Origin of the sequence: Streptomyces sp. Ncost-T10-10d (genome assembly GCF_900091955.1) — a bacterium.
Classification (GTDB): domain Bacteria; phylum Actinomycetota; class Actinomycetes; order Streptomycetales; family Streptomycetaceae; genus Streptomyces.
The window spans coordinates 1-57671 of the sequence record NZ_FMDF01000053.1; the positions used below are offsets into that span (position 1 = coordinate 1).

The window sequence follows — 57671 nt, forward strand, 5'->3', positions numbered from 1 at the left end:
ACCCTGAGCGCGCCGATGCCGGATCTCTCGGATCTCTTCGAGGTCGGCGACTCGGCGAAGTTCTCAGTCGGCCAGTGGTGGGCCGTGGAGATCAACGCCCTGTCGGGGAAGTACGAGAAGGAGATCCAGCGTCTCGTCCAGGTCACCGATGTCGTCGACCCGACGCACATCCGGGTCAATTACCAGATCGGCTGGGACCTGGCCGCCGGCCGCACCCTCACCTGGACCCGGATCGAGCCCGTCGACCGCGCCCACGTCCGCAACCTCGTCTTCGAGGGCTGGGGCGAGGACGAGATGACCGGCTCGCACCCGGTCGCGTACGAGTACGCGGTGCGCTGCGACGTCTCCGGAATCGAGGCCATCGGTACCTTCTGGCCGGTGGTGATGCGCCGCTGGTGCACGTACTACCGCACCGAGCAGTGCTCGCTGACCAACCCGAAGTCCGTCACGTACGGCGGTGCCGGATATCTCACCCAGCAGATCTACTGCCTGTACGGGCACGTCGAGGACTGCCACACCTCCAACGCCCGTCATCTCAACGACTTCACGGCCTCCGCCTACTGCTATGTCACCAACTGCCACGGCGACGGTGACGACGAGGGCCCGTTCGTGACGCACGGGCAGTTCGAGCACGACCTCGTCTACACCGGCAACTCCGGTCTGATGACTTTCGCCAACTCCGGTGCGGCGTGGGGCGGCAGGGCCAAGCGGATCACGGTACGCAGGCACGCCTGCTCCTGGTTCGTGGCCCGCGTCAAGATCACCGATCTGACACTGGAAGACGTACTGGTCATCGGCAAGAAGTCCCTGGCCGGCTCGGGAATGCTCTGGGTCAACGCCGACGGTGTGCAGATGCGCGGCTGTACGGCCTCCGGCCCGCTGATCGTCTCCCGGGCCTCGGACCTGTCCGCCCGCCCCAACGTGATCGCCGACTCCTCGTTCGCCTTCGCGGCGGGCGCGGAGATAACCCAGGCCAATGTCACCGTCCCGCTCACCCTTCAGCGCAACACGCTGAAGGGCGTCGACGGCGCGGTCTTCAACGGCACCGGGCCGCTCGTCCTGGACCAATGTGCCCTGACCGGCTCCAAGGACACCGCCCCGGTCTCGCTCGCACACACCGACATCACCGTCCTCGGCGGCGAACTCCGTGACACCGGACTCAAGTTGACCTCGGCGAAGAACCAGCGGCTGCGCATCGACGGAACGCGCCTGACCGGCACCAACAAGGACGGCGCCCTGCTGGCCCGTACCGGCTCCGGACGGACCGTCGACTGGCAGCTCACCGGCCTCGACTCGACCGCCCCCGAGGGCACCGCCCATGTGCTGGTCACCGAGGGCCCCAACCGCTACCGGGCGACCGGCTCCACCTTCACCGGTGGCCGGCTCGAACTGCGGCCTGCGGCGTTCAGCGGCAACTCCAGCCATCTGCTGCACACCGGCTGCGTCGAGGACGGCACCGAGCGCACCGCGCTGCCGGACGAGGGCGACCGCGTCGCCCACACCGCGGCCACGCTGCGCTTCTGACCACCCCCATCGAGCACCAGGGATTCCCGTGTCCACGCATACCCCGATCACCGGCCGGCCCGTACGGGTCGCGCTCGTCGGCGCCGGCAACCGCGGTCTGACGTACGCCGAGTGGATCAAGGCGCACCCCGAGCGCGCCGAACTCGTCGCCGTCGCCGATCCGCGCCCCGCGGCGCGGGCCGCCGCCGGTGCGCCCGTCGAGTTCGACGACTGGCGGCCGCTGGCCGAGAACCGCATCGCCGACGCCGTCATCGTCGCCACCCAGGACCGTTCCCATGTGGAGCCGGTGCTGGCCCTGGCCGAGGCCGGATACGCGATCCTCGCAGAGAAGCCCCTCGCCCCGACCGAGGACGAGACCCGGCGGATCGTCGAGGGTGTGGAGCGGGCCGGGGTCCTCTTCGCCGTGTGCCATGTCATGCGGTACACCCCGTACACCGATCTGGTGAAGGAGGTCGTGGACTCCGGCGTGCTCGGTCAGCTGGTCTCCCTCGACCATCTGGAGCCGGTCGGCTGGTGGCACTACGCCCACAGTTATGTGCGCGGGCCGTGGCGCAGCGAGAAGGACTCCTCCCCGATGCTGCTCGCCAAGTCCTGCCACGACCTGGACTGGATCACCTATGTCATGGGCGGCCGGATCGAACAGGTTTCGAGCTTCGGCGGGCTGAAGCACTTCCGGCCGGAGAATGCTCCGGCCGGATCCGCCGACCGCTGTCTCGACTGTGCGGTCGAGTCCGACTGCCCGTACAGCGCGCTGAAGCTGTACATGCCGACGCTGCGCGAGAAGGGCGCGGTCTGGCCGGTCACCCATGTCACCGAGGCCACCGACGAGGCCGGGCTCGTGCAGGCACTGCGCGAGGGGCCGTACGGCGTCTGCGCGTACCGCAGCGACAACGACGTGGTCGACCACCAGGTGCTGGCGATGCAGCTGACGGACGGGGTGACCGCGACCTTCCAGATGGTGGCGTTCACCGAGCAGACGCATCGGCAGACCCGGATCTTCGGCTCGCACGGCTGGCTGATCGGAGACGGTGAGCGGGTCACCGTGCAGGACTTCCGGACCGGCGAGAGCGCCGTCCATGAACTCGGCGCCTCCGGTTCGAACGCGGCCGACGGGCACGGCGGCGGGGACGCCGCACTCGTCGAGGCGTTCGTCACCGCTGTCGCCACCGGTGACGCCGGGGCCGTCCGCTCCGGTCCCGCCACCTCGCTCGGCAGTCATCTCGCGGCGTTCGCCGCCGAGCGCGCCCGGCACACCGGCACCGTCCAGACGGTGCCGGCCAAGTGACACCCCCGAAGGGCCCGTCGTTCGGATCAGGCCCTCTCCCCCGCCCCACCCTCACGTCCTCGGAGGACCACCTCATGTCCCGTCTCCTCACCCGCCGTTCCAGAGTGCGTGCCGTCACGGCCCCCGTCCTGGCCACCGCGCTCGCCGCCGGTGTGCTGGCCGGCTGTTCCGGCAGCGGCAGCGACGACAACACCGTCACCATGTGGACCTACCCGGTCATCTTCGACGAGGCCAAGAACAAGGCGTACTGGGACGGCCTGGTCAAGGCGTTCGAGAAGGAGCACTCGGATGTCAAGGTGAAGGTGGAGACCTTCCCATGGGCCAACCGCGACACCGCGCTGGCCACCGCGATCGCCTCCGGCAAGGGCCCGGACGCGGCCTACCTGATCCCGGACCAGCTGCCGAAGTACGCCAAGAGCATCGTCCCGGCCGACGACTACATGCCGTCCGACGCCAAGTCGGACTACACGGACTTCGCGCTGAAGTCCGTCACGGTCGACGGCAAGGCGCTCGCCACCCCGATCCTGACCAGTGCCAACCCGCTGATCTGCGACAAGCGGGTGTTCGCCGCGATCGGCGAGAAGAACTACCCGACGAGCTGGGCGGACCTGGAGGCGCTGGCCCCGAAGCTCAAGGAGAAGGGCTACTACGCCACCAGCTACAGCGGCGACACCCAGCAGACGCTGAACATGACCTTCTACCCGCTGCTGTGGCAGGCAGGCGGCGACGTCTTCTCCGAGGACGGCAAGAACGTCACCTTCAACGACGCAGCCGGCGTCAAGGCCCTGACGTATCTGAAGAAGCTCGTCGACGGCGGCTACACCGACAAGGACCTGGTCACGACCACGCCCAAGCTGGAGCAGACCCCGACCGCCAAGGGCAAGGTGGCCTGCACCTGGCAGAACACCCCGGCGGACGTGGAGCCGTTCTGGGGCAAGGAGAACATCGTCGTCCAGCCGCCGCTGAAGGACGCCGAATCGGTCGGTTACGGCACCGTCGGCGCACTGTCGATGCTGAAGGGCGCCGACAAGAAGAACACCGGCGACTGGCTGAACTTCGTCGCCGAATCGAAGAACGCGGCCGGTCTGCAGAAGGCCGCGGGCTACTTCCCGGCCCGTAAGTCCGGCAGCGACCTGTACCCGGACGACGCCCTGCAGACGGCGGTCGGCGCCACGCTGCCGAGCATGACCGTGGGCCCGCTCCAGGACAAGGCCCGTGAGGTCCAGGGCGTGCTCGCGCCGGAGATCCAGGCGGCGCTGCTGGGCAAGAAGAGCCCGCAGGAGGCGCTGGACGCCGCGCAGAAGGCCGCGCAGGCGATGCTCGGCCGCTGATCGTCCGCGGGACCGGGGTCCGGCCGCACCCGGACCCCGGCCCCGCACCCTCCCCCGCAATTCCCCCCGTACCGCAAGGAGATCCCCGTGGCAGTCGTCGCGGAACCCACCCGCCGGGGCCGTCGCAGCGGGCCGCAGGCGCGCCGCGAGGCCCGGATCGGCCTGCTCTTCGTCCTTCCGTGTTTCCTGCTCTTCCTCGCCTTCCGGTTCGGTCCGGGCGTCGCCGGTGTGCTGATGAGCTTCACCGACTACTCCCTGACCGGCGGCGGCAGCTTCATCGGGCTGGACAACTTCACCCGCCTGTGGGACGACCCGCTGTTCTGGCAGGCGCTGAAGGTCACGGTGCTCTACACCGTGCTCGCCGTGCCGGGCACGCTCATCGCGTCGGTGTCCCTCGCCCTGATCACCCGCCGCGCGTTCCGCGGCGCCAAGTTCTTCCGTTCGGTGTTCTTCCTGCCGGTCGTCACCTCACTGGTGCTGGCCGCCACCGTGTTCGTCTGGATCTTCTCGACCGGCGGCCCGTGGTCCACCCTGATGAGCTGGTTCGGGATGTCCGAGGGCTCCTGGCTCTCCGACGACGTGCTGGTGCTGCCCGCGCTCGCGATCGTCGGTGTCTGGTCCCGCTTCGGCTACGGGATGCTCATCCTGCTGGCCCGCATGCAGGACATTCCACGCGAGTTGGAGGAGGCCGCCCTCACTGATGGTGCGGGCCCCTGGCAGCGGTTCCGGTACATCGTGCTGCCGCAGCTCAAGCCCGCCCTGTTCTTCCTCGCCGTGATCGAGACGACCGCCTCGTTCCAGGTCTTCGACGCGGTCTACACGATGACCGGCGGCGGCCCCGCCAACGCCAGCTACACGCTCGTCTTCCAGCTCTACGACGCGGGCTTCAAGTACTTCGACCTGGGTTACGCCTCCGCCATCGGTGTCGCGCTCTTCGTGCTGACCGTGGTGGTCGCGGTGATCCAGAGGCTCGTGATCGGGAAGGACAAGTGACCATGACCGCAGCACCCGCCCAGACCGAGACCCCGCCCGCGGGCAAGGCTCCCACGGCCCCCGACCGGGCCGCGCGCCGCGCCGAACGCAAGCTGCGCAAGCTCTCGGAGCAGGACACCGTCCCGCACGGCATGCGGCCCACCGCGGCCGGCCGGATCGCACGCGCCGCGCTGCTGACGGTGGCCGCGATCGTGACGATCTTCCCGTTCTACGCGATGGTCGTGCTCTCCCTGAAGCCGTCCGCGGCAGTCGAGTTCCCCGGCAGCCTGCTGCCGTGGCCGCTGACCGGCGAGGCGTACGACACCGTCATGAACGCCCAGGACGTGCCGCGCTGGCTGCTCAACACCCTGATCTACTCGGTCGTCTCGGTCGTCGGCGTGCTGCTGCTCGCCTCGCTCGCGGGGTACGCCTTCGCCAAGAAGCGCTTCCCGGGCCGGGAGACGATGTTCTGGTCGTTCCTGTCGATGGTGATGGTCCCGTACCACGTCACGATGATCCCGACGTTCGCGATGATCGCGAAGCTGGGCGGCGTGGACACGTACTGGGGTCTGATCGTGCCGACCCTGGCCAACGCCCAGGCGGTGTTCCTGATGCGCCAGTTCATCCAGGGGCTGCCGGACGAACTCTTCGAGGCGGCCCGGCTCGACGGCTGCAACGAGTGGCAGATCTTCTACCGGATCGTGCTGCCGCTGCTGAAGCCGATCCTCGCCACGCTCGGTGTCTTCGTCTTCCTGTGGCACTGGAACGACTTCCTGTGGCCGCTGGTCATCGGCCAGTCCACCGACATGCGCACCCTGACCGTCGGCATCGCCTCGCTCCAGCAGCAGAACGTGCCACTCAATGTGGTGCTCTCCGGCTCCGTCATCGCGTTCGTGCCCATCTTCGCCGCGTACATGGTGGGCCAGCGCTACTTCACCGAGGGCGTCACCGCGTCCGGAATCAAGGGATAGCTACGCATGTTCACCGATGAGGCCGCTCTCGAAGAGCGGCTCGCCACCCCCTCCCCCGCGCTCGTCGCCGACCTCGGCCGCCTCGAAGGCGATCTGCTGGTGCTCGGCGCCGGCGGCAAGATGGGTCCCAGCCTGTGCCGGCTGGCCCGCCGGGCGCTGGACGCCGCAGGCCGTACCGATGTGACCGTGTACGCGGTCTCCCGCTGGTCGGACAAGTCCGCCGCCGACGAGCTGGAGGCCGCCGGGGTCTCCACCGTCGCCTTCGACCTGATGGACCCGGCCGCCGATCCGGCCGAGCTGCCGGACGCCGGGAACGTCGTCTTCATGGTCGGCGCCAAGTTCGGCTCCGCCGGAGCGCCTTCGCACGCCTGGGCCGTGAACGCCGCGATGCCGGACCGGGTGGCACGCCGCTGGGCGGGATCACGGATCGCCGCGTTCTCCACCGGCAATGTGTATCCGCTGGTACCGGTCTCCTCCGGTGGCTGCACCGAGAGCGACCCGGTCGGCCCGGTCGGCGAGTACGCCATGTCGTGCCTCGGCCGTGAGCGGATCTTCGGCCATGCGGCGCTGACCCGTGGCACCAGGGTCGCCAACATCCGCCTCAACTACGCGGTCGATCTGCGCTACGGCGTCCTCGCCGACATCGCGTACCGCGTACAGGCGGGTGAGCCGGTCGATGTGACGACCGGTCATGCCAACGTGGTGTGGCAGGGGTACGCCAATGAGGTCGCCCTGCGGTCCCTGCTGCACGCCACCGACGGCGAGGCGTTCACCCTCAACCTCACCGGTCCCGAGACCGCTTCGGTGCGCCGCATCGCCCAGTGGTTCGGCGAGGAGTTCGGCCGGGAGCCGGTCTTCGCGGGCGAGGAGGCGCCCACCGCGCTGCTCTCCGACGCGAGTCGCTGCCATGCTCTCTTCGGGTACCCGGATGTCGCTCTGCGCACCCTTGTCGAGTGGCAGGCCGACTGGCTGCGCCGCGGGCTGCCGCTGTCCGGCAAGCCCACCAAGTTCCAGGTCCGTGACGGAAGGTTCTGATCCACTCCATGTCCACTCCCTCCCTCCTGTCCACCTCCGCCCTGGACGCGCTCGCCCGCGGTGCCGTGATCCCCGCCCATCCGCTCGCCCTGCACGTCGACGGCTCCTTCGACGAGCGACGGCAGCGTGCGCTGACCCGCTACTACCTCGCCTCCGGCGCGGGCGGGGTCGCCGTCGCCGTCCACACCACGCAGTTCGAGATCCGGGAACCGGACGTCGGTCTGTTCCGGCCGGTCCTGGAGCTCGCGGCCGAGACAATCGCCGCCGAGGCCGGCCGACCGTTCATCAAGGTCGCCGGTACCTGCGGATACACCGCGCAGGCCGTCGCCGAGGCCGAGACCGCCGCAGAGCTCGGCTACGACGCGGTGCTGCTCAGCCCGGCCGTGCCCGGTGCGGACGAGAAAGGTCTGCTGGAGCGGGCGCGGGCGGTCGGCGAGGTGCTGCCGGTGATCGGCTTCTATCTCCAGGAGGCCGTCGGCGGACGATACTTGTCGCCGGGCTTCTGGTCCGCTTTCACCGATCTGCCGAACACGGTCGCGGTGAAGATCGCCCCGTTCGACCGGTACCGCACGGCCGATGTCGTACGGGCGGTGGCCGCCGCGGACCGCGCCGACGAGGTGGCGCTGTACACCGGCAACGACGACGACATCATCGGTGATCTGCTCACCCCGTACGAGACGGCGGGCGGCACACCGCGCTGGTTCGCGGGCGGCCTCCTCGGCCAGTGGGCCGTGTGGACGAGCTCCGCGGTGACGCTCCTCGACGACGTCCGCAAGGCGCGCGGCGGTGACCACGAGGCGATGGTGCGTTGTCTTGCACGTCGCTCCGAGCTGACCGATGCCAACAGCGCGGTCTTCGATGTGCGCGGCGCGTTCCGCGGCTGCATCGCGGGGGTGCACGAAGTACTGCATCGCCAGGGGCTGTTGGTGAACATCCGGTGCCTGGACCCGGCCGAGACACTCTCCCCCGGCCAGGCGGAGGAGATCAGCCGGGTGGCCGCGGCCTACCCTTGGCTGACCGATGACGCCTTCGTTGCGGAGCACCTCGATGACTGGCTCTCCTGATCCTGCCGACCGCTCACGGGTGGTCGTCGCCGTACCGCCGGGCCTGCGGGCCCAGTTCTTCACCGCCGAGGTCTGGCGGGAGCTGGAGCGCGCGGCGGAACTGACGGTTCTGGACGACCACTCCGACCGGGCGGCGGTGGCCGCGGCGCTGCCCGGCGCCCGCGCACTGATCACCTCGTGGCGCGCGCCCAAGGTGGACGCCGAACTCCTCGCATCGGCGGACCGGTTGGAGCTGGTGGCGCACACCGGTTCGGCGGTCGCGCCCTATGTCACCGAGGAGGTGTTCCGGCGGGGCATCCTGGTCACCCAGGCGGGTGACGAGATGGCCCGCCCGGTCGCCGAGGTGGCTCTCGCGTTCACGCTCTCGCTGCTCCACCGCATCCAGCGCTTCGACCACGCCCTGCGCGGCGGGCTGGAGTGGGCGGCGGCGAGCGAGGCCCCGCCCCGCCACGAGATCCATGGCAGCGACATCGGCGTGATCGGCGCCTCCCGCACCGGACGTGCCTACATCGCCCTGGTGCGGGCGATGGGGGCGCGGGTCAGCGTCACCGACCCCTACCTTTCCGATGCGGACGCCGAGGCGCTCGGCGTGAGGTCCGTACCGCTTCGGACTCTGCTGTCGCGCAGCAGGATCGTGGCCGTGCACGCGCCGGTCACCGAGGAGACCCACAGGATGATCGGCGCCGAACAGCTGGCGCTGATGCCGGACGGGGCGGGCCTGGTGAACACCGCCAGGTCGTGGCTGGTCGACGAGGACGCGCTCCTCGCCGAGCTGTCGACCGGACGGCTGGACGCGGCGATCGATGTCTTCGACGCCGAGCCGCTGCCCGCCGGCCACCCCTTCCGCTCCTTGCCGAATGTGCTGCTCACCCCGCACCAGGCGGCGGGCAGCGTCGAGTGCCGGCAGCGGCTCGGAATGAGCGCCGTCAACGAAGTACTGCGGCTGCTCGCCGGACGCCCTCCGGTCCATGCGGTCACCGCCGACGCCCTCATCCGTCTTCGCTGAGGGCTGTCCTGCGAGGCCGGCCAAGTCCGTCTCCCCCCGACCCCCATACCTGTCAGGAGAACTCACCTCCATGCGACTGATGCGCATCGGTGAACCGGGCCATGAGCGCCCCGTCGCCATCTGCCCCGAGGGCCGTCACCACGACCTGTCCGGCATCACCGACGACATCGACGGCGCGTTCCTCACCGCGCTCGCCGACCATCCGAACCTGGTGCCCGCCGAGCCGGCGCTCCCCGGGATCGACATCACCGGTCAGCGGATCGGCGCCCCGGTGGCCCGCCCCTCCGCGCTGCTCTGCATCGGCCAGAACTACGCGGCCCACGCGGCGGAGTCGGGCAGCGAGCCGCCCGAGCAGCCGATCCTGTTCTACAAGTCGCCGAACACGATCGTCGGCCCGTACGACGACGTGCTCATCCCGCGCGGCTCGAAGAAGACCGACTGGGAGGTGGAGCTGGCCGTCGTCATCGGCCGCCGCGCCTCCTACCTGGACTCCCCCGCCGACGCCGCCGCGCACATCGCGGGATACGCCGTCAGCAACGACGTCTCCGAGCGCGCCTTCCAGCTGGAGGAGTCGGGCGGCCAGTGGTCCAAGGGCAAGAGCTGCGCCACGTTCAACCCGCTGGGGCCGGTGCTGGTGACGGCCGACGAGGTGGGTGACCCGCAGCAGCTGCGGCTGCGCAGCTATGTGAACGGGGAGCCGCGGCAGGACTCCAGCACCGCGGACATGATCTTCAGCGTGGCGCATCTCGTGCACCACCTGTCGCAGTATCTGGTGTTGGAGCCCGGTGACGTCATCAACACCGGGACCCCGCAGGGTGTGGCCTTGTCCGGCCGCTTCCCCTACCTGGGCCCGGACGATGTGATGGAGGTCGAGATCTCGGGCCTGGGCCGACAGCGCAGCGTCTGCCGGCCCGCGTGACACCGGGCGGGTCCCGGACCGGTCGTTCTCAGTCCTCCGGGAGTTCGACCGGGGCGATGTCGTCGAAGACATCGCCGGGGCCGGGGTTCGTCGCATCGGTCGCGCCGCCGAACCGGGTCATCACACCCCACACGGCGTTGAGCGCGGTCTGTACGGCGCCCTCGGCCCATCCGGCCGTCCAGGAGATGTCGTCGCCCGCGAGGAACAGACCCCGTCGGTCGGCGGGCAGCCGGTCCTGCATGAAGTGGGTGAACAGCCGCCGCTGGTACCGGTAGTGGCCCGGCAGATTGGCCTTGAACGCTCCCATGAACCAGGGCTCGTTCTCCCACGAGACCGTCACCGGGTTGCCGATGATGTGCTTCCTGATGTCGACGTCCGGATAGACCTCGCCGAGCGACTTGAGCATGACGTCCATGCGCTCGTTCGGGGAGAGCGGCAGCCACTTCAGGCTGTCGTCGCACCAGGTGTACGAGAGGCAGATGACGGCCGGCTTGTCGGGCCCGTCGTCGAGGAGGTAGGTGCCCCGGGTCATCCGGTCGGTGAGCGTCATCGACATGGTGTCCCGCCCGGTCGGCACCCCCCTGCCGTCGACGGCCTTGTCCAGCCAGAACGGCCGGTCGACGGGGACGAACAGCTTGGACGACTCCATGTAGTGGGTGCGCTCCATCGCCGTCCAGTGGTCGATCGGGAAGAGCGCGTCGTCGCAGTCGATCTTCGAGAGCAGCAGCCAGGACTGCCCGGTGAAGATCGCGGCGGGGTAGGTGCGTATGTCACCCGTGGCGTCGGTGACGGTGATCCGGTTTCCGGCGGTACGGTTCAGCCGGGTCACGGCGGGGCGCGGCTCACCACCGTGAAGCGAGGAGAGTGACGTGCCGAGCGGCCAGTGGACGATCTTCTGCGGTTCGCGGTCCCAGAGCCGCAGCGGGAGCTGCTGGCTGCCGCCGACGATGCCCCGGTGGTGATCGTCCGCCTCGGTGTAGACGACGCGCAGGATCTCCAGGATGGAGTTGGGGAAGTCGGTGTCCCAGCCACCGGTGCCGAAGCCGACCTGGCCGAAGATTTCACGGTGCCGGAACGACTTGAAGGCGTCGGAGTCGCAGAGGAATCCGTAGAAGGTCTGGTTGTCGAGCTTCCGGACGAGCTCCGCCCAGATCTCGCGGATGCGCGGCACATCGCGTTCGCGCATCGCGCGGTTCATGTCGGAGAAGTCCGCGCCCTCCTCCAGGCACCGGTTCCAGGCGTCCATCACATCGCGGTAGACCTGCGGCAGATCGTCGATGGTCCGCGCGTAGTGCGACTCGCCCTTGAGGTCGACGACGGTCGACGGGGTGGCCGGGGAGAGCGGGTTGGGGAACGGCTTCGTCTCCAGCCCGACCAGGTCGATGTAGTGCTGGAGCGCGGTGGAGGACGGCGGGAAGCGCATCGCGCCCATCTCGGCGGTGAGCTCCGGGTCGCAGCCGTCGAAGCCGACGGTGCGCAGCCGCCCGCCGATCTCGTCCGCTTCGTAGACGACGGGCTTGAGCCCCATCTTCATCAGCTCGTACGCGGCGACGATGCCGGAGAGCCCGCCACCGATGACGGCGACCTCGGTGCCGTGCTCCGTCGCCGGTATCTGCCCGATCCCTGCGGGGTGCGCCAGGAAGTCGTCGTACGCATAGGGGAAGTCCGGCCCGAACATGGTGATCGGCTCAGCCGCGTCGGTGTGCTGGACGGCGTTGGGCACCGTGGACGTCATGGGGTACGGAACTCCTTGCGCGAAAAAGGTGGAACGAGGGGTGGCGGGCTCAGACGAGGGAGCCGTACAGACCGGGGCGGCGGTCGTTCAGATACGGGTTGGCGGCGCGCGAGGCGCTCAGGAACTCGGGGTCGACCTCGCCGATGACCAGTTCCTCGCCGCGTCCGGCGCGGGTACGGACGGTGCCGTCCGGACCGGCCAGGCAGCTCAGCCCGACGAACTCGAACTCGCCTTCCGGGCCGGTCCTGTTGACGTACGCCACGTACATCTGGCTCTCGAATGCGCGCACCGGTACGACGGACTCGGCGACGAACTGGAAGGGGTGCATCTGCGCGGTGGGCACCAGCAGCAGATCGGTGCCTGCGAGGGCGTGCGAGCGGACGTTCTCCGGGAACTCGACGTCGTAGCAGATCATGATCCCGATGCGTACGCCGTCCAGTTCGGCCTGGACGACGGGCTGCTCGCCCGGGGTGAACCACTCCTGCTCGAAGCAGCCGAAGAGATGGGTCTTGCGGTAGTTCGCGAGCGCCGACCCGTCCGGCCCGATGAGCTGCGCGGCGTTGAAGATCTGCTCGCCCGCGCGCTCCGGGTAGCCGTAGAGGACCGCGAGCCCGTGCCGCGCGGCGATCTCGGCGACGGCCCGGGCGGAGGGCCCGTCCGCCGGCTCGGCCAGCCGGGCCACGTCGGCCCCGATCGCGTACCCGGTCAGGAACAGCTCGGGACAGACGAGCAGCCGGGCCCCGGCGTCCGCCGCCCGCCGTGCGGCTCCGTCGAGCACCTTGATGTTCTCGTCCACGTGCCCGGGTCGTCCGGAGCTCTGGAGCAGGGCGGTACGCAACGGCGGCATGGCTGACCTCGGGCGGTGCGGGCGGGGCGGGGACGTATTGACGGTACGGTCCGCCACTCGAACCGGACAAGGCGCGAGCGTTGCGCGTGCACCGTCGATCCATTGCGCGCCGACGGCCTGTGGCGGCGATTCATTGCGCTCGACGTCTTTGCAGGTCAAGCAGGTGACACAGGTCTCAGCCCGACGCCTCGTCGAAGACCCGCAGCCCGGGCATCACCGGCCCGCCCGGCAACTGTCCGGCCCGTCCGGCGATCGAGGGCAGGTCGGGTGTCGGACGCGGCCCGCGCCCTACTGCGGCGACCCCGACGAGTACCGCCGCAGCAGTGGCGACAGCACGAGCACGGACTTCGTCCGCTCCACATACGGCTCGCCCGCAATCCGCTCGAGCACCTGCTCGAAGTGGCGCATGTCCGCGGCGAAGACCTGCACGATCGCGTCGGCCTCCCCCGTCACCGTGGAGGCCGACGCGATCTCCGGGTACCGCGCAAGCCCCTGCTTGATCAGCTCCGGCGACGTATTGCGGCTGCAGTAGATCTCGATGAACCCCTCGGTCTCCCACCCCAGCGCCGCGGGGTCCACCCGCACCGTGAACCCGGTGATCGCGCCCTCGGCGCGCAACCGGTCCACACGGCGTTTCACGGCGGGCGCGGACAGGCCGATGAGCGCGCCGATGTCCGCGTAGGAGCGCCGGGCGTCTTCGGCGAGGGCGTGGACGATGCGTTCGTCGAGGTCGTTCAGGCGCACTTCGGGCGGTTCACTTCTCTGCGATGGTCTGCTTCGGGGGCGGCAGGTGCCGCCCCCGAAGTAGACCATGGCCCCGCCCCGCCGGGCGCGCTCACCGCATCGGGTGACCGGTCAGAACGGGAACTGCGAACGGCCGTGCTGCACCGAGATCCACTTCTGCGTGGTGAAGGCCTCGACCATCGACTCGCCGTTCAGCCGGCCGAGGCCGGAGCTCTTCTCGCCGCCGAACGGGACGATGGGCTCGTCGTGGACCGTGCCGTCGTTGATGTGGATCATGCCGGTGTGGATGCGCTGCCCGATCCGTACGCCGCGCTCGATGTTGCCGGTGTGCACCGCGCCGCTCAGACCGTACGGGGTGTCGTTGGCGATCCGTACCGCCTCGTCCTCACCGTCGAACGGCACGAGGAGCGCGACCGGACCGAAGATCTCCTGGGACAGGACGGGGGAATCGGCGGCCAGACCGGTCAGCACGGACGGGCTCACCAGATTGCCCTCGGCGCTGCCGTGCAGCAGGGCCGTCGCGCCGGCCTCGACGGTCTGGTCGACGAGCGAGGAAATGGCCTCGGCCTGCGAGGAGTTGATCAGCGGGCCGATCTGGGTCTCCGGGTCGGCCGGGTCCCCCACCCGCAGCGAAGCGACCTTGGCGACGAACTTCTCGGTGAATTCCTTCTCCACCGAGCGGTCGACCAGGATCCGGTTCGCGGCCATGCAGACCTGGCCCTGGTGCACGTACCGGCTGAAGACGGCCGCGTCCACGGCGTAGTCCAGATCGGCGTCGTCGAGGACGATGAGCGCGCTGTTGCCGCCGAGTTCGAGCACGGCGCGCTTGAGGTTCGCCGCGCAGACCGTGGCGACGTGCCGTCCCACCTTGTCCGAACCGGTGAAGGAGATGACCTGCGGAATGGGGTGCTCCAGCAGTGCGTCCCCGATCTCCGCGATGTCGGTGACCACGACGTTCAGGAGCCCGGCCGGCAGCCCCGCCTCCTCGAACACCTTCGCCACCAGCGTGCCGCCGCAGACCGGGGTGTTCTGGTGCGGCTTGAGCACCACTGCGTTGCCCAGCGCCAGTGCGGGGGCGACCGACTTCAGGGACAGCAGGAACGGGAAGTTGAAGGGGCTGATGACACCCACGACACCGACGGGCACCCGGTAGACACGGTTCTCCTTGCCCTCGGTCGGCGAGGGCAGTATCTGCCCGGAGGGCCGCAGCGCGAGCTGGATCGACTCCCGCAGGAACTCCTTGGCGAGATGCAGCTCGAAGGCCGCCTTCAGCCGGGTGCCGCCCAGTTCCGCGACGATCGCTTCGCTGATCTCGGGTTCGCGCTCCTCGACGACGCGCAGCGCCCGCTCCAGCACCAGCCGGCGGGCGTACGGATTGGTGTCGCCCCACGCCCGCTGGGCGACCTCGGCGGACCGGTACGCCTGGTCCACCTCGGCGGCCGTGGCAACCGTGATCGAGGCAAGCTTCTCCCCGTTGTACGGATTGAAGTCGATGATGTCCCAGGACCCCTTGCCCGGCCTCCACTCTCCGTCGATGTACTGATGGGCCAGGTCGGTGAAGAAGGACATGAGATCCCTTACCGCAGAGAGGCGGGCAGCTGATTGCGCTTCATATTACTTACATCTCAATGTGGTTGGAGCGGTTCACCTTGGTATCCGAGGGCCGGAATCGGACATCCCCGAGCCACGCGAGGACATCCGAAAACACCGTTGCCCCTCACGGCTCGAACGGCCGTGAGGGGCAACGGTGTTGCGGAACTCCGGAATCAACTCCAGCTGGCGTGCAGCGGCTTGCCCTCGGCGTAACCGGCGGCGCTCTGCACCCCGACGACCGCCTTCTCGGCGAACTCCTCCAGGGAGGCCGCGCCGGCGTACGTGCAGGCGGAGCGGACGCCCGCGATGATCGAGTCGATCAGGTCCTCGACGCCGGGCCGGGCCGGGTCGAGGAACATCCTCGAGGTGGAGATGCCCTCCTCGAAGAGCGCCTTGCGGGCACGGTCGTACGCCGACTCGTCCGACGTACGGTTCTTCACGGCGCGCGCGGACGCCATGCCGAAGGACTCCTTGTAGAAGCGGCCGTCGGCGGACTGCTGGAGGTCACCCGGCGACTCGTACGTACCGGCGAACCAGGAGCCGATCATCACGTTGGACGCGCCCGCGGCGAGCGCCATGGCGACATCGCGCGGGTGACGGACGCCGCCGTCCGCCCAGACGTGCTTGCCGTACTTCTTCGCCTCGGCGGCACACTCCAGGACGGCGGAGAACTGCGGCCGGCCCACACCGGTCATCATCCGGGTGGTGCACATGGCGCCGGGGCCGACACCGACCTTGATGATGTCGGCGCCGGCCTCGATGAGGTCGCGCACACCCTCGGCGGCGACGATGTTGCCCGCGACGATCGGCACCTGCGGGTCGAGCGCCCGGACGGCCCTGACCGCACTGATCATGGACTCCTGGTGACCGTGGGCGGTGTCCACGACGAGCGTGTCGACGCCCGCGTCGAGGAGCTGCTTGGCCTTGCCGGCCACATCGCCGTTGATTCCGACGGCGGCGGCGATCCGCAGCTTGCCGGCCGCGTCGGTGGCGGGGGTGTACAGAGTGGCGCGCAGTGCGGCCTTACGGGTGAGGATGCCGACGAGCCGGCCGTCCGCGTCGACCGCCGGGGCGAGCTTGCGGTGGGCGCCGTCGAGCTTGTTGAACGCGTCGCGCGGGTCGATGTCCGCGTCGAGCAGCACCAGATCCCTGGACATGACCTCGGAGAGCTGGGTGAAGCGGTCGACGCCGGTCAGGTCGTGGTCGGTCACGACACCGAGGGGCCGCTGCTCCTCGTCGACGACGACACCCGCGCCGTGCGCGCGTTTCGGCAGCAGGGACAGGGCGTCGGCGACCGTCTGGCCCGGGGCCAGCACGATCGGCGTGTCGAGCACGAGGTGGCGTGTTTTCACCCAGGAGACGACATCGGTGACGACGTCGATCGGGATGTCCTGAGGGATGACGACGAGCCCGCCGCGGCGGGCGATCGTTTCAGCCATCCGACGGCCCGCGATGGCCGTCATGTTCGCGACGACGAGCGGGATGGTGGTGCCGCTGCCGTCCGGCGAGGAAAGGTCGACACCCTGGCGGGATCCGACCGCCGAACGACCCGGAACCATGAAGACATCGTCGTACGTGAGGTCGTACGGGACCGAGGGGGAGTCTGTGTAGCGACCAGTGCCGGGCTCAAGAAAGCGCATAACGCTCATTTTTTCATACGAAACGGAGCAGGTCGCTTCCAGGAAGACACAGCAAACAGCCCCCACGTCCGTACGTTCCTCCAAAGGAACGGAGCGGGAGTCCGGGCAAGTGGAACCTGCCTTTCCCGCGGACCCTACCCGTACGGCATCCGAATCATTCGCGATCATCTTCCCTGGACCTGATGACAAGGGGTCGGGTAGCTTCAAACCCGCAGGTCCCGTGGGTCACGACTACGCCCCGGAGGAACTGGCGGACGGTCACAACTTCCGTCACACGTACGACCGGAGAGGATCACGACCCACCCGTGGAGAGCGAACTGCCGGACATCTACTGCCCGTTCCCCCAGCGGACGAATCCGCACGTCGGGCACACCCGGGTCCACCTCGACAGCTGGATCCGCAACACCGGTCTGGTACACCGGGATTCAGCCAGGGAGCGCTTCGAGCAAGCGGACTTCGGAGCGTTCGTCGGCATGGTGTATCCGACCGCCGACAGCAAGGATCTCGACCTCGTCGCCGACTGGTTCGTATGGCTGTTTCTCGTCGACGACCAGCTCGACGACGGTCACCTGGGCCGCAGCCCCGAGCGGGTGCGGGACGTGGTCGCGGTGATGCGGTCCGTGATCGAGGGCACCGGTTCCGGCACCCTGCCGGACGAGGACCTTCCCGCCGCTGTGGTCGCCCTGGTCGATCTGTGGGAACGGACGACGCCGACCGCGGCCGCGCACTGGCGCACCCGGTTCGGCTGGCACCTCACCACCTATCTCACGACGGCCACCACCTGGGAGGCCGGGAACCGGGCCGCAGGGGTGGTGCCGTCCGAGGAGACGTACATCGCCAAGCGTCGCCACACCGGCGCGATACATGTCTGCATGGACCTGATAGAGACCGTGGCCGGGATCGAGGCTCCCGAGTCGATCCACAACGACTCCCGGTTCATCGCCGCGCTGGAAGCGTCGTGCAATGTCGTGTGCTGGGCCAACGACGTGTACTCCTACGAGAAGGAGCAGGTGCTCGGCGAGATCCACAATCTCGTCCATCTGGTCCGGCACCATCGCGGATACGGCAAGCAGCAGGCGCTCGAACACGTCTGCGCGGAGATCGCCACGGAGACGGAGCGGTTCCTCACCGCCGAGGCCGAGCTGCTGGCCGCGTACCCACAGCTGTCCTGGATGCTCGCACCGTACCTGGACGGGATGCGGAGCTGGATGCGCGGCAACCTGGACTGGTCACGGCAGACCCCCCGCTACAACCCGGCCGATGTGAGCCAGTACGAGGAGCCGGAAGAGTACCTGGAGGCAACGGTCCTGGGCGTGGCCCGGGACTGAACCACCGGACTCGTCGGTCAAGACCCACTCAATCGCCGGGCGGCAGAATCAACCCGTCCGGCGGTTGAGGACACAGCGGCCACCGGGCGGCGACGGCAACGGTCACCGCGACCACCGCTGCCCGCCCCCGTCACCCGCTCAGGCCCCGTCCGGATCCGCCCGTTCCAGCGCCGGCCGCCGCGGCGCCGGCGACTCGGTCAGCAGATAGTCGGCCGCCGCCGTGTCCGTCACCAGGCTGGTGACGAGCCCGGACCGCAGCACCGCCCCGATCGCCGCAGCCTTCCGCTGGCCGCCCGCGATCGCCACCACCTCGGGGATCCGGCGCAGCCGGTCGGCCTCGACCGTGATGCATCGCTCCCCCAGGTCCCGGCCGACCCGCCGCCCCTCCGTGTCGAAGAGGTGGGCGGACATCTCGGCGGCGACGCCGAGCGACGCGTAGTGCGCCCGCTCCTCGTCGGTGAGCATGTCGTGGACGGTGGAGATGCCCGGCTCCCAGGAGCCGATGGACACCGCGGCGACCGTCACCTTGTCGAAGTACTCGAAGGCGCGGGCGATACCGGTCTGGTGGCGGAGCGCGGCCGCCGTGGCCGGGTCGGGCAGCAGCATCGGCGCGTAGATCGGGTGGGCCTCACCGCCGGCCACCTGAGCGGCCCGCCGGACCGCCTCGACCGAGCCGCGCTCGGCCGTCCCCGCGTCGTACACCCCGGTGAGCTGCACGACCGTGCACGGCGGCAGCCGGTCGAGCGCCGCCGCCATGTGGATGGTGGACCGGCCCCAGGCCAGTCCGAGCACATCGCCCTCGTTCACCAGTTCTCCGAGGAGATCCGCCGCGACCTCACCCAGGTTCTCCGGATCCGGTGCGTCGTCCTGCTCCTCCGCCGGAGATTCGACGACGACCGCGTGACGCAGCCCGTAGCGGGCCCTGAGCGCGTCGGAGCGCTCGGCGTCCAGTTCGGCCGGGACGCGGATCTCGATCCGTACGAGGTCGCGCTCCAGAGCCGTCTCCAGGACCCGGGCCACCTTGAAGCGGCTGACGCCGAACTCCTCGGCGATCTGGATCTTCGACTTTCCTTCGAGGTAGAAGCGGCGGGCCATGGCCGCCGCCTGCACCAGCTCCGCGGGCCCCATCCGCAGGGCGGACCGTCCCGCCGACATTGCAGACACCGCGATCTCCTCACTGCTGTTCACACTCTCGATACGCCGTTCATCCTGTCAGATCCGGCGATCCTTGATCGGTCCCGTCGGACCGCGTTCATCTGCCCTTGGCCGGGCCGACCTGCAATCGGGGGGCAGGAGCGGGTTCCGGCGCCGGTTCCGGCCTCAGTGGCGGCACGCCCAGGCCGCCGAGGCGGTGGCCGCTTCCGCCGTGGCGCGCAGGGCGCGCACCGCTTCGGCCGGGTCCTCGGCCCCGTACACCGCCGAACCCGCGACGAAGACATCCGCACCGGCCTCGGCGCACCGCTCGATGGTGGACTCGGAGACACCGCCGTCGATCTGGAGCCACAGTTCGAGGCCGTGCTTGGAGATCAGCTCACGGGTGCGGCGGATCTTCGGCAGCATGATGTCCAGGAAAGCCTGGCCGCCGAAGCCCGGCTCCACCGTCATGATCAGCAGCATGTCGAGTTCGGGGAGCAGGTCCTCGTACGGCTCGATGGGCGTCGCGGGCTTGAGCGCCATGGAGGCGCGGGCGCCCTTGGCCCGGATCTCCCGCGCCAGCCGTACGGGGGCTGCCGCGGCCTCCACGTGGAAGGTGACGGAACCGGCGCCCGCCTCGACGTACTGCGGCGCCCAGCGGTCCGGGTCCTCGATCATCAGATGGCAGTCCAACGGAGTGTCCGTGGCCCGGCTGAGCGATTCCACGATCGGCACGCCGAGGGTCAGATTGGGCACAAAGTGGTTGTCCATCACATCGACGTGGAGCCAGTCGGCACCTTCGACTGCCTTCGCCTCCTCGGCGAGACGGGCGAAGTCGGCGGACAGGATGCTGGGGTTGATCTGGGCCATGTGCCAAGCCTGCCATGTTCCGCGCCGCTTCCCCGCCCTGGTGCGGGCCAAAGCCTCACGGGATCATTACAGTTCGCGGAATCCAGGCCTCCCGGCCGTGCGATACGGGCGTTTCAGCCCGCGTCGGGCCCTTCGGGGGGCGGTACGGGGCCCTGAGGCGGGGGGCCTGCTGCCGGCAGGCGGCGGAAGGTCTTCCGCCGACGGACGGGACAGCGAGTCCGGCGGGTGGCCGGTCCCGGCGGCGGCCAGTACCCGCGTGCGTTCGCACCTGCCTCGGGCCCTGACCGCCCCACCGGCCGCGCGCGGCCCCCGGCCTGCCTCAGGCGGTCCGGCGCAGCAGTGCCAGATACATCGCGTCGGTGCCGTGCAGATGCGGCCACAACTGGACGTCGGGACCGTCACCCAGCGCGGGCACTCCCGGCATCAGCGGGCGGGCATCGACCCACTCCGCATCGACCGGCCGGTCGCCACGCCCCTTGAGCACGTCCTCGACGACGACCCGGGTCTCCGCGAGATGCGGTGAGCAGGTCGCGTAACCGACGATGCCGCCGACCCGTACCGCCTTCAATGCCTCACGCAGCAGACCGCGCTGCAGCGGGGCGAAGCTCTCCAGGTCCTCCGGGCGGCGCCGCCAGCGTGCCTCCGGGCGGCGGCGCAGCGCTCCGAGGCCCGAGCACGGGACGTCCATCAGGATCCGGTCGAAGGTGCCGGGCCGCCACGGCGGGCGGGTTCCGTCAGCGGTGATCACCTGGTACGGCCCGGGGTTGCCGGCCAGCGCGCGCTCCACGAGGCGGGCCCGGTGCGGCTGCTTCTCGGCGGCGAGCAGGGCGGCACCGCGTCCGGCGGCGAGTGCGCCGAGCAGGGCGGCCTTGCCGCCGGGCCCCGCACAGCCGTCGAGCCACCGGGTGTCACTGCCCTCCAGCGGTGCGTTGGCGAGAGCGGCGGCCACCAGCTGGCTGCCCTCGTCCTGGACCCCGGCCCGGCCCTCCTGCACGGCGGTCAGCGCGCCGGGCTCGCCGCCCTCCGCCATCCGTACGGCATAGGGCGACCAGCGGCCGGGCAGGCCGTTCTCGTCACCGAGGGCGGTGAGCAGTTCGTCGGTGGTGGAGCGGCCGGGGCGGGCGACCAGGGTGACCTCGGGCCGTTCGTTGTCCGCTTCGAGGAGGTCCTCGATCCCGGCACGGCCGCCGCCCAGCGCGTCCCAGAGCGCGGACACGACCCAACGCGGATGCGAGTGCACGACCGCGAGGTGGTCCTCGGCGTCCTCGTCGTACGACGGGGCGACACGCGCCACCCAGCCGTCGAGGTCGTCCGCGGCAACCTTCCGCAGCACGGCGTTGACGAACTTGGCCCGCCCTTCGCCGAGCACCACACGGGCCAGCTCCACGCTGGCGGAGACCGCTGCGTGGGTGGGGATACGGGTGCCGAGCAGCTGGTGCACGCCCATGTTGAGCACATCGAGGACCGGCGGGTCGACCTCGCGCAGCGGCCGGTCGATGCAGGCTGCGACGATCGCGTCGTACGTCCCCTGGCGGCGCAGCGTCCCGTAGACCAGTTCGGTCGCCAGCGCCGCGTCCCTGTTGTCGAAGTCTCCCTTGGCGCGGGCCTTCTTCAGCAGCGGGGGAAGGACGAGGTTGGCGTACGCATCGCGTTCGTCGACGGCCCTGAGCGCTTCGAAGGCGAGGAACCGGACGGGGTCCTTCTTGGGGCGGCGATGCGGCTTGGCGGGACGGCGACGCTGCTGGTCGTTCACGTGAAAGGTGCTCCGCTGATGGTGAGAGGGCGAACCCTCCCAGCCTACGTCGCCGCCCCGGTCACAGCACTAGATCCCCAGGAGCTCGCCGTGGACGATCCGCACCCCGCGGGCCCAGTCCGCGGCCCGCATCGGCTTCTTGCCCTGCGGCTGGACCCAGAGCAGCTCGACGGCGTGCGATCCGGTGCCCACGTACACATTGTTCTTCGCCGCCGACAGCTCGCCGGGCGCCAGATCGGCACGGTCCAGCACGGCCGCCGCCTGGATCAGCTTCAGCCGCTCTCCGCGGAACAGCGTCCACGCCCCGGGAGCGGGAGTGCAGCCGCGCACCACCCGGTCGACCCGCAGGGCAGGGGCGGACCACTGCACCTGGGCGTCCTCGACGGTGATCTTCGGTGCGAGGGTGACCCCCTCGGCGGGCTGCGGTACGGCGTGCAGCGTGCCGTCCTCGATGCCGTCCATGGTCGCGACGAGCAGCCCCGCACCCGCGAACGCCAGCCGGGTGAGCAGGTCACCGCTGGTGTCGGTGGGCCGTACCTCTTCGGTGAGGACGCCGTACACCGGGCCGGAGTCGAGCCCCTCCTCGATCAGGAAGGTCGATGCACCGGTCACCTCGTCCCCGGCCATGATCGCGTGCTGTACGGGGGCCGCGCCGCGCCAGGCGGGCAGCAGCGAGAAGTGGAGGTTGACCCAGCCGCGGGCCGGCACGTCGAGCGTGGTCTTGGGCAGCAGCGCTCCGTAGGCGACGACCGGACAGCAATCCGGGCCGATCTCCCGCAGCCGTGCCAGGAAGTCCTCGTCGCGCGGCCGGGCGGGCTTCAGCACCTCGATCCCGGCCTCCTCGGCGCGCTCGGCGACGGGGCTGGCGACCAGGCGGCGGCCTCGCCCGGCGGGGGCGTCGGGCCGGGTGACGACAGCGGCCACCTCGTGCCGGTCGGAGGCGATCAGGGCGTCCAGGGCGGGTACGGCTACCTCGGGGGTGCCTGCGAAGACGAGCTTCATGGGTGGCTGACTGCCTCTCGGGCCGAAACGTACGGTGACGAGCAACGCACAAGTCTATGGGCCGGGCGTCCGGGGGGCGTACGCAGGACTGCGCGCCCCTTGGATATGCACACGCGCCCCTGCACCGTGACCAGATCCCCGGCTGACGCGTTGGTCAAGAGAGATTGACCGAAGCGAGCCGCCACGGTGCGGCCCGATCCCTTTTTCCATGCCGGTTCGAGAGGCTTCTTCATGGCCGACCACGCAACCCACGACGCCCAAGCGCGGGCCAGCCTGCATCTGTTGGTGCGGGACATCGAGCGGGTCCGGCGGCAGGTGGACGCGCTGCGCACGCTCACCGCCCAACTGGGCAACGTCTACCGTCCGCGCCGCTCCGGCCCGTCCACGGGCTTCGTCGTCTACGGCAGGGCCCCGGCCCCCACCGTCAGGCTGGCCCAGGAGCTGCGGGACAGTGTCGAGACCCTGGTCACCGCGGCAGTGGACTTCGACCGCTCGCTGGGCTTCTCCTGGGACGCGGTGGGCTCCGCGCTCGGGGTCACCAAGCAGGCGGTGCACCGCCGCTACGGCGCCCGCCGCAACGCCCGGCAGCCGGGAACGGCCGAGGACGTCGCGGAGACCGCGGTGCCGCGCCCCCTGCCCCTTGCGCCCGGCTCCGCCGGTGCGCCCGCGCTGCCCGCCGTACCTGCCGCACGCTCCATGCCTCCGCAGCCGCCGGCGGACCGCTCGTCCCTGCGCGAGGACGTGCGCCCGGGCATCTTCCCCGGCCCACGCAACGGCTGACCGTGCCACCCCCTGCCCCGCCGCGCCCGATGCACGGCGGGGCAGCCGCGTCTCCTGGTCCGGCCTCACCCGCCCGGCCGTCACCCGATGTCCGGCGGATCCACCCTGATCCGGACCTGCGCGCCGCCTCCCCGGGACATCCGCGCCGCCTGCGCCGCCTTCAGCGCGGCCGCAAGCGCCGCCCCGCTCCCCGGCGGCACCCTGAGCAGCGCCCGCTCCCAGGACTCCCCCGGCGGTGCGTCCCAGGGCCTGCGGGGTCTGCCCGGCGCGGCGCCCGGCACCGGGACCGGGCCGAGCACCTCGGCCTCCGGCGGCAGTTCGGCGGTCGCGAGAAACGCGGCGAGTGCCTCCGGCGAGCCGGTCACCGAGGCCATCCGGGACACCGGGGGGAAACCTAGCTCGGCCCGTTCCGCCAGCTCACGGCGGGCGTGTCCGACCGGGTCCCAGCGCACCAGGGCCTGCACGGGCCGCAGCGTCGGCTCGGCGACGATCACCACCGTGCCGCCCTCGGGCTGCCCCCTCACGAGCGAGGCCGCGGCCGTCCAGCGGCGCAGCGCCTCCTCGCCGGCCCGCAGGTCGGGGCGCCCGACCATCGCCCAGCCGTCCAGCAGCAGCGCCGCCGCGTAGCCGCCCTCGGCGACGGGTTCGGCGCCGGGGGTGCTGACGACCAGTGCCGGCGTGTCCGGCACCGAGTCCAGGACATGGTCGCGGCCCGACGTCCGTACCGGTACCGCGGGAAACGCCCGGCCGAGCTCCTCGGCGGTGCGGCGGGCACCGACGATCTGGGCCCGCAGCCGATGGGAGCCGCAGGCGACGCAGTGCCAGGCGGTCTCGGCCCGCCCGCACCATGCGCAGTCGAGATCCCGCTGGTCCGGTGCCTGAAGCGGTCCGGCGCAGTGCCGGCAGCGGGCGGGTTCACGGCAGCGCTCGCAAGCCAGCCGCGGTGCGTATCCGCGGCGCGGCACCTGGACCAGGACCGGACCGCTGCGGAGCCCGTCCCGTACTGTCTGCCAGGCCAGGCTGGGCAGCCGGGCCGCCCTCGCGGCCCCGTCCCGCGCCAGCTCCCCGTCGCCGACCGTACGCACCAGGGGCGCCGCGATGCGCAGCTGCTCGCGGTCCGCGCGCAGCGGCAGCGCCCAGCCGCTCTCCACCAGCTGGGCGGCCTCCACGGTGCAGTTCGTACCGCCGAGCAGGAATGCGCACCGGCCGTGCGCGGCCCGCAGTTCGAGCACCTCGCGGACGTGCGGGAAGGGGGCATTGTCGTCACTGTGGCTGGAGTCCCCGTCGTCCCAGACGGCGACCAGGCCCAGATCGGCGACGGGTGCGAACATCGCGGCCCTCGTCCCGACGACCGCCCGCACCGAACCGCGCCGAACGGCGAGCCACTCCCGGTAGCGCTTCTCCGGTCCCGAGTCGGCGGTCAGCAGCGCGTGGCGGCCCTCGCCGAGCAGCTCGGTGAGCGCGGCGTCCACCCGCCCCGCGGTCCGGCCGTCCGGCGCGACGACCAGCGCACCGCGCCCGGACGCGAGCGTCGCGGCCATGGCCCTGGCGATCTCCTGGGGCCAGTGCGGTCCGGGCAGCGCGGTCCATACGGCCCGGGGCGCACCGCCCTCGGCCAGCGCCCGCAGGAAAGCGGGCCCCTGGGCGTATCGCTCCCAGCTCCCCGCCGACGGCGCGGGCGGCGGTGGCAGGGGCTCGGGCGAGGGCTTGGACTCGGCCCGTCCGTTCCTGGGCGGCACGGCGAGCTGCAGCACATCGGCGAGGCTGCCCGCGTAACGATCGGCGACAGCCCGCGAGAGGGCCAGCAGCTCCGGTCCCAGCACCGGTTCGGGTGATACGACATAGGCGAGCGCGGCCAGGGCTCCTGTGTAGTCCGATTCGGCGAGCCGCTCGACGAGGAACCCGTCGATCAGGCCGCCTCCTTCACGCCGCCCGCCGCGGACGTTGCGCCCCCCGGCCCCGAATCGCACGCGCACCCGCACTCCGGGCTGTGCGTCGGCGTCGAGCTCCTCGGGCACGGCGTAGTCGAAGTACTGGTCGAGATGGAGCACGCCCTTGTTGACCAGCACCCGGGCGACGGGCAGCTCCTTGGCGAGCGCGGCGCCGCGCCAGGTCCGCGGCTTGGCCCGTGGCACGTCGGCCTTCCGTACCGTCTCCCGAATGAGCGCAAGCTGCTCCGGGATCCCGCCCGCGGGGTCCTCGGGTCGCTCGTTTTCGCTGCTCACAGCCAAATTCCTACCAGACACCACTGACACCGGCCCCGGCGGAAGCACACCGGCGGCCGCACGCACCGGGGCCCGGACACCGCGTGCGGCGTCCGGGCCCCGGCGTACAGACTGCGGGCGGCAGGCTTACAGCCCGGCCGCCGTGCGCAGCGCGTCCACGCGGTCCGTGCGCTCCCAGGTGAAGTCGGGAAGCTCACGGCCGAAGTGGCCGTACGCCGCGGTCTGGGCGTAGATCGGGCGGAGCAGGTCGAGGTCGCGGATGATCGCGGCCGGGCGGAGGTCGAAGACCTCGCCGATGGCGTGCTCGATCTTCTCGGTCTCGACCGCCGCGGTGCCGAACGTCTCGACGAACAGACCGACGGGCTCGGCCTTGCCGATCGCGTACGCGACCTGCACCTCGCAACGGGCGGCAAGGCCCGCCGCGACGACGTTCTTGGCGACCCAGCGCATGGCGTACGCGGCCGAGCGGTCGACCTTCGACGGGTCCTTGCCCGAGAAGGCGCCACCGCCGTGACGGGCCATGCCGCCGTAGGTGTCGATGATGATCTTGCGACCGGTCAGGCCGGCGTCGCCCATCGGGCCGCCGATCTCGAAGCGCCCGGTCGGGTTGACCAGCAGCCGGTAGCCGTCGGTGTCCAGCTTGATGCCGTCCTCGATCAGCTGCGCGAGCACGTGCTCGACGACGAACTCGCGGATGTCGGGCGCGAGCAGCGAGTCGAGGTCGATGTCGCTGGCGTGCTGCGAGGAGACGACGACCGTGTCGAGGCGGACGGCCTTGTCGCCGTCGTACTCGATGGTGACCTGGGTCTTGCCGTCCGGGCGCAGGTAAGGGATGGTCCCGTTCTTGCGGACCTCGGAGAGCCGGCGCGAGAGCCGGTGCGCGAGGTAGATCGGGAGCGGCATGAGTTCGGGCGTCTCGTCGCAGGCGTACCCGAACATCAGGCCCTGGTCGCCGGCACCCTGCTTGTCGAGGTCGTCCCCTTCTTCACCTGCGGCGGAACCCTCGACCCGCGTCTCGTACGCGGTGTCGACGCCCTGCGCGATGTCGGGCGACTGCGCGCCGATGGACACCGAGACGCCACAGGAGGCGCCGTCGAAGCCCTTCTTGGAGGAGTCGTAGCCGATCTCGAGAATCTTGTTGCGCACGAGGGTCGGAATGTCGGCGTAGACCTTGGTCGTGACCTCACCCGCGACATGCACCAGACCGGTGGTGATCAAGGTCTCGACGGCGACGCGGGACCGGGGGTCCTCACGGAGCAGCGCGTCGAGAATGGTGTCGCTGATCTGGTCAGCGATCTTGTCGGGGTGGCCCTCGGTGACAGACTCCGAGGTGAAGAGACGGCGGGACACATCGCTCCCTGGGGTTGCAGCGGCTGCTGGCTGATCATTTGGCGGACGGCCGGGAGCTGCGCCCGGCACGGTCCTGGGTCAGTTTATCGGTCGCTGTCGCTCGGCGGACAACATGTCTCGCCCTTTGGGAGTTCTGTGACCTGTGGCACGGCCCGTCACGGTACGAAATTCGCCTCCCGAGAAAGCCATTTGCGCCCATATTCCAGGGGTTTTGGCTTGAGTGATGGCGTGAAACGAGAATTTCATCCGAGCCGCGACGACACGAGATCCCAGACCGTGTCGGCGAGTGCCTCCTTGGGACCGAACGGGACCGGGGTCTCACCGCCGTCGGCTGCGAGGACCACCGCTTCGTTCTCCTCGGAGCCGAACGTCCTGCGCTCCCCCACCTCATTGACGACGAGGAGATCGCAGCCCTTGCGGCGGAGCTTCTCGCGTCCGTTGGCGAGGACATCGTCGGTCTCGGCGGCGAAACCTACGACGATCTGGTCCGGCCGGGCGCGTTCACCGGCGACCTCGGCGAGGATGTCGGGATTGCGGACGAGCTTGATGGGCGCGGGCTCCTGACCGTCCTTCTTCTTGATCTTCCCGGTCGCGTACTCGGCGGGGCGGAAGTCGGCGACCGCCGCCGCCATCACGACCACATCGGCGTCCGCGGCGGCCTTCAGCACGGCCTCGCGCAACTGTATGGCGGTACCTGCGTGCAGGACATCGGCGCCCGCCGGGTCCGGCAGACCGGTGTTGGCCTCGATGAGCGTGACCCGGGCGCCGCGGGCGACCGCGGTGCGGGCCAGCGCGAAACCCTGCTTGCCGGAGGAACGGTTGCCGAGGTAGCGCACCGGGTCGAGCGGCTCTCGCGTACCGCCCGCGCTGATCACGACGTGACGGCCGGCCAGGTCGGCTTCGACGGGCCCGCGGGCCAGCACCCGGCGGCAGACCTCGAAGATCTCCCCGGGGTCGGGCAGCCGGCCCTTGCCGGTGTCGACGCCGGTCAGCCTGCCGACGGCGGGCTCGATGACGACGGCGCCGCGGCGGCGCAGTGTCGCGACGTTCTCCCGGGTGGCGGGGTGCTCCCACATCTCGGTGTGCATGGCGGGCGCGAAGACAACGGGACAGCGGGCGGTCAGGAGCGTGTTGGTGAGCAGGTCGTCGGCGAGACCGTGGGCGGCCTTGGCGAGCATGTCGGCGGTGGCCGGGGCGACCACGACCAGGTCGGCGCCCTGCCCGATCCTGACGTGCGGCACCTCGTGGACGTCGCTCCAGACCCCCGTCGACACCGGGTGGCCCGAGAGCGCCGACCATGTGGCCGCCCCCACGAAGTGCAGCGCCGACTCGGTCGGGACGACCCTCACGTCGTGACCGGATTCGGTCAACCGGCGCAGCAGCTCGCACGCCTTGTACGCGGCGATGCCTCCGCTGACCCCAAGAACGACCTTCGGCTTGTCCACTGCGTCTCCCCGCACTCGGATACGAACACCCCCATGCTGCCTCACCGCACCCGGTCCGACGCGGTCGCCCCGGACACACCACAGGCCCGGCAGCCGTGGCCGCCGGGCCTGTGGTGAAGGTGCAATTCCTGCTTACTGCGCGGGGCCCTCGATGGCCTCGGAGGTGAGCAGGCCCGCGTTGATCTCGCGGAGCGCGATCGAGAGCGGCTTCTCGTGCACGTGGGTGTCGACGAGCGGACCGACGTACTCCAGGAGACCCTCGCCGAGCTGCGAGTAGTACGCGTTGATCTGGCGCGCGCGCTTGGCCGCGTAGATCACGAGGCTGTACTTCGAGTCGGTGGCCTCAAGGAGCTCATCAATCGGCGGGTTGATGATGCCCTCGGGCGCGGTGATGGAAGAGGACACTCTCTGCCTTCCGAAGGGGGTAAAGATCAAAGAAATCTTTGACAGTGCGGAGTTCCGTACTGCCGCGCGTGTCGGCTGCGTTCAGTCGCTGTCGGCACGGTGGCCGGAAGCCTCCAGCATCAAGGCTAGCAGCTCACGCGCCACGTCCTCGACGGAGGTGTTGACCAGCGTCGTATCGAACTCGGACTCGGCAGCCAGTTCGATCCTGGCGGCGGCGAGCCGGCGCTCGATCACCTCGGCGGATTCGGTCCCGCGGCCGGTGAGCCGGCGCACCAGCTCCTCCCAGCTCGGCGGGGCCAGGAACACGAGCTGGGCGTCCGCCATCGACTGCCGGACCAGCCGTGCGCCCTGGAGATCGATCTCCAGCAGCACCGGCTCGCCCGCCTCCAGGCGGTCGAGCACGGCACGGCGCGGCGTGCCGTACCGGTTGCCGGCGAACTCGGCCCACTCCAGCAGCTCGCCATTGGCGATCAGCTTGTCGAACTCGTCGTTGTCCACGAAAAAGTAGTGGACACCGTTGCGCTCGCCGGGGCGCGGCTTGCGGGTCGTCGCCGACACCGAGAGCCATACCTCGGGGTGGGCCTTGCGCATATGGGCGACGACCGTGCTCTTGCCGACCCCTGAGGGGCCGGAGAGCACGGTCAGCCGCGGACGTACGTCCGGGGGTACGGGGGACGTCCCCCGGGATGTTGCAGCCATGAAGCGATTATCCAGGTTCTCAGGGGTGCCTGAGAACGTCAGGCGGCGCTGCCGCCGAACTCGCGCTCCAGGGATGCGATCTGGTTGGAGCCGAGACCCCGGACTCGGCGGCTCTCGGAGATGCCGAGCCGCTCCATGATCTGCTTGGCGCGGACCTTGCCCACGCCCGGCAGGGACTCCAGGAGGGCAGAGACCTTCATCTTGCCGATGACGTCGTTCTCCTGGCCCTGCTTGATGACCTCGTGGAGGGAGGCGCCGGAGTGCTTGAGTCGATTCTTGACCTCGGCCCGCTCCCGGCGAGCCGCGGCGGCCTTTTCGAGCGCGGCTGCGCGCTGTTCAGGGGTAAGGGGCGGAAGAGCCACGCCTACGTCACCTCGGATGTCGATCTGTCGGATACGGACCGGTGAGGAAGCTGGACGCTCCACACCAGGTGAGCGACGGACAACTTGTGTACGTCGGCTCTCGTCGGAGACTAGCGGCCAAGACCGCTCGAGTCAGCGAGAACCAACGAAAAGTCCTGGTCAGCCTCAGCCGACCAGGACATTTCAGGCATAACAACCAAGTTTTTTGGTCAGGATTCAGTCAACACACTGTTACGTGGCATGTTCACCTACCTGCGACGGCCGCCCGGACCTCGTCCGTGAGCCGTTCGGCGGCTGCGCGCAGCCCCGCCACGTCCGGTCCCTGGCTCAGTACGCCGCGGCTCACACTGGGCACCACATTGCCCACCGCGTCGCCGAACACACCGGGCAGATCCGCGGGCGTCGCCCCCTGGGCCCCGATCCCGGGGGCGAGCAGGGGGCCGTTGATGGCGAGATTCACACCCGCGTCCCCGAGCGTGGCACCGACCACCGCGCCGACGGAGCCGAGCGGGGTGGCCCCCTCGTTCTCGGCGGCCATGTGGTCGAGCATCAGCTGGGCCAGCGAACGCCCGTCGGTGGCGGTGGCGCGCTGAACCTCCGCTCCCTCCGGGTTGGAGGTGAGGGCGAGCACGAAGACACCCGCGCCGGAGAGGACAGCCGCGTCGAGCGCCGGGCGCAGCGAACCGAAGCCGAGGTACGGCGAGACGGTGACCGCGTCCGAGAACAGTGGCGAGTCCTTGTCCAGATAGGTCGCCGCGTAGGCACCCATGGTCGAGCCGATGTCGCCGCGCTTGGCGTCCATCAGGACGAGTGCACCGGCCGCCCGCGCCTCCTCGACGGCCTTCTCCAGGACCGCGATGCCGCGCGAGCCGAAGCGCTCGAAGAACGCGGACTGCGGCTTGAGGACGGCGACCCGGTCCGCCAGCGCCTCGACGACCGTACGCGTGAAATGCTCCAGACCTGCGACGTCGTCGTTCAGGCCCCAGGCGGTGAGGAGCGAGGCGTGCGGGTCGATGCCGACGCAGAGCGGTCCGCGGGTGTCCATGGCACGGCGCAGGCGTGCGCCGAACGGTTCCGGGATCATGCGGTGGCCTTCCTGGTTTCTGCGCCGACGGCTTCGGCGAGGGTGGCGTACGGGGAGGCGGCCAGGCGCGCGGCCAGGCCCTTGTGGATCGCCCGGGCGTAGAACGGGCCCTCGTAGATGAAGGCGCTGTAGCCCTGGACCAGCGTGGCACCGGCGAGAATGCGCTGCCAGGCGTCCTCGGCGTTCTCGATGCCGCCGACACCGACCAGGGTGATCCGGTCTCCCACCCGCGCGTAAAGGCGGCTCAGGACCTCCAGGGAGCGTGCCTTGAGGGGCGCGCCGGACAGCCCGCCGGTCTCCTTGACCAGGGACGGCGAGGACTTCAGGCCGAGGCCGTCCCGGGCGATGGTGGTGTTGGTGGCGATGATGCCGTCCAGACCGAGCTCGACCGCGAGATCGGCGACCGCGTCGACGTCCTCGTCCGCGAGATCGGGAGCGATCTTTACGAGCAGGGGGACCCGCCGGCCGGCGACCGTCCGGTCGGCTGCCTCGCGCACGGCGCTGAGCAGGGGCCGGAGCGCCTCGGTGGCCTGGAGGTTGCGCAGGCCGGGGGTGTTGGGCGAGGAGACGTTCACGACGAGGTAGTCGGCGTGACGGGCGAGCCGTTCGGTCGACTTCACGTAGTCGCCGACCGCTTCGGCCTCCGGCACGACCTTGGTCTTGCCGATGTTGACGCCGACCGTGGTCCGGAAGACCGGGTTGCGGGTGGCCAGGCGCTCGGCCACGGCCGCGGAGCCCTCGTTGTTGAAGCCCATGCGGTTGATCAGCGCGCGGTCGGCCACGAGGCGGAAGAGCCGCTTCTTGGGGTTGCCGGGCTGTGGCTCGCCGGTGACCGTACCGATCTCGATGTGGTCGAAGCCGAGCATCGACATGCCGTCGATCGCGACGGCGTTCTTGTCGAAGCCGGCGGCGAGGCCGAAGGGGCCGTGCATCCGCAGGCCGAGGGCCTCGGTGCGCAGCTCCTCGTAGCGGGGGGCGAGCGCGGCGGCGACGAAGGTGCGCAGCACGGGGATGCGGGCGGCGAGGCAGATCCACCGGAAGGCCAGGTGGTGCGCCTGCTCCGGGTCCATCCGCTTGAAGACCAGCTGGAAGAAGAATTTGTACATCGGGGTGTCCTCGGTGTCCTCACAGAGAGGGGGACACCGTTTCCGGTGTCCCCCTGCTGGGCCTGCTAGTCGCGCGCCGCGGTCAGATGTTCCGCGTGTTCCTGGAGGGAACGTACGCCGACGTCTCCGTGGTTGAGTGCATCGATGCCCTGTACGGCGGCGGCGAGTGCCTGGACCGTCGTGAGGCACGGCACGGACCGGGCGACGGCCGCGGTACGGATCTCGTAGCCGTCGAGGCGGCCGCCCGTTCCGTACGGCGTGTTGACGATCAGGTCGACCTCGCCGTCGTGGATGAGCTGGACGATGGTCCTCTCGCCCTGCGGGCCGACGCCCTCGGACTGCTTGCGCACGACCGTGGCGTGGATGCCGTTGCGCTTGAGCACCTCGGCGGTGCCGGAGGTGGCCAGCAGTTCGAAGCCGTGGGCGACCAGCTCGCGCGCCGGGAAGATCATCGAGCGCTTGTCGCGGTTGGCGACCGAGATGAACGCGCGGCCCTTGGTGGGCAGCGGGCCGTACGCGCCGGCCTGCGACTTGGCGTACGCCGTGCCGAAGACCGAGTCGATGCCCATGACCTCGCCGGTGGAGCGCATCTCCGGGCCGAGGACGGTGTCGACACCGCGGCCGTGGATGTCGCGGAACCGCGACCACGGCATGACGGCCTCCTTGACGGAGATCGGCGCGTCGAGCGGCAGAGTGCCGCCGTCACCGTGCTTCGGCAGCAGACCCTCCTCGCGCAGCTCGGCGATGGTCGCGCCCAGCGAGATGCGGGCGGCGGCCTTGGCGAGCGGTACCGCGGTCGCCTTCGAGGTGAAGGGGACGGTGCGCGAGGCGCGCGGGTTGGCCTCCAGGACGTACAGGATGTCGCCGGAGAGCGCGAACTGGATGTTGATCAGGCCGCGTACGCCGACGCCCTTGGCGATGCCCTCGGTGGAGGTGCGCAGCCGCTTGATGTCATAGCCGCCGAGCGTGATCGGGGGCAGCGCGCAGGCGGAGTCACCGGAGTGGATGCCGGCCTCCTCGATGTGCTCCATGACGCCGCCGAGGTAGAGCTCGGTGCCGTCATAGAGCGCGTCGACGTCGATCTCGATCGCATCGTCGAGGAAGCGGTCGACCAGGACCGGCCGGGTGGGGCTGATCTCGGTGGACTCGGCGATGTACGAGGAGAGGCGCGTCTCGTCGTACACGATCTCCATGCCCCGGCCGCCGAGCACGTACGACGGGCGTACGAGGACGGGGTAGCCGATCTCGTCGGCGATGGCCTTGGCCTCGTCGAACGTGGTGGCGGTGCCGTGCTTCGGGGCCGGGAGTCCGGCCTCGGCCAGGACGCGGCCGAAGGCGCCGCGGTCCTCGGCGGCGTGGATCGCCTCCGGGGAGGTACCGACGACCGGCACGCCGTTGTCCTTGAGCGCCTGCGACAGACCCAGCGGGGTCTGGCCGCCGAGCTGGACGACGACACCGGCGACCGGGCCCGCGAGGGACTCGGCGTGCACGATCTCCAGCACGTCCTCGAGCGTCAGCGGCTCGAAGTACAGGCGGTCGGAGGTGTCGTAGTCGGTGGAGACGGTCTCCGGGTTGCAGTTGACCATCACGGTCTCGTAGCCCGCGTCGCTCAGGGCGAAGGAGGCGTGGACGCAGGAGTAGTCGAACTCGATCCCCTGGCCGATGCGGTTGGGGCCGGAGCCGAGGATGATCACCGCCGGCTTGGTGCGGGACGCGACCTCGCTCTCCTCGTCGTAACTGGAGTAGAAGTACGGCGTCTTCGCGGCGAACTCGGCGGCGCAGGTGTCGACCGTCTTGTAGACCGGGCGGATTCCCAGGGCGTGCCGCACCTCGCGCACGACGTCCTCGCGCAGGCTGCGGATGTCGGCGATCTGGGCATCGGAGAAGCCGTGACGCTTGGCCTCTGCCAGCAGCTCGGGGCCGAGCTCGTCCGCGGCGGCCAGCTCGTCGGCGATCTCCTTGATCAGGAAGAGCTGGTCGACGAACCAGGGGTCGATCTTCGTGGCGTCGAAGACCTCTTCCTGGGTGGCGCCGGCCCGGATCGCCTGCATGACGGTGTTGATCCGGCCGTCGGTCGGGCGGACCGCCTCGGCCAGCAGCTCGGCCTTGTCGCCGGTCTCACCGGTGAAGGAGAACTGCGAGCCCTTCTTCTCCAGCGAGCGGAGCGCCTTCTGGAGCGCCTCGGTGAAGTTCCGGCCGATCGCCATGGCCTCGCCCACCGACTTCATGGTGGTGGTGAGGGTGGAGTCGGCGGAGGGGAACTTCTCGAAGGCGAACCGCGGGGCCTTGACGACGACATAGTCGAGGGTCGGCTCGAAGGAGGCCGGGGTCTTCTCGGTGATGTCGTTCGGGATCTCGTCGAGCGTGTAGCCGACGGCCAGCTTGGCGGCGATCTTGGCGATCGGGAAGCCGGTGGCCTTCGAGGCGAGCGCCGAGGAGCGGGAGACGCGCGGGTTCATCTCGATCACGATGACGCGGCCGTCGGTCGGGTCGATGGCGAACTGGATGTTGCAGCCGCCGGTGTCGACGCCGACCTCGCGGATGATCGCGATGCCGATGTCGCGCAGCCGCTGGTACTCGCGGTCGGTGAGCGTCATCGCCGGGGCGACGGTGATCGAGTCACCCGTGTGGACGCCCATCGGGTCGAAGTTCTCGATGGAGCAGACGACCACGACGTTGTCGTGCTTGTCGCGCATCAGCTCCAGCTCGTACTCCTTCCAGCCGAGGATGGACTCCTCCAGGAGCACCTCGGTGGTCGGGGAGAGCGTGAGGCCCTGACCGGCGATCCGGCGCAGCTCCTCCTCGTCGTGGGCGAAGCCGGAGCCGGCGCCGCCCATGGTGAAGGAGGGGCGGACGACGACGGGGTAGCCGCCGAGCGTCTCGACGCCCGCCAGGACGTCGTCCATGGAGTGGCAGATGACCGAGCGAGCGGACTCGCCGTGGCCGATCTTGGCGTTGACGGCTTCGACGACACCCTTGAAGAGGTCGCGGTCCTCACCCTTGTTGATGGCCTCGACATTGGCGCCGATGAGCTCGACGCCGTACTTCTCCAGGACACCTTTCTCGTGCATGGAGATCGCGGTGTTGAGCGCGGTCTGGCCACCCAGTGTGGGGAGCAGCGCGTCGGGGCGCTCCTTGGCGATGATCTTCTCGACGAACTCGGGGGTGATCGGCTCGACGTACGTGGCGTCGGCGATCTCCGGGTCGGTCATGATCGTCGCCGGGTTGGAGTTCACCAGGATGACGCGCAGGCCCTCGGCCTTGAGGACGCGGCAGGCCTGGGTGCCGGAGTAGTCGAACTCGGCGGCCTGACCGATGACGATCGGACCGGAGCCGATGACCAGGACGGACTGGATATCGGAGCGCTTAGGCACGCTGGCCCTCCATCAGGGATACGAAGCGGTCGAAGAGGTACGCGGCGTCGTGCGGGCCCGCGGCCGCCTCGGGGTGGTACTGGACGCTGAAGGCCGGCTGGTCGAGGAGCTGCAGCCCCTCGACGACCTGGTCGTTCAGGCAGACGTGGGAGACCTCGGCGCGGCCGAACTTCGTGTCCGACACCTTGTCCAGCGGGGCGTCGACGGCGAAGCCGTGGTTGTGCGCGGTGACCTCGACCTTGCCGGTCGTGCGGTCCTGCACCGGCTGGTTGATGCCGCGGTGGCCGTACTTCAGCTTGTAGGTGCCGAAGCCGAGGGCGCGGCCCAGGATCTGGTTGCCGAAGCAGATGCCGAAGAGCGGCGTCCTCCGCTCCAGGACGCCCTGCATGACGGAGACCGGGTGGTCGGCGGTGGCCGGGTCGCCGGGGCCGTTGGAGAAGAAGACGCCGTCGGGCTCGACCGCGTACACCTCTTCCAGAGTGGCGGTGGCGGGCAGGACGTGTACCTCGATGCCGCGCTCGGCCATCCGGTGCGGGGTCATGCCCTTGATGCCGAGGTCGATCGCGGCGACGGTGAACTTCTTGGTGCCGATCGCGGGGACGACGTACGTCTCCTTGGTCGCGACCTCGGCGGAGAGGTCGGCGCCCACCATCTCGGGGGCTTCCTTGACGCGAGCCAGCAGCGTGGCCTCGTCGGCGACGGCGTCACCGGAGAAGATGCCGACGCGCATGGCACCGCGCTCGCGCAGGTGGCGGGTGAGGGCTCGGGTGTCGATGCCGCTGATGCCGACGACGCCCTGGCGCTCCAGCTCCTCGTCGAGCGAGCGCTGCGAGCGCCAGTTGGAGGGCACCCGGGCGGGGTCGCGGACGACGTAGCCGGAGACCCAGATCCGTCCGGACTCGGGGTCCTCGTCGTTCACACCAGTGTTGCCGACGTGCGGGGCGGTCATGACGACGACCTGGCGGTGGTACGAGGGGTCGGTCAGCGTCTCCTGGTAGCCGGTCATGCCGGTGGAGAACACCGCCTCGCCGAAGGTCTCCCCCACGGCCCCGTAGGCGCGGCCGCGGAAGGCGCGGCCGTCCTCCAGGACGAGTACGGCGGGAGCTTTGGCGGCTCCCCGGGTGGAGATCGTCATCGTGCGGTGCCTTCCGTAGTGCTGGTGAGTTGTTCGATGGCCTCGACCCAGGCCGGGTGCTCGGCCGAGTGGTCGGAGCGGAAACCGGAGTCGATCAGCTTGTCGCCGTGCGCCCAGGTGATGATCAGCAGGCCGCCCTCGGGGAGGACCTTGCCCGCGATGCCCTTGTCGAGCCGGGCCTCACGCAGTGCGGCGGCCGGGACGAAGAAGTCGACTGCCCCGGGTCGTACGACGTCGAGGCCCTGGTCGGTCAGGGTGAGCTCGACGCGGCTGCGGGTACCGAGGCCGTGGGCGACGATCCGGTCGAGCCACTGCCCCGCGGTCGTCGAGGCGTGGTACCTGCCGGTGAGCGTCAGCAGCTTCTCGCCGTCCGCGAACCCCTCCGGGGTGGAGCTGAGTTCCGGCAGATCGGACTGGAGACTCCCCCGCCACTTCCATCCCTGGCGCATCAGCCAGTAGACGAAGGCGATGAGGACGATCAGTCCGATGACCCAGCTGATGCGAGCGGACCAGTCGGTCACTTCGGCCGACTTCTGCTCGGCGGCGAGCTGGAGGTACAGGGGGGTGAGTGATGTCACGCGAGCTTCCCGTCGACGACCGTGGCACGGCCCCGCAGGAAGGTGTGGGTGACTCGGCCCGGCAGCTCGCGACCCTCGTAGGGAGTGTTGCGGCTGCGGGAGGCGAAGCCTGCGGGGTCCACCACACCACGGTATGCCGGATCGACCAGCGTGAGGTTGGCGGGCTCACCGGCCGAGACGGGCCGGCCGTGTCCGTCGAGGCGGCCGATGGCGGCCGGACGGAACGACATCCGGTCGGCGACGCCCGCCCAGTCGATGAGGCCGGTGTCGACCATCGTCTGCTGGACGACGGAGAGCGCGGTCTCCAGGCCCACCATGCCCATGGCGGCGGCGGCCCACTCGCAGTCCTTGTCCTCGTGCGGATGGGGGGCGTGGTCGGTGGCAACGCAGTCGATGGTGCCGTCGGCGAGCGCCTCGCGCAGGGCCATGACGTCGGCCTCGGTGCGCAGCGGCGGGTTCACCTTGTAGACCGGGTTGTAGGACCGTACGAGCTCGTCGGTGAGGAGCAGGTGATGCGGGGTGACCTCGGCGGTGACGTTCCAGCCCTTGGACTTGGCCCAGCGGACGATCTCGACGGAGCCGGCGGTCGACAGGTGGCAGATGTGCACCCGGGAGCCGACGTGGGCGGCGAGCAGTACGTCGCGGGCGATGATCGACTCCTCGGCGACGGCGGGCCAGCCGCCGAGACCGAGTTCCGCGGAGACGATGCCCTCGTTCATCTGGGCGCCCTCGGTGAGGCGGGGCTCCTGGGCGTGCTGGGCGACGACACCGTCGAAGGCCTTCACGTACTCCAGCGCACGGCGCATGATCACCGCGTCGTCGACGCACTTGCCGTCGTCGGAGAAGACTTTCACTCCGGCGGCCGAATCGTGCATGGCGCCGAGCTCGGCGAGCTTCTTGCCCTCCAGGCCGACGGTGACGGCGCCGATCGGCTGCACGTCGCAGTAGCCGGACTCCTTGCCGAGCCGCCAGACCTGCTCGACGACACCGGCGGTGTCGGCGACCGGGAAGGTGTTGGCCATGGCGTGCACGGCGGTGAAGCCGCCGACGGCCGCCGCCTTCGTCCCGGTGAGGACGGTCTCGGAGTCCTCGCGGCCGGGCTCGCGCAGGTGGGTGTGGAGGTCGACGAGGCCGGGCAGCAGGATCTGACCCTCCGCCTCGACGACGGTCGCGTCCCCGGCCTCGATGCCGGTACCACTCCAGTCGATTTCGCCCTGCCGGGCGGTGGCGGCGATGGTCTCGCCGTCGATCAGGACGTCCTGGGATTCGCCGCCGAGGACCTTCGCGCCGCGGATAAGGATCTTGCTCATGGTTACTTGTTCTCCTCGGTACGGGCGGGGGTGGCGGGCGACGGGTGAGCCGGGGCGGCGGGCTCGGAACCGCCCAGCAGCAGGTACAGGACGGCCATGCGGATCGAGACACCGTTGGCGACCTGCTCGACGGCCGTGCACCGGTCGGAGTCGGCGACCTCGGCGGTGATCTCCATGCCGCGGACCATCGGACCGGGGTGCATGACGATGGCGTCCTCGGGCATCCTCGCCATGCGGTCGCCGTCCAGGCCGTAGCGGCGGGAGTACTCGCGCTCGGTCGGGAAGTACGCGGCGTTCATCCGTTCGCGCTGTACACGCAACATCATCACCGCGTCGGACTTCGGCAGCACCTCGTCGAGGCTGTAGCTGACGTCGCACGGCCAGTGCTCGACGCCGACCGGGACGAGAGTCGGCGGGGCGACCAGGGTGACGTGCGCGCCGAGCGTGGTCAGCAGGTGGACGTTGGAGCGGGCCACCCGGCTGTGCAGGATGTCGCCGACGACGGTGACCCGGCGGCCTTCGAGGTCCCGGCCGATACCGGCGTCGGCCCCGACGAGGCGGCGGCGCAGGGTGAAGGCGTCCAGGAGGGCCTGGGTGGGGTGCTCGTGGGTGCCGTCACCGGCGTTGACAACGGCGCCGTCGATCCAGCCGGAGGTGGCGAGGCGGTAGGGGGCACCGGAGGCACCGTGCCGGATGACGACGGCGTCGGCGCCCATCGCCTCCAGGGTCAGCGCGGTGTCCTTGAGCGACTCGCCCTTGGAGACGGACGAGCCCTTCGCGGAGAAGTTGATGACATCGGCGGAGAGGCGCTTGGCGGCGGCCTCGAAGGAGATGCGGGTACGCGTCGAGTCCTCGAAGAAGAGGTTGACGACGGTACGGCCGCGCAGGGTGGGGAGCTTCTTGATCGGCCGGTCCGCGACCCGTGCCATTTCCTCGGCGGTGTCGAGGATCAGGACGGCGTCGTCGCGGGTGAGGTCGGCGGCCGAGATGAGGTGACGCTTCATCTGGGTGTTCTCCGGGTGGCTGGAGGATTCAGGCAAACGGGCGTGCGGAAGCTGCCGTACGGGTTCGAGGTACTCCGTACGGGTGAAGTGCAGCTACTGCTCGCCCACCGTGGCGGTCTGCTGGACACCGAGCAGCACGGCGTCGCGGCCGTCCTCCTCGGCGAGCTGGACCTTGACCGTCTCCCGCAGCGACGTGGGGAGGTTCTTGCCGACGTAGTCGGCACGGATCGGGAGTTCACGGTGACCGCGGTCGACGAGGACCGCGAGCTGCACCGCGCGGGGCCGGCCGATGTCGCCCAGCGCGTCGAGCGCTGCGCGGATCGTGCGGCCCGAGAAGAGGACATCGTCGACGAGGACGACCAGGCGGCCCTCGATGCCCTCGCCGGGGATCTCGGTGCGGGCCAGGGCGCGCGCGGGGCGCAGCCGCAGGTCGTCGCGGTACATCGTGATGTCGAGTGACCCGACCGGCATCTTCCGGCCGGTGATCTCTTGGAGTTTTTCGGCGAGCCGACCGGCGAGGAAGACGCCCCGCGTCGGGATACCGAGGAGCACCACGTCGTCGGCGCCCTTGGCGCGTTCGACGATCTCGTGGGCGATTCGGGTCAGTACTCGGGCGATGTCGGGAGCCTCGAGAACGGGGCGTGCCGCATTGCCGGTGGCTTCGTGCTGTGCGTCCATAAGAAACGGACCTCCTTCTCCGCCTCACTGGACGGACCTTAAAGGACGTCGAAATTGCGTCATCAACGTTACCAGGGCTTGCACAGCGCCCTGGTCACACCCCCGGGAGGTGCCGGTCCGGACCATTCGGCTTGACGCATCCAAGTAACGCTGCGTAACCTCACAGTGAGTTACCAGCCACGCGGCGGAGCCGCAAAAATGTTCCAGCGTCCGGGGAGCCTTATGTCCAGCGAATACGCAAAGCAGCTCGGGGCCAAGCTCCGTGCCATCCGCACCCAGCAGGGCCTCTCTCTCCACGGCGTGGAGGAGAAGTCCCAGGGCCGCTGGAAGGCCGTCGTGGTCGGTTCGTACGAGCGCGGCGACCGTGCCGTGACCGTCCAGCGTCTTGCCGAACTCGCTGATTTCTACGGAGTCCCGGTGCAGGAACTCCTGCCCGGTACGACGCCTGGCGGGGCCGCTGAGCCGCCGCCGAAGCTTGTCCTGGACCTGGAGCGCCTCGCCCACGTCCCGCCGGAGAAGGCCGGGCCGTTGCAGCGCTATGCCGCGACGATCCAGAGCCAGCGCGGTGACTACAACGGCAAGGTGCTCTCGATCCGCCAGGACGACCTGCGCACGCTGGCCGTGATCTACGACCAGTCGCCGTCCGTGCTCACGGAACAGCTGATCAGCTGGGGCGTGCTGGACGCGGACGCGCGTCGCGCCGTCGCCCACGAAGAGGCCTGACACCCCTCGCAGAAACGTACCGCCGTGTCGGCGCGGGTTCACCCATTCGGGCGCCCGCGCCGACACGGTTTTTTCGTTGCCGGCAACCGGCCTCCCGCACGCCGAAGGGCCCGCGGTCACAAGACCGCGGGCCCTTCGTGGCTGAACGCCGCCGGAGGCTACTGCTCCCGGCGGAGGTTCGGCTTGAGGTCCTTGAACCGGGCCAGCAGCCCGTTCACGAAGGACGGGGAGTCATCGGTGGAGAACTCCTTGGCGAGCTGGACCGCCTCGTCGATCACCACTGCGTCCGGGGTCCCGTCCACCCAGATCAGCTCGTACGCACCGAGCCGCAGGATGTTCCGGTCGACGACCGGCATGCGGTCGATCTCCCAGTCCACGGCGTAGGTCACGATGAGGTCGTCGATCCGGTCCGCGTACTGCGCGTACCCCTCGACGAGCTCCATCGTGTACTCGGTGACCGGCGGCTGACGGCTGTCGGACCGCGAGAGCCGCACCCAGTCCGCGAGGACCGTCTGCACGGACTCACCGCGCTGGTCGGCCTCGAAGAGGATCTGGAAGGCGCGCTTGCGGGCCGTGTTCCGGGCAGCCACGGTTAGCTGTTCACCCGGCCGAGGTAGTCGCCCGTGCGGGTGTCGACCTTGATCTTCTCACCCGTGGTGATGAAGAGCGGGACGCCGATCTCGTAGCCGGTCTCCAGCGTGGCGGGCTTGGTGCCACCGGTGGAGCGGTCGCCCTGGACGCCCGGGTCGGTGTGCTGGACGGTCAGCTCGACGGCGGCGGGCAGCTCGACGTAGAGCACCTCGCCCTCGTGCTGGGCGACGGAGGCGGTGAAGCCCTCGATCAGGAAGTTGGCGGCGTCGCCGACAGCCTTGCGGTCGACCATGAGCTGGTCGTAGGTGTCCATGTCCATGAAGACGAAGTACTCGCCGTCCATGTACGAGAACTGCATGTCGCGACGGTCGATGGTGGCCGTTTCGACCTTCACGCCGGCGTTGAACGTCTTGTCGACGACCTTGCCGGAGAGCACGTTCTTGAGCTTGGTGCGCACGAAGGCCGGGCCCTTGCCGGGCTTGACGTGCTGGAACTCGACGACGGACCAGAGCTGGCCTCCGTCGAGCTTGAGCACCAGGCCGTTCTTGAGGTCGTTCGTGGAAGCCACGGTTGCGGAATCTCCTGGGACTGAAGCTGGTGGAACGACCGAGGATGCGCGCTAGAGCGCGAGCAGCTCCTTGGTCGTAATGGTGAGTAGCTCGGGTCCGCCGTCCGCCTCGGGGCGCACGACGAGCGTGTCATCGATCCGGACCCCGCCCCGGCCCGGGAGGTGGACCCCCGGTTCGACGGTGACCGGCACACAAGCGTCCAGTTTACCCATGGCTGCAGGTGCCAGCTGCGGGTCCTCGTCGATTTCGAGCCCCACCCCGTGCCCGGTCCATGGTGCGAGGCCCCCGCCGTGGCCCGCGGAGTCCAGGAGACAGCGGGCCGCACGGTCCACATCGCGGTAGGCGGCCCCCGGCACGAGAGCCTCGCGCCCGGCCCGCTGAGCGGCGAAAACCAGGTCGTAGAGCTCGATCTGCCAATCGGCGGGCGCGGTCCCGATGACGAACGTACGGCCGATCTCACAGCGGTAGCCGCGATAGTTCGCACCCAGGCAGACGGAGAGAAAATCCCCCTCCTCCACCCGTCGGTCCGAGGGGCGGTGGCGGCCCTGGCCGGAGTTCGGCCCGGTCGCCACGGAAGTGGCGAAGGCGGGGCCGTCGGCACCGTGGTCCACCAGGCGGCGCTCCAGCTCCAGGGCGAGATGCCGTTCGGTGCGTCCCACCAGGATGGATTCGAGGAGTTCGCCCAGGGCCTGATCGGTGATCTCGGCGGCGATCCGCAGACAGGCGATCTCCTCCTCGTCCTTGACGACCCGCAGCTGCTCGACTGTGGCGCCGAGATCGGCGAGTTGTAGCCGCGGGGCGACCGAGCTCATGGCCCGGTGGCGGGAGACCGTCAGATGGTGTTCCTCGACGGCCAGGGACTCCGCACCGACCGAGGTGGCCAGACCGGCGGCCGCGACCACCGGATCGCCGTCGGTGGCCGGCGTCAGTGACACCCGCAGCTGCTCGTCGGTGCGCCCGTCGGCGGGATCGCCGGTCGGGGCGCGGGGGCAGAGCAGGACGTCCTCACCGGGGCCGAGCAGCAGCACGGCGCCCGGGGGCGCTCCGCCCGCGAGATAGCGGACGTTGGCAGGGCGGGAGACCAGAGCGGCCGCGGATCCGACGGCGGCGCACCGGTCGCGGAGCAGCCCGCGGCGGACGGCGTACACGTCTGACATGTCACGAGCCTACGAGCGGTGGCGCGGGCCTGCTCGGTCAGCGCATCCGACCGGGGGCCGCGGCCGGGTCCGTTGCCGGGCCGGGAACACCGCCCGATGGCGGTTCACCAGGCCGGGGGGCTGGCTATGGAACGGGCGAGTATGTCGTCCAGGACGCGGGCGGTGGTCTCCACGTCGTACGTCGAGTTGTCGATGATCGGCAGTCCGGAGCCGTACCACCCGGCCATCCGGCCGTGGATGCGGGCGACCTCCTCGTCCGAGAGGCGGCGGTTCCCGCTGCGGGCGGCGTTGCGCTCCAGCACGATCTCCAGGCCGGGCAGCAGAACGATGGGCAGCAGTCCGGGGCCGACATGGCGCTTCCAGCCGCCGAGGCCGACGACCGGCCGGTCCGGGAAGACGGCGTCGTCCAGGATGCAGGAGATCCCGTTGGCGAGAAAGTTGCGGGCGGCGAAGCCGCAGGTGCGACGGGCGAGACGGTACTGGGCCTCGGAGTGGTCGTTCCAGCCGGCCTGGGGGTCGGCGAAGCCGGAGCAGACCCATTCGCGGACGTCGTCGAGGCTGACGTGCGCCGTGGGAACCCGGCGGCGGCTGGCCCAGAGCTTGGCCACGGTGGTCTTGCCCGCGCCCGCGGGGCCGATCAGGAGAACGGCGAGGGTCGCGCTGCCGGTGCCGGGTCCGGCGGGCGGTGCGGGCAGCGGGACGGGCCCGCCGGGCGGCAACTGGACGTGCCCGGCGGTTTCCCTGGAGACAGGCGCCGGGGCGTGCGTGCGGGGCGGGTCCGCGCCAGCCCTGGGGCGTGGGAGGGGTGGTGGGCGGCGGCCCCGGCGGTCCGGGGTGCTGGGCCTGGTGCGTCCAGCCGACAGGTCCGCTTCCGGGGCCTTGGGGCGGCGGCAGCGGGGCCCCCACTGCGTGCTGCATCCGGTGCCACTCCGTCTCGTACAGGCAACTGGCGCTGGTGGAACGGCAACCGTACCGTCCCCGGCCGCCACTGAGGGAACGGTCGGGGACGGTCCACAGTGCCCGGTCGGCCGGTCGGCCGTCCGGTGCACCGCTCCGTCAGTCGGCCAACTCGTCCGCGAGGGCGCGCAGGGCGAGGCGGTAGGAACCGATGCCGAATCCGGCCACGGTCCCCGTGGCGACCGGCGCGACCACGGAGTTGTGGCGGAATTCCTCCCGTGCGTACGGGTTCGAGATGTGCACCTCGATCAGCGGGGCGGTGCGCTGGGCCGCCGCATCCCGCATTCCGTACGAATAGTGGGTGAAAGCCCCCGGGTTGAGAACGACCGGAATTGAACCGTCTGCGGCCTCGTGGAGCCAGCGGATCAGCTCGCCCTCGTCGTTGGTCTCCCGGACGTCGACGTCGAAGCCGAGCTCCTTGCCGAGCGTCCGGCAGGTTTCGACGAGTCCGGCGTACGACGTCGCGCCGTACACATCGGGCTCACGGGAGCCGAGCCGGCCGAGGTTCGGCCCGTTGAGCACGAAGACCCGGCGGGTCACGCCGACACCTCCCCGTACGCGGCGAGCAGCACCGCCGGGTCGGGTCCCTCCAGGACGGTGGGCTTGCCCAGGCCGTCGAGGACGATGAAGCGCAGCAGGTCGCCGCGGGACTTCTTGTCGATCTTCATGTTCTCCAGCAGCTTGGGCCACTGGTCGCCGCGGTAGGTGAGCGGCAGTCCGACGGACTCCAGGACGGTGCGGTGCCGGTCGGCGGTGGCGTCGTCGAGGCGCCCGGCCAGCCGGCCGAGCTCGGCGGCGAAGACCATCCCGATGGAGACGGCCGCGCCGTGGCGCCACTTGTAGCGCTCGTTCTTCTCGATGGCGTGGCCGAGGGTGTGACCGTAGTTGAGGATCTCGCGCAGCCCGGACTCCTTGAGGTCGCTGGAGACGACCTCGGCCTTGACCCGGATGGAGCGCTCGATCAGCTCGGCGGTGTGCGGTCCGGCGGGTGTACGGGCACCTTCCGGGTCCGACTCGATCAGGTCGAGGATCGCGGGGTCGGCGATGAAACCGGCCTTGATGATCTCGGCCATGCCGCTGACGTAGTCGTGCACGGGCAGCGAGTCGAGGGCGGCGAGGTCGCAGAGCACCCCGGCCGGCGGGTGGAAGGAGCCGACGAGGTTCTTGCCCTCGGCGGTGTTGATCCCGGTCTTGCCGCCGACGGCCGCGTCGACCATGGCGAGCACGGTCGTCGGCACGGCGATCCAGCGCACCCCGCGCAGCCACGTCGCCGCGACGAACCCGGCCACATCGGTGGTGGCGCCGCCGCCGACGCCGACGATGACGTCGGTGCGGGTGAATCCGGTCTGGCCGAGCGCCTTCCAGCAGTACGCCGCGACCTCGACGGTCTTGGCCTCCTCGGCGTTCGGCAGCTGAATGGCAATGGCCTCGTACCCCTGGTCGGCGAGGTCCTGACGGACCGCCTCGCCGGTCTCGGCGAGCGCCTCGGGGTGCAGGACCGCGACCCGCCGGGCGCGGTCGCCGATCAGCGAGGGCAGCTCGCCGAGCAGCTGCCGGCCGACCAGCACCTCGTACGGGTCGGTGCCCGCGCTCCCGGCGATCTGGATGCGTGTGGGTCCCTGGTCCGTCATGCGTGTGTTCTCCCGGCCGGGCGCCGCGGGGTCGCCCGCGCTCTCCGGCAGTTCCAGTGCGTCGAGGACCGCCTGGGCGACCTCTTCGGGTGTGCGCTCGTCGGTGGCGACGGTCGCCCTGGCCACCTCGGTGTAGAGATGGCGGCGGGCGTCCATCAGCTCGCGCCACTGCCGGCGCGGGTTGACGGCGAGCAGCGGGCGCGCGGTGTTCAGCCCGACCCGCTTGACGGCCTCCTCGACGTCCATCGAGAGGTAGACGACCGCGTGGTCGGCGAGCAGGGCGCGGGTCGTCTCGTCGAGCACGGCTCCGCCGCCGAGCGAGAGGACGCCGGTGTGCTCGGCGACGGCGGTGCGTACCGCCTGCCGTTCCAACTCGCGGAAGTGCTCCTCGCCCTCGTCGTAGAAGATCTCCGAGATCGGCTTGCCCGCCGTGGCCACGACATCCGCGTCGGTGTCCCGGTAGGTGGTGCCGAGCCGGTCGGCGAGGAGCTCACCGACCGTGGACTTGCCGACGCCCATCGGGCCGACGAGGACGATCAGCGGGCCGCTCATCGGATCTGGAGGTGGTCGAGGTACGACTGCACGTTGCGGTGGGTCTCGGGGACGCTGTCGCCGCCGAACTTCTCCGCGACGGCATCGGCCAGGACCAGCGCGACCATCGCCTCGGCGACGATCCCGGCGGCCGGCACGGCACAGACATCGGAGCGCTGGTGGTGCGCCTTGGCGGGCTCACCGGTGACGACGTCGACGGTGGCCAGCGCTCGGGGCACGGTCGCGATGGGCTTCATCGCGGCGCGGACCCGCAGCAGCTCTCCGGTGGTCAGGCCGCCCTCGGTGCCGCCGGAACGGCCGGAGGCGCGCTTGATGCCGTCCTCGGTGACCAGGATCTCGTCGTGCGCCTTCGACCCGGGGACGCGGGCCAGGTCGAAGCCGTCGCCGACCTCGACTCCCTTGATCGCCTGAATGCCCATCAGCGCTGCGGCGAGGCGCGCGTCGAGACGGCGGTCCCAGTGCACGTGCGAGCCGAGGCCGACCGGCACTCCGTACGCGAGCACCTCGACGACACCGCCGAGGGTGTCGCCGTCCTTGTGGGCCTGGTCGATCTCGGCGACCATTTCCTTGCTCGCGGCGGCGTCGAGGCAGCGCACCGGGTCGGCGTCGAGCTTCTCGACGTCGGCGGGCGTGGGGTAGACGCCGTACGGCGCCTTGGCCGCGGCCAGCTCGACGACGTGGCTGACGATCTCGATGCCCGCGGTCTCCTTGAGGTACGACCGCGCGACGGCGCCGAGCGCCACCCGGGCCGCGGTCTCCCGGGCGCTGGCGCGCTCCAGGATCGGCCGGGCCTCGTCGAAGCCGTACTTCTGCATGCCCGCGAGGTCGGCGTGGCCGGGGCGGGGGCGGGTCAGCGGGGCGTTACGGGCCAGGGTGGCGAGCTCGTCGGGGTCGACCGGGTCGGCCGACATGACCTGCTCCCACTTGGGCCATTCGGTGTTGCCCACCATCACGGCGACCGGGGACCCCATGGTCAGACCGTGGCGTACTCCACCCAGGAAGGTGACCTCGTCCTTCTCGAACTTCATCCGTGCGCCGCGGCCATAGCCGAGCCGCCGCCGGGCGAGTGCGTCCGCCACCATCTCCGTGGTGATCGGGACGCCGGCGGGAAGACCCTCCAGCGTCGCCACGAGTGCGGGGCCGTGCGACTCCCCCGCGGTCAGCCAGCGCAACCTGCTCAACGGTGCTCCTCATGCTCGCGCCTGGAACTGCAACGGCGCGACCGGGTGCGCGGCCCTGGCCCGCCGCCTTCGATCCTCCCACGCTCGGGCACCCGAACCGGCCGCCGGTCCAGCAGACGGACGGATCGGGGCCCGCACATACGCGTGGTCAGCGTGCGGCCAGTGCCTCTTCGCCGGCCTGCCGCATCGCCGCGAGCGGAGCGGGCGAGTGGCCCGTCATCTGCTCGACCTGGAGGACGGCCTGGTGCACCAGAAGGTCGAGACCTCCGACGACTGCGCCGTTACGAGCCGCCCAAGCTGCCGTGAGTCCGGTCGGCCAGGGCTCGTACAGCACGTCGAAGAGCGTGCCGGGCCGATCCGGTACGGCATCGGTCAGCGCGTCCGTGGCACCTGCCGGCGTGGTGGCGATGACCAGCGGGGCGTGCAGCGCCTGCTCGGCCTCCGCCCAGTCGGAGATCCGGACGTCGACGCCGAGGCGTTCGCCCCAGCCGCGCATCTCCTGGCCCCGTTCCCGGCTGCGGACGTACGCGGTGACCGGTCCCGTGCAGATTTCGGACAGCGCGGCGAGCGCCGAGGAAGCGGTCGCTCCGGCGCCGAGCACGGCGGCGGATTCGGTCTTCTCCACACCGCGTTCGCGCAGCGCGGCGATCATGCCGGGGATATCGGTGTTGTCGCCGGTCCTTCGGCCGTCATCCGTGAAGACGACCGTGTTGACCGCCTCCACCGAGGCCGCGGTCTCGCTGACGGAGTCCAGCAGCGGGATGATCGCGCGCTTGAGCGGCATGGTCAGCGAGAGCCCGGCCCATGTGGAGTCGAGCCCCTGAATGAAGCCGGGCAGCCCCGCCTCGTCCACTTCGAACCGGTCGTACGACCAGTCGTCGAGACCGAGTTCGGCATAGGCGGCCCGATGCAGGACCGGGGAGAGCGAGTGGGCGATGGGTGAGCCGAGGACGGCTGCCCGGCGGCGCCCGTCAGTCGAGGCCATGCTGTTCCTTGAACTTCTTGTTGAGCCTCTCGTGCTCGGCGGCCGTCTTGGTGAACTCGGTCTTCTTGCCGTCGAGCGAGATGAAGAACATCCACCCGTCACCAGTGGGGTTGAGCGTGGCTCGCAGGGCTTCGTCACCCGGATTACTGATCGGACCCGGCGGAAGGCCCTCGTGGTAATAGGTGTTGTAAGGGTCCGGGTTACTCAGGATCTCACTCGACCCGATCTTGATCTTACTCTGGTTCTTGAGGTAATTAAATGAGGAGTCGAACTGAAGCTTACGGTTCGTGACCGTGTTGGTCGGCTTCAAGCGGTTGTACGCGACTTCAGCCATCTTGCGGAAGTCGTCGTGCGTGAGGCCCTCCGCCTGGACCAGGCTGGCGACAGTGAGCACCTGCCATGGGCCGTCCAGGTTGTACTTCTTGGCCGCTCCTTCGAGGTCGAGCTTGTCGTACTCCTCGTTGGCACGGGAGACCATCTTCTTCAGAATCGTCTCCGGCTTGGTTTCCTTGGTGACCGGATAGGCGGCCGGGTAAAGGAAACCTTCCAGCGGGTCCTTGATGTCCTTGTTGTTGCTCGCCCAGTCGGGCAAACCGAGATCGGATGCCTTGGACGTGGCAATTCCCTTGGTCGTTCCCTTTTTGAGGCGCAGTTTCTTGTCGACCATCCCGTAGATGGTGACATTGCGGTAACCCTCGGGAATCACCAGAAGATTCTGGCTGTTCGGGTCGACCATCATCTTCACGGCCTCGGCCGCGGACATCTTCTCGTGGAGCAGATAGACGCCCGCCTGGATCGAATTGCCCTTGGGGTTCTCCTTCTGCGCGGCGACGAACGCGTCAACGCTCTTGACGACACCCTTCTGCTTCAGGATGTTGCCGATGTCGTAGCCGAAGGCGTTCTTCTGGATCTCGACCTCGACCTCGCCGGTACCCGTTCCGGTGTAGTCCGGCGCCGCGCCGAATTTGTCCTGCCAGTACGAGTATCCGACGTAGCCCAATCCACCGAGGCCGCCGACCAGGACCACCGAGACGACCAGGCAGGCGACGCCGCTGCGGCTCTTCTTCTTGCCCTTGCCCCGGCGCTCGTTGCCGCCGCGACCGCCACGGCGTGACTCGCGCGGGTCGTCGTCGTACTCGTCGTCGTTGTCCTCGCGGTCGTCGGCGCCCGTGAAGAAGGGGTGGGTCTCCTCCGGCTGGACCTCCGGGTCCCAGTCGGGACTCTGCGTGGGGGCCTGCTCGGCAACGGCCTCGCGACGGCCCGGGGGCTGTGGCGGCGGGTAGGCCTCCGGAGTGCTGTAGTAGTCATGCGTCTCGCCGTAGCCGGCCTGCCGACCGCCGTACGGATCAGCCTGCTGGGCGTCGTAGGGCGCCGCGGCGGACTGCTGCCCGGTGTCCCAACCACCGTTGTCGTACTGGGACTGCTGGGGCTGAGGTTGCTGCTGCTGCGCATATGGGTCCTGCGGGGCTCCGTACGCGGGCTGCTGCTGGTAATGCTGCTGCGCGTACGGGTCCTGGGGCTGCTGCTGCGCGTACGGGTCCTGTGACTGCTGCTGCTGCGCGTACGGGTCCTGCGACTGCTGCTGCGCGTACGGGTCCTGGGGGTAGGGCTGCTGCTGGCCGCCGTACTGACTCTGGCCGGGGGCAGACTGCTGTCCTCCCCATCCCTGGTCCCCGTACAAGGGGTCCTCGGGATGCCACGGTTCGGAGCCGGGGCCCCGGCCATACTCAGTCATCGATCCCCTAGAGCCGCGAGACGACATTCCGTCTCTTTGCTGTGCGGTGTTTGTTCGAACACCGCCGCATCGCGCGGAACGTTACCGTATCGCGATCAGACAACCACTTCGACGCCTTCGCCGGGAGCTTTACCCGACGCCCGTTCGGACTCCAGAGCGTTCTGAAGGATCACCACAGCGGCAGCCTGATCGATGACGGAACGGCCTTTCTTGGACTTCACGCCCGAAGCGCGCAGTCCTTGACTGGCCGTCACTGTGGTCATCCTCTCGTCCACCAGTCGCACCGGAATGGGCGCGACCGAGCGGGCGACCTCCTGGGCGAAGACCCGGATCTTGGCGGCGGCGGGGCCTTCACCGCCGCCGAGGGACCGCGGCAGGCCGATGATGATCTCAATCGGCTCGTACTCCTCGACGATCTGCCCGAGCCGCCGGTGGGCCGCCGGGACATCGCGTCCCGGAACGGTCTCCACCGGCGTGGCGAGGATCCCCTCGGGGTCGCACGAGGCGACCCCGATCCGGGCGTCCCCGACATCGATCGCGAGACGACGACCGCGGCGCATCTGCGTCATCCCCGCCGTCACGCCGTCTCGGTGACGAGGCGTTCGACAGCGGCCACGGCGGCGCCGATGGCCTCGGGGTTCTGGCCACCGCCCTGGGCGACGTCCGGCTTGCCACCGCCACCTCCGCCGAGGGTCTTGGCGGCCGTACGGACCAGGTCACCGGCCTTGAGCCCACGCTCACGGGCGGCCTCGTTGGTGGCGATCACGGTCAACGGGCGGCCGCCCGCCGTGGTGAACAGGGCCACGACAGCCGGGCGGCCGCCCTGGATGCGTCCGCGGACGTCGAGGACGAGCCTGCGCAGATCGTCGGCCGAGGTGCCGTCGGGGACCTGACCGGTGACCAGGGCGACGCCCCGTACGTCCTTGGCGGACTCGGCCAGCCCGGCGGCGGCCTGGAGGACCTTCTCCGCGCGGAACTTCTCGATCTCCTTCTCGGCGTCCTTCAGCTTGCCGAGCATTCCGGCGATCTTCTCCGGCAGCTCCTCGGGACGGCCCTTGACCAGCTCCTGGAGCTGGGCGACGACCGTGTGCTCCCTGGCGAGGAAGTTGTACGCGTCGACGCCGACGAGGGCCTCGATGCGGCGCACACCGGAACCGATGGACGATTCACCGAGCAGCTTCACCAGACCCAGCTGGGCGGTGTTGTGGACGTGCGTACCGCCGCAGAGCTCCTTGGAGAAGTCGCCGATGGTGACGACCCGGACCCGCTCGCCGTACTTCTCGCCGAACTCGGCGATGGCGCCCTGCTTCTTGGCCTCGTCGATCGACATGACCTCGGCCTGGACGTCGAGTTCGCGGGAGAGGACCTCGTTGATCTTCTGTTCGACGTCGGTGAGGACCGTGCCGGGTACGGCGGCGGGCGAGCCGAAGTCGAAGCGGAAGCGGCCCGGCGAGTTCTCCGAACCGGCCTGGGCGGCCGTCGGGCCCAGTGCGTCGCGCAGCGCCTGGTGCGTGAGGTGCGTGGCGCTGTGGGCACGGGCGATGGCGCGGCGGCGGGTGTTGTCGATGGCGGCGTAGGCGGAGGCACCGACGGTCACCTCGCCGACCTGCACCGAGCCCTTGTGGACGGAGACGCCGGGGACGGGCTGCTGGACGTCGCGCACCTGGATGACAGCGCCGCTGTCGAGCCGGATCCGGCCCTGGTCGGCGAGCTGGCCGCCGCCCTCGGCGTAGAACGGGGTGCGGTCCAGGACGACTTCGACCTCGTCGCCCTCGGTGGCGGCGGGCGAGGGCACACCGTCGACGAGCAGGCCGACGATGGTCGACTCGCCCTCGGTGGCGGTGTAGCCGGTGAACTCGGTGATACCGGAGTTGTCGGCGACCGCACGGTAGGCGGACAGGTCGGCGTGGCCGGTCTTCTTGGCCTTGGCGTCGGCCTTGGCTCGCTCCCGCTGCTCCCTCATCAGGCGGCGGAAGCCGTCCTCGTCCACCGAGAGGCCCTGTTCGGCGGCCATCTCCAGGGTGAGGTCGATCGGGAAGCCCCAGGTGTCGTGGAGCAGGAACGCCTTGTCGCCGGCGAGGACCTTGCCGCCGGCGGCCTTGGTCTCGGTGACGGCGGTGTCGAGAATGTTGGTGCCGCCCTTGAGGGCCTTGAGGAAGGCGGCCTCCTCGGCGAGGGCGACGGTCTCGATGCGCTTGCGGTCGGTGATCAGCTCCGGGTACTGCTGCCCCATCGTGTCGATCACGACGTCGACCAGGTCCTTGACGACGGGCCCGGTGGCACCCATCAGGCGCATGTTGCGGATGGCGCGGCGCATGATGCGGCGCAGCACATAGCCGCGACCCTCGTTGCCGGGGGTGACGCCGTCGCCGATGAGCATCACGGAGGTACGGATGTGGTCGGCGACCACGCGGAGCGAGACGTCCGAACCGTGGTCGGCGCCGTACTGGACACCGGTCAGCTCGGTGGCCTTGTCCATGACGACACGCAGGGTGTCGGTCTCGTACATGTTCTGTACGCCCTGCAGGATCATGGCGAGGCGTTCCAGGCCCAGACCCGTGTCGATGTTCTTCGACGGCAGGTCACCGAGGATCGGGAAGTCCTCCTTGCCGTCACCGGCGCCCCGCTCGTACTGCATGAAGACCAGGTTCCAGATCTCCACGTAGCGCTCGTCGTTGACGGCCGGGCCGCCCTCGACGCCGAACTCGGGGCCGCGATCGTAATTGATCTCGGAGCAGGGGCCGCAGGGACCGGGGACGCCCATGGACCAGAAGTTGTCCTTCTTGCCCAGGCGCTGGATGCGCTCGGCCGGTACGCCGATCTTGTCGCGCCAGATGGCCTCGGCCTCATCGTCGTCCAGATAGACCGTGATCCACAGCCGCTCGGGGTCGAGACCGAAGCCGCCGTCCGCCACGGAACTCGTCAGAGCCTCCCAGGCGTAGCTGATGGCGCCTTCCTTGAAGTAGTCGCCGAAGGAGAAATTGCCGCACATCTGGAAGAACGTGCCGTGCCGGGTGGTCTTGCCGACCTCTTCGATGTCCGGCGTACGCACACACTTCTGCACGCTGGTGACGCGCGGGGCGGGCGGCTTGACCTCGCCGAGGAAGTACGGCTTGAAGGGGACCATGCCCGCGGGGACCAGGAGCAGAGTCGGGTCGTCCGCGATGAGCGACGCCGAAGGGACGACGGTGTGACCGCGCTCCTCGAAGAAGCTCAGCCAGCGGCGACGAATTTCAGCCGACTCCATCAGTGGTCCTCATTCCGGTTGTACGAGTTGTAGGGGAGCTTGCGGTGGTTGGTGGCTTCGAGGGACCTGTCCGGTCCGACGGGTTCGGCCGCCTCGACGGCGAAATGGCGCCGCACGGGGAGGTCGGGATCAACCGGTGTCTGAAGGCCCAGCACCTCGCCCAGTTCGGCCTCGCGCCGAGCCATGGACTCACGGACGTCCAGAGCGAAGTCCTTGAGTTTGTGGCCCGTCTCGACCGCCTTGTCCGCGGCCTGCGCCGCGAGGCTCTCGGGAGTCAGCTGCTTGAGCTTCCGGTTGACCTTGGCGGTGGCCCAGACACCGGCGGCGGCGCCGGCGGTGAACCAGAACGTACGGCGGAACATCGCTGCGTCAGTCCTTCGATCCGCGGGAGCTTCTGCCGTTGCGCTTCCTGCCGCGCGCGGCAGGCACGGTGCGGCCGACGATCACCGTACGACGAGCCTGCCGACGGGCAGGTTCCGGTTCGGGATCGGTCTTGCGGCCGATGGCCTGCCGTACCCCGTAACCGAACGCGGCTACCTTGACGAGCGGGCCGCCGAAGGCCGAGGCGACAGTGGTGGAGAGCGCCGAGGCGTTCGAGGTGACTTCCTGGACGTCCGTGGCGATCGCGTCGACCTTGTCGAGCTGGGTCTGCGCGGAGCGCACGGTGGCGGAGGCGTCGGCAAGCAGTGGGACCGCCTGCTCGGTCACGTCCGCCACGAGCTTGGTGGTCGCCCTGAGCGTCTGGGCCAGCCTCACCAGTACGACGGCGAGGAACGAAACCAGGATCGCCCAGAAGACGGCCACCAGGATCCCGGCCACCTCTCCACCGGACACAGTGCACCGCTCTCTAGCTTGTCGCTGTCTCTGTACTGTCTCTGTCTGTATCTGCCAGCTGTATCTGCCAGGTCCGGCGACCGCTGCCGCAACAGCCGATCGTCGTCTCCCGAGCCTATCGCGCCGGTGGTCGCGCCCTGTACCGCATTACCGGCGGCAAGGACCGCAGTTGCCGCAAGGAGATTTTACGGAGAGATTCCATACCGGCACTCTGCGTGTTTCATGTGACGCCCCCAGCACTCCTTTCCGCCCCCTCGCGATCAGAGTGTCCCCGCCACCGCCCCCGGCAGTCTCCCGGCGGAACTGAACAGATTCGTGGGGCGGGAGGACGAACTGGCCGATCTCGGTCGGCTGCTGGACGAGTCGCGGCTCGTCACCGTGGTCGGAGCGGGCGGGGTGGGCAAGACCCGTTGTGCCACCAAGATCGCGGCACTCATGGAGAAACGGTACTGCGACGGGGTCTGGATGGTGGAGCTGTCCGCCCTCCACGATCCCGGGCTGCTGGACCACGCACTGGTGGACCCCCTGGGACTCACCGATCACACCGGCAGACCGCCCCACACGGCACTCTTCGAACATCTCGCCGGGCACCAACTCCTCCTGGTGATCGACGGACGGCTTCGAGCATCCGGGCCCCTGCCGGGCCCCGGGAAAACGCGGAGGCCCGCCGCCTCCCGTACATCGGGAAGGGGCGGGCCTGAGCGCTGGTGAGAGCGGCTACGCCTGGATCAGCGGGCGTAGTACTCGACGACGAGCTGCTCGTCGCAGATCACGGGGATTTCCTTGCGGTTCGGGTCCCGGTCAAGGCGGAAGGCCAGGGCCTTCAGGTTCACCTGCAGGTAGCGCGGGGTCTCGCCGTCGGGGGCGTAACCACCCTCGCGGGCAACCTGGAAGGGGTGCTTGTCACGGCTGCGCTCGCGGACCATCACGATGTTGTCGGGACGGACGCGGAAGGACGGCTTGTCGACCTTGCGGCCGTCGACCTCGATGTGACCGTGCACGACCATCTGGCGGGCCTGGTAGATGGTGCGGGCGATGCCCGAACGCAGGACCAGGGCGTCGAGGCGACGCTCGAGCTCGACGACGAGCGCCTCGCCCGTCTTGCCCTCGGCCTTCTTGGCGCGGTCGTAGGCACGCGCCATCTGGCGCTCGCTGATGTCGTACTGGGCGCGCAGACGCTGCTTCTCCAGCAGACGGACCTTGTAGTCCGAGTTCTGCTTGCGGCCACGGCCGTGCTCGCCCGGCGGGTAGGGGCGGGCCTCGAAGTACTTGACAGCCTTCGGCGTCAGCGCAATGCCGAGCGCGCGGCTCTTCTTGACCTTGGGACGCGACTGGTTAGGCACGTTCTCCAGACCTCCGTTGTAGGTTAGGTTAGGCTCACCTTACTTGAGGAGATCGCATGTCTCGCCCGGGGAACACCACACACATCACGGACAGCACTGACAGCGTCGACACCCCTCAGGATGCCGATACGACGGAGGACCGATCAGATCGTGGTCAGCCGCGTCCCGGCGGGCTTGAAAACACTCGGATGCCGTCAGCAGCCGAGCGCACACGAACTCTCGTACAGAGTACCTGTTCGGCAGTACTGCTCGTCGCCGGGCTGAACGCACCCGGCTCCGATCAGCTGACGCCGCTGACCAGGAACGTGGGCCCCGACGGGGATCTGTTCCTCGAACTCCCCGCTGATTCCCCGGTCGTGCGGGCCGCGACGCACGCCGAGGGGGACGAGCTGACCGCTGTGCTGGAGATCACGGACGTCGCCCCGGTCTCCGTACCGCACCGCATCCGCGGCCGCGCCTGGGTCTCGGGCCGGCTCACCACCGTACCCGGCAGGTCGGGGCCCGGCCGGATGACGCTCCGGCTGGAGACGGGCGAGGCGTACGTCGACGATCTGTGGGGCGCCGAGGAGGTCGAACCCGACGAATTCCGCGACGCGGCCCCCGATCCGCTCGTCGGACACGAGGCGGAGCTGCTGCAGCATCTGCACGCGGCGCACGGTGCACAGCTGGACACACTGTGCGGGCTGCTCGGCGAGCGTGTGGCCCGTCACTGCGCGGCCCACCGGCCGTCTGTCGTACCGCTCGCACTGGACCGGTACGGGCTGCGTGTGCGCTTCCGCGAGGACGGGGGGTGCTTCGACACACGCTTCGAATTCCCCGAGCCGGTGCGGGACATCGGCGAGCTGCGCCACGCCATGCACACCCTCTTCGAGGCGGCGGCGCACTGAACGGGGGAACGGCCCCCGCGCGTCCCCCTCAGTCGGCGGACGGGCCGGAGAGCCGCTCGCGGACCCGCTCCACCACATCCGCATAGCGCGCTTCCGCGCCGTAGCGCGTGGGCTGGTAGTAGTGCTTGTCGCGTACGGCGTCCGGGGCGTACTGCTGAGCGGCGATACCGCCGGGGACATCGTGCGGATACACATAGCCCTGGGCGTGGCCCAGCTTGGCGGCGCCCTTGTAGTGGCCATCGCGCAGATGGGCCGGGACGGGGCCCGCGAGCCCCTTCCGTACGTCCTCCTGGGCGGCGAAGATCGCCAGTGTCGCCGCATTGGACTTGGGGGCGAGAGCCAGGGCGATCGTGGCATGGCTCAGGGTGAGCGCCGCCTCGGGGAAACCGATCATGGCGACCGCCTGGGCGGCCGCGACGGCGGTGGGTAGTGCCGTGGGGTCGGCGAGACCGATGTCCTCGCTGGCCGAGATCATCAGCCGCCGGGCGATGAACCGGGGGTCCTCCCCCGCCTCGATCATCCGGGCCAGATAGTGCAGCGCGGCATCCACATCGGAGCCACGGATCGACTTGATGAGCGCACTCGCCACGTCGTAGTGCTGGTCGCCGTCCCGGTCGTACTTGACGGCGGCACGGTCGACGGTCTCCTCCAGGGTCAGGAGCGTGATCTCCTTCTCCTGTTTGGCCAGCGCCGCACCGGCCGCGGCCTCCAGTGCCGTGAGCGCCCGGCGGGCGTCGCCGCCCGCGATGCGCAGCAGATGCGCCTCGGAGTCGCCCGGCAGCGCCACCGCGCCGCCGAGTCCTCGCTCGTCGGTCAGGGCACGCTGCAGCAGGCCGCGCAGATCGTCGTCGGTGAGCGATTCCAGGGTGAGCAGCAGCGAGCGCGACAGCAGCGGCGAGATGATCGAGAAGTACGGATTCTCGGTGGTCGCCGCGATCAGCGTCACCCAGCGGTTCTCCACCGCCGGGAGCAGCGAGTCCTGCTGCGCCTT

The 57671-nt window shown here is 69.9% G+C and carries 50 protein-coding genes and 2 pseudogenes (1 of these 52 running past the window's edge); 14 read left to right on the forward strand and 38 right to left on the reverse strand.

Annotation, left to right across the window (positions count from 1 at the left end):
- From GA0115254_RS07345 to GA0115254_RS07385, 9 genes are all read left to right on the forward strand, one after another.
- Positions 1 to 1524 (forward strand): peptidase C14 (locus GA0115254_RS07345; protein ID WP_093894479.1); only part of this gene is annotated, 1524 nt, incomplete at its 5' end.
- Positions 1525 to 1552: 28 nt separating this feature from the next.
- The gene (locus tag GA0115254_RS07350; RefSeq protein ID WP_093894480.1) at positions 1553 to 2809 is read left to right on the forward strand and encodes a Gfo/Idh/MocA family protein; all 1257 of its coding nucleotides are present in this window, start codon (positions 1553 to 1555) and stop codon (positions 2807 to 2809) included.
- A gap of 74 nt (positions 2810 to 2883) precedes the next feature.
- Positions 2884 to 4140 (forward strand): extracellular solute-binding protein, encoded by a 1257-nt coding sequence (locus tag GA0115254_RS07355; RefSeq protein ID WP_093894481.1) that lies wholly within the window; start codon positions 2884 to 2886, stop codon positions 4138 to 4140.
- Positions 4141 to 4227: 87 nt separating this feature from the next.
- Positions 4228 to 5133, forward strand: a complete 906-nt coding sequence (locus tag GA0115254_RS07360) for a carbohydrate ABC transporter permease (protein ID WP_093894482.1) — start codon at positions 4228 to 4230, stop codon at positions 5131 to 5133.
- 2 nt (positions 5134 to 5135) lie between these two features.
- On the forward strand, positions 5136 to 6083 hold the full coding sequence (locus tag GA0115254_RS07365; protein ID WP_093894483.1) for a carbohydrate ABC transporter permease: 948 nt from the start codon (positions 5136 to 5138) through the stop codon (positions 6081 to 6083).
- Between the two features lie 6 nt (positions 6084 to 6089).
- On the forward strand, positions 6090 to 7118 hold the full coding sequence (locus tag GA0115254_RS07370) for an NAD-dependent epimerase/dehydratase family protein (protein ID WP_093894484.1): 1029 nt from the start codon (positions 6090 to 6092) through the stop codon (positions 7116 to 7118).
- Between the two features lie 8 nt (positions 7119 to 7126).
- Positions 7127 to 8182, forward strand: a complete 1056-nt coding sequence (locus GA0115254_RS07375) for a dihydrodipicolinate synthase family protein (RefSeq protein WP_093894485.1) — start codon at positions 7127 to 7129, stop codon at positions 8180 to 8182.
- A complete protein-coding gene (locus GA0115254_RS07380) occupies positions 8166 to 9188 on the forward strand; it encodes a hydroxyacid dehydrogenase (protein WP_093894486.1) in 1023 nt (340 codons plus the stop codon). Before GA0115254_RS07375 ends, GA0115254_RS07380 begins: the two co-directional genes overlap by 17 nt.
- Before the next feature lie 70 nt (positions 9189 to 9258).
- On the forward strand, positions 9259 to 10107 hold the full coding sequence (locus tag GA0115254_RS07385; protein WP_093894487.1) for a fumarylacetoacetate hydrolase family protein: 849 nt from the start codon (positions 9259 to 9261) through the stop codon (positions 10105 to 10107).
- A 28-nt stretch (positions 10108 to 10135) separates the two neighbouring features.
- Here the strand turns inward: GA0115254_RS07385 and GA0115254_RS07390 are convergent, their stop codons facing one another.
- The 5 genes from GA0115254_RS07390 to GA0115254_RS07410 form a co-directional block, all read right to left on the reverse strand.
- On the reverse strand, positions 10136 to 11842 hold the full coding sequence (locus tag GA0115254_RS07390; protein ID WP_093894488.1) for a flavin monoamine oxidase family protein: 1707 nt from the start codon (positions 11840 to 11842) through the stop codon (positions 10136 to 10138).
- A gap of 49 nt (positions 11843 to 11891) precedes the next feature.
- On the reverse strand, positions 11892 to 12689 hold the full coding sequence (locus GA0115254_RS07395; RefSeq protein ID WP_093894489.1) for a carbon-nitrogen hydrolase family protein: 798 nt from the start codon (positions 12687 to 12689) through the stop codon (positions 11892 to 11894).
- A gap of 288 nt (positions 12690 to 12977) precedes the next feature.
- Positions 12978 to 13433 carry an Lrp/AsnC family transcriptional regulator gene (locus GA0115254_RS07400; protein WP_093894490.1) on the reverse strand — a complete coding sequence of 152 codons (456 nt, stop codon included), beginning with the start codon at positions 13431 to 13433 and terminating at the stop codon, positions 12978 to 12980.
- 111 nt (positions 13434 to 13544) lie between these two features.
- Positions 13545 to 15002 carry an aldehyde dehydrogenase family protein gene (locus tag GA0115254_RS07405; RefSeq protein WP_093894491.1) on the reverse strand — a complete coding sequence of 486 codons (1458 nt, stop codon included), beginning with the start codon at positions 15000 to 15002 and terminating at the stop codon, positions 13545 to 13547.
- Positions 15003 to 15199: 197 nt separating this feature from the next.
- Positions 15200 to 16666 carry a GuaB1 family IMP dehydrogenase-related protein gene (locus tag GA0115254_RS07410; protein WP_093894492.1) on the reverse strand — a complete coding sequence of 489 codons (1467 nt, stop codon included), beginning with the start codon at positions 16664 to 16666 and terminating at the stop codon, positions 15200 to 15202.
- Positions 16667 to 16971: 305 nt separating this feature from the next.
- Between GA0115254_RS07410 and GA0115254_RS07415 the strand changes: the two genes are divergently transcribed.
- Entirely contained in the window at positions 16972 to 17994 is a 1023-nt protein-coding gene (locus tag GA0115254_RS07415) for a terpene synthase family protein (protein WP_093894493.1), read from the forward strand.
- Positions 17995 to 18132: 138 nt separating this feature from the next.
- Here the strand turns inward: GA0115254_RS07415 and GA0115254_RS07420 are convergent, their stop codons facing one another.
- From GA0115254_RS07420 to fmt, 4 genes are all read right to left on the reverse strand, one after another.
- Positions 18133 to 19149: a sugar-binding transcriptional regulator gene (locus tag GA0115254_RS07420; protein WP_093894494.1), complete on the reverse strand. Its 1017-nt coding sequence runs from the start codon at positions 19147 to 19149 to the stop codon at positions 18133 to 18135.
- 165 nt (positions 19150 to 19314) lie between these two features.
- Complete coding sequence (gene rpe, locus GA0115254_RS07425) at positions 19315 to 19998, reverse strand: ribulose-phosphate 3-epimerase (RefSeq protein WP_093894495.1); 684 nt, start codon at positions 19996 to 19998, stop codon at positions 19315 to 19317.
- A gap of 319 nt (positions 19999 to 20317) precedes the next feature.
- Complete coding sequence (locus GA0115254_RS07430; RefSeq protein WP_093894496.1) at positions 20318 to 21751, reverse strand: RsmB/NOP family class I SAM-dependent RNA methyltransferase; 1434 nt, start codon at positions 21749 to 21751, stop codon at positions 20318 to 20320.
- Positions 21752 to 21820: 69 nt separating this feature from the next.
- Entirely contained in the window at positions 21821 to 22753 is a 933-nt protein-coding gene (gene fmt, locus GA0115254_RS07435) for a methionyl-tRNA formyltransferase (protein WP_093894497.1), read from the reverse strand.
- A 231-nt stretch (positions 22754 to 22984) separates the two neighbouring features.
- Here fmt and GA0115254_RS07440 point away from each other — a divergent pair, with 231 nt between their 5' ends.
- Entirely contained in the window at positions 22985 to 23533 is a 549-nt protein-coding gene (locus tag GA0115254_RS07440; RefSeq protein WP_093894498.1) for a hypothetical protein, read from the forward strand.
- 80 nt (positions 23534 to 23613) lie between these two features.
- Here GA0115254_RS07440 and GA0115254_RS07445 read toward each other — a convergent pair whose 3' ends face one another.
- The 14 genes from GA0115254_RS07445 to pyrR all read right to left on the reverse strand — a co-directional run bounded on the left by GA0115254_RS07445 (position 23614) and on the right by pyrR (position 40288).
- The gene (locus tag GA0115254_RS07445) at positions 23614 to 25758 is read right to left on the reverse strand and encodes a primosomal protein N' (RefSeq protein ID WP_093894499.1); all 2145 of its coding nucleotides are present in this window, start codon (positions 25756 to 25758) and stop codon (positions 23614 to 23616) included.
- A gap of 126 nt (positions 25759 to 25884) precedes the next feature.
- On the reverse strand, positions 25885 to 27108 hold the full coding sequence (metK, locus tag GA0115254_RS07450) for a methionine adenosyltransferase (protein WP_093894500.1): 1224 nt from the start codon (positions 27106 to 27108) through the stop codon (positions 25885 to 25887).
- A gap of 242 nt (positions 27109 to 27350) precedes the next feature.
- Positions 27351 to 28553, reverse strand: a complete 1203-nt coding sequence (coaBC, locus tag GA0115254_RS07455) for a bifunctional phosphopantothenoylcysteine decarboxylase/phosphopantothenate--cysteine ligase CoaBC (RefSeq protein WP_093894501.1) — start codon at positions 28551 to 28553, stop codon at positions 27351 to 27353.
- Positions 28554 to 28685: 132 nt separating this feature from the next.
- On the reverse strand, positions 28686 to 28958 hold the full coding sequence (rpoZ, locus tag GA0115254_RS07460; RefSeq protein WP_005319902.1) for a DNA-directed RNA polymerase subunit omega: 273 nt from the start codon (positions 28956 to 28958) through the stop codon (positions 28686 to 28688).
- Positions 28959 to 29039: 81 nt separating this feature from the next.
- Positions 29040 to 29657 carry a guanylate kinase gene (gene gmk, locus GA0115254_RS07465; protein ID WP_093894502.1) on the reverse strand — a complete coding sequence of 206 codons (618 nt, stop codon included), beginning with the start codon at positions 29655 to 29657 and terminating at the stop codon, positions 29040 to 29042.
- 38 nt (positions 29658 to 29695) lie between these two features.
- Positions 29696 to 30019 carry an integration host factor gene (locus GA0115254_RS07470; RefSeq protein WP_014157387.1) on the reverse strand — a complete coding sequence of 108 codons (324 nt, stop codon included), beginning with the start codon at positions 30017 to 30019 and terminating at the stop codon, positions 29696 to 29698.
- Between the two features lie 244 nt (positions 30020 to 30263).
- Positions 30264 to 31103 carry an orotidine-5'-phosphate decarboxylase gene (pyrF, locus tag GA0115254_RS07475; protein ID WP_093894503.1) on the reverse strand — a complete coding sequence of 280 codons (840 nt, stop codon included), beginning with the start codon at positions 31101 to 31103 and terminating at the stop codon, positions 30264 to 30266.
- Positions 31100 to 32209, reverse strand: coding sequence for a quinone-dependent dihydroorotate dehydrogenase (locus GA0115254_RS07480; protein WP_093894504.1), 1110 nt, complete (start codon positions 32207 to 32209; stop codon positions 31100 to 31102). The genes pyrF and GA0115254_RS07480 overlap by 4 nt, the downstream gene beginning before the upstream one ends.
- 65 nt (positions 32210 to 32274) lie before the next feature.
- Positions 32275 to 35583, reverse strand: coding sequence for a carbamoyl-phosphate synthase large subunit (gene carB, locus GA0115254_RS07485; RefSeq protein ID WP_093894505.1), 3309 nt, complete (start codon positions 35581 to 35583; stop codon positions 32275 to 32277).
- A complete protein-coding gene (gene carA, locus GA0115254_RS07490; protein WP_093894506.1) occupies positions 35576 to 36718 on the reverse strand; it encodes a glutamine-hydrolyzing carbamoyl-phosphate synthase small subunit in 1143 nt (380 codons plus the stop codon). Before carA ends, carB begins: the two co-directional genes overlap by 8 nt.
- Positions 36715 to 37296, reverse strand: a complete 582-nt coding sequence (locus GA0115254_RS07495) for a PH-like domain-containing protein (RefSeq protein WP_093894507.1) — start codon at positions 37294 to 37296, stop codon at positions 36715 to 36717. Before GA0115254_RS07495 ends, carA begins: the two co-directional genes overlap by 4 nt.
- Positions 37293 to 38606, reverse strand: a complete 1314-nt coding sequence (locus GA0115254_RS07500; protein ID WP_093894508.1) for a dihydroorotase — start codon at positions 38604 to 38606, stop codon at positions 37293 to 37295. The genes GA0115254_RS07495 and GA0115254_RS07500 overlap by 4 nt, the downstream gene beginning before the upstream one ends.
- Before the next feature lie 2 nt (positions 38607 to 38608).
- On the reverse strand, positions 38609 to 39610 hold the full coding sequence (locus tag GA0115254_RS07505; RefSeq protein WP_093894509.1) for an aspartate carbamoyltransferase catalytic subunit: 1002 nt from the start codon (positions 39608 to 39610) through the stop codon (positions 38609 to 38611).
- A 93-nt stretch (positions 39611 to 39703) separates the two neighbouring features.
- Positions 39704 to 40288 carry a bifunctional pyr operon transcriptional regulator/uracil phosphoribosyltransferase PyrR gene (pyrR, locus tag GA0115254_RS07510; protein WP_093894510.1) on the reverse strand — a complete coding sequence of 195 codons (585 nt, stop codon included), beginning with the start codon at positions 40286 to 40288 and terminating at the stop codon, positions 39704 to 39706.
- A 222-nt stretch (positions 40289 to 40510) separates the two neighbouring features.
- Here pyrR and bldD point away from each other — a divergent pair, with 222 nt between their 5' ends.
- Positions 40511 to 41011, forward strand: a complete 501-nt coding sequence (gene bldD / locus GA0115254_RS07515; RefSeq protein ID WP_093894511.1) for a transcriptional regulator BldD — start codon at positions 40511 to 40513, stop codon at positions 41009 to 41011.
- A gap of 158 nt (positions 41012 to 41169) precedes the next feature.
- Here the strand turns inward: bldD and nusB are convergent, their stop codons facing one another.
- From nusB to GA0115254_RS07580, 13 genes and pseudogenes are all read right to left on the reverse strand, one after another.
- On the reverse strand, positions 41170 to 41601 hold the full coding sequence (gene nusB, locus GA0115254_RS07520) for a transcription antitermination factor NusB (protein WP_093894512.1): 432 nt from the start codon (positions 41599 to 41601) through the stop codon (positions 41170 to 41172).
- Positions 41602 to 41603: 2 nt separating this feature from the next.
- A complete protein-coding gene (gene efp, locus GA0115254_RS07525) occupies positions 41604 to 42170 on the reverse strand; it encodes an elongation factor P (protein WP_069173254.1) in 567 nt (188 codons plus the stop codon).
- 51 nt (positions 42171 to 42221) lie between these two features.
- Complete coding sequence (locus GA0115254_RS07530) at positions 42222 to 43328, reverse strand: aminopeptidase P family protein (protein ID WP_093894513.1); 1107 nt, start codon at positions 43326 to 43328, stop codon at positions 42222 to 42224.
- A 104-nt stretch (positions 43329 to 43432) separates the two neighbouring features.
- Positions 43433 to 44246: pseudogene (locus GA0115254_RS07535) on the reverse strand (Pro-rich N-terminal domain-containing protein).
- 138 nt (positions 44247 to 44384) lie between these two features.
- The gene (gene aroQ / locus GA0115254_RS07540) at positions 44385 to 44825 is read right to left on the reverse strand and encodes a type II 3-dehydroquinate dehydratase (RefSeq protein WP_093894514.1); all 441 of its coding nucleotides are present in this window, start codon (positions 44823 to 44825) and stop codon (positions 44385 to 44387) included.
- Positions 44822 to 46468, reverse strand: a complete 1647-nt coding sequence (gene aroB, locus GA0115254_RS07545; RefSeq protein WP_093894515.1) for a 3-dehydroquinate synthase — start codon at positions 46466 to 46468, stop codon at positions 44822 to 44824. The genes aroQ and aroB overlap by 4 nt, the downstream gene beginning before the upstream one ends.
- Positions 46465 to 47649 (reverse strand): chorismate synthase, encoded by a 1185-nt coding sequence (aroC, locus tag GA0115254_RS07550; RefSeq protein ID WP_037695345.1) that lies wholly within the window; start codon positions 47647 to 47649, stop codon positions 46465 to 46467. Before aroC ends, aroB begins: the two co-directional genes overlap by 4 nt.
- A 148-nt stretch (positions 47650 to 47797) precedes the next feature.
- Positions 47798 to 48634, reverse strand: coding sequence for a shikimate dehydrogenase (locus tag GA0115254_RS07555; protein ID WP_093894516.1), 837 nt, complete (start codon positions 48632 to 48634; stop codon positions 47798 to 47800).
- A complete protein-coding gene (gene mltG / locus GA0115254_RS07560) occupies positions 48621 to 50369 on the reverse strand; it encodes an endolytic transglycosylase MltG (protein WP_093894517.1) in 1749 nt (582 codons plus the stop codon). Before mltG ends, GA0115254_RS07555 begins: the two co-directional genes overlap by 14 nt.
- Before the next feature lie 95 nt (positions 50370 to 50464).
- Positions 50465 to 50938, reverse strand: coding sequence for a Holliday junction resolvase RuvX (gene ruvX / locus GA0115254_RS07565; RefSeq protein WP_176740013.1), 474 nt, complete (start codon positions 50936 to 50938; stop codon positions 50465 to 50467).
- Between the two features lie 8 nt (positions 50939 to 50946).
- On the reverse strand, positions 50947 to 53616 hold the full coding sequence (gene alaS / locus GA0115254_RS07570) for an alanine--tRNA ligase (protein ID WP_093894519.1): 2670 nt from the start codon (positions 53614 to 53616) through the stop codon (positions 50947 to 50949).
- Positions 53616 to 53978, reverse strand: a complete 363-nt coding sequence (locus GA0115254_RS07575; protein WP_093894520.1) for a DUF6167 family protein — start codon at positions 53976 to 53978, stop codon at positions 53616 to 53618. Before GA0115254_RS07575 ends, alaS begins: the two co-directional genes overlap by 1 nt.
- A 7-nt stretch (positions 53979 to 53985) precedes the next feature.
- Complete coding sequence (locus GA0115254_RS07580) at positions 53986 to 54435, reverse strand: DUF948 domain-containing protein (RefSeq protein WP_093894521.1); 450 nt, start codon at positions 54433 to 54435, stop codon at positions 53986 to 53988.
- Between the two features lie 318 nt (positions 54436 to 54753).
- Here GA0115254_RS07580 and GA0115254_RS07585 point away from each other — a divergent pair.
- Positions 54754 to 55065 (forward strand): annotated as a pseudogene (locus GA0115254_RS07585) (regulator); the annotation flags it as partial.
- Positions 55066 to 55178: 113 nt separating this feature from the next.
- Here the strand turns inward: GA0115254_RS07585 and rpsD are convergent.
- Complete coding sequence (gene rpsD, locus GA0115254_RS07590; RefSeq protein ID WP_030918857.1) at positions 55179 to 55793, reverse strand: 30S ribosomal protein S4; 615 nt, start codon at positions 55791 to 55793, stop codon at positions 55179 to 55181.
- 188 nt (positions 55794 to 55981) lie between these two features.
- Between rpsD and GA0115254_RS07595 the strand changes: the two genes are divergently transcribed.
- Positions 55982 to 56680: a DUF2470 domain-containing protein gene (locus GA0115254_RS07595; protein WP_093894522.1), complete on the forward strand. Its 699-nt coding sequence runs from the start codon at positions 55982 to 55984 to the stop codon at positions 56678 to 56680.
- Positions 56681 to 56708: 28 nt separating this feature from the next.
- Here GA0115254_RS07595 and GA0115254_RS07600 read toward each other — a convergent pair whose 3' ends face one another.
- Positions 56709 to 57671, reverse strand: partial view of a replication-associated recombination protein A gene (locus GA0115254_RS07600; protein WP_093894523.1) — the 3' portion only. 396 nt of this gene lie beyond the right edge of the window; the window shows 963 of its 1359 coding nt (coding positions 397-1359); its start codon lies off the right edge, out of view — the gene reads right to left on this strand; its stop codon occupies positions 56709 to 56711.

What these genes read in the sequence shown, in the direction of transcription:
- GA0115254_RS07405 (WP_093894491.1), bottom strand. Translation starts at nt 15,002, where the DNA reads ATGTCCTTCTTCACCGACCTGGCCCATCAGTACATCGACGGAGAGTGG.
- GA0115254_RS07355 (WP_093894481.1), top strand. Translation starts at nt 2,884, where the DNA reads ATGTCCCGTCTCCTCACCCGCCGTTCCAGAGTGCGTGCCGTCACGGCC.
- GA0115254_RS07595 (WP_093894522.1), top strand. Translation starts at nt 55,982, where the DNA reads ATGCCGTCAGCAGCCGAGCGCACACGAACTCTCGTACAGAGTACCTGT.
- GA0115254_RS07480 (WP_093894504.1), bottom strand. Translation starts at nt 32,209, where the DNA reads ATGTACAAATTCTTCTTCCAGCTGGTCTTCAAGCGGATGGACCCGGAG.
- GA0115254_RS07505 (WP_093894509.1), bottom strand. Translation starts at nt 39,610, where the DNA reads ATGAAGCGTCACCTCATCTCGGCCGCCGACCTCACCCGCGACGACGCC.
- fmt (WP_093894497.1), bottom strand. Translation starts at nt 22,753, where the DNA reads ATGAAGCTCGTCTTCGCAGGCACCCCCGAGGTAGCCGTACCCGCCCTG.
- bldD (WP_093894511.1), top strand. Translation starts at nt 40,511, where the DNA reads ATGTCCAGCGAATACGCAAAGCAGCTCGGGGCCAAGCTCCGTGCCATC.
- mltG (WP_093894517.1), bottom strand. Translation starts at nt 50,369, where the DNA reads ATGACTGAGTATGGCCGGGGCCCCGGCTCCGAACCGTGGCATCCCGAG.
- GA0115254_RS07500 (WP_093894508.1), bottom strand. Translation starts at nt 38,606, where the DNA reads ATGAGCAAGATCCTTATCCGCGGCGCGAAGGTCCTCGGCGGCGAATCC.
- GA0115254_RS07530 (WP_093894513.1), bottom strand. Translation starts at nt 43,328, where the DNA reads ATGTCAGACGTGTACGCCGTCCGCCGCGGGCTGCTCCGCGACCGGTGC.
- aroB (WP_093894515.1), bottom strand. Translation starts at nt 46,468, where the DNA reads ATGAGCGGCCCGCTGATCGTCCTCGTCGGCCCGATGGGCGTCGGCAAG.
- GA0115254_RS07370 (WP_093894484.1), top strand. Translation starts at nt 6,090, where the DNA reads ATGTTCACCGATGAGGCCGCTCTCGAAGAGCGGCTCGCCACCCCCTCC.
- GA0115254_RS07420 (WP_093894494.1), bottom strand. Translation starts at nt 19,149, where the DNA reads ATGTCGGCGGGACGGTCCGCCCTGCGGATGGGGCCCGCGGAGCTGGTG.
- pyrR (WP_093894510.1), bottom strand. Translation starts at nt 40,288, where the DNA reads ATGGACGCACAGCACGAAGCCACCGGCAATGCGGCACGCCCCGTTCTC.
- carA (WP_093894506.1), bottom strand. Translation starts at nt 36,718, where the DNA reads ATGACGATCTCCACCCGGGGAGCCGCCAAAGCTCCCGCCGTACTCGTC.
- GA0115254_RS07390 (WP_093894488.1), bottom strand. Translation starts at nt 11,842, where the DNA reads ATGACGTCCACGGTGCCCAACGCCGTCCAGCACACCGACGCGGCTGAG.
- gmk (WP_093894502.1), bottom strand. Translation starts at nt 29,657, where the DNA reads ATGGCTGCAACATCCCGGGGGACGTCCCCCGTACCCCCGGACGTACGT.
- GA0115254_RS07440 (WP_093894498.1), top strand. Translation starts at nt 22,985, where the DNA reads ATGGCCGACCACGCAACCCACGACGCCCAAGCGCGGGCCAGCCTGCAT.
- GA0115254_RS07380 (WP_093894486.1), top strand. Translation starts at nt 8,166, where the DNA reads ATGACTGGCTCTCCTGATCCTGCCGACCGCTCACGGGTGGTCGTCGCC.
- GA0115254_RS07575 (WP_093894520.1), bottom strand. Translation starts at nt 53,978, where the DNA reads ATGTTCCGCCGTACGTTCTGGTTCACCGCCGGCGCCGCCGCCGGTGTC.
- rpe (WP_093894495.1), bottom strand. Translation starts at nt 19,998, where the DNA reads ATGGCCCAGATCAACCCCAGCATCCTGTCCGCCGACTTCGCCCGTCTC.
- pyrF (WP_093894503.1), bottom strand. Translation starts at nt 31,103, where the DNA reads ATGATCCCGGAACCGTTCGGCGCACGCCTGCGCCGTGCCATGGACACC.
- GA0115254_RS07410 (WP_093894492.1), bottom strand. Translation starts at nt 16,666, where the DNA reads ATGCGCTTTCTTGAGCCCGGCACTGGTCGCTACACAGACTCCCCCTCG.
- alaS (WP_093894519.1), bottom strand. Translation starts at nt 53,616, where the DNA reads ATGGAGTCGGCTGAAATTCGTCGCCGCTGGCTGAGCTTCTTCGAGGAG.
- GA0115254_RS07555 (WP_093894516.1), bottom strand. Translation starts at nt 48,634, where the DNA reads ATGGCCTCGACTGACGGGCGCCGCCGGGCAGCCGTCCTCGGCTCACCC.
- GA0115254_RS07375 (WP_093894485.1), top strand. Translation starts at nt 7,127, where the DNA reads ATGTCCACTCCCTCCCTCCTGTCCACCTCCGCCCTGGACGCGCTCGCC.
- GA0115254_RS07395 (WP_093894489.1), bottom strand. Translation starts at nt 12,689, where the DNA reads ATGCCGCCGTTGCGTACCGCCCTGCTCCAGAGCTCCGGACGACCCGGG.
- GA0115254_RS07365 (WP_093894483.1), top strand. Translation starts at nt 5,136, where the DNA reads ATGACCGCAGCACCCGCCCAGACCGAGACCCCGCCCGCGGGCAAGGCT.
- GA0115254_RS07385 (WP_093894487.1), top strand. Translation starts at nt 9,259, where the DNA reads ATGCGACTGATGCGCATCGGTGAACCGGGCCATGAGCGCCCCGTCGCC.
- ruvX (WP_176740013.1), bottom strand. Translation starts at nt 50,938, where the DNA reads ATGACGCAGATGCGCCGCGGTCGTCGTCTCGCGATCGATGTCGGGGAC.